Origin of the sequence: Enterococcus casseliflavus (assembly GCF_029215545.1) — a bacterium.
GTDB classification, from domain to species: domain Bacteria; phylum Bacillota; class Bacilli; order Lactobacillales; family Enterococcaceae; genus Enterococcus_D; species Enterococcus_D casseliflavus.
The window spans coordinates 1,555,367-1,613,037 of record NZ_CP119393.1 but is presented as its reverse complement, the minus strand read 5'-3'; the positions used below and the strand labels follow the sequence as shown (position 1 = coordinate 1,613,037).

The window sequence follows — 57,671 nt, the reverse complement described above, 5'->3', positions numbered from 1 at the left end:
TGTTCTCTTTCTAACAACTCTTTCGTTGAGACGACATCGCGGTGGGTCAAAATGTAGTTCTCGCCACCAGCAGCAACCACGGCTTCTAATGTTTCTTTGGTTCCTGCAAAGGAAAGCGGCAAACGATCATCCAGCGCTTCATTTGCTTTGAATGCTTTAGTGAACTCTTGAAAATCTAAGTTGTATTTTTCAGCAACTTTTTTGGAAGATGAATCTTTCAGTATATAATAAATCTCCGCTGGATCTGGATCGAAGCCATACTCCTTCAATGTCTTGATAAAAGCTTTTAACATGATTGGGTAGCTGTCGTAAAGTGTTCCGTCAAAATCCCATATGTAAGATTGGTACATGATATCCCTCGTTTTCTCCCTTTTTCAAATGAATGAAAGTTCCATTCATTTTCAGTAACTCTAAAAAGTTTACCACACTTTGTTTGGTTTGTCTTATTTATCAAGGGATTTCCTCTACAAGAAAAAACGCCATTGACCATACAATCCTTCCGCTTGCACAAACCCACATGCAAGCGAATGTATTGCAGAACAATGAACGTTTCTCACTACGAAAAATTACCAGCTACCAGAAACACCGCCACCGCTGCTGCTTCCTCCGCTAAAACCGCCAAAATCATTCGAAGAACTTTGCGTATCGGCAATGACTTGTTCTTGATGGGTCACATGATTATTCATCATCACAAAAAACAACGCCATATTCATACCATGGGGGTCATACTCTTGGCGAGCATTATTCAAAACGGCTGCTCGATCAGAAGCATCAAATGAGGATAATTTGTTCGCTAAATCTGGGTGATTTTGATAAACCTGTTTCAAGTCAACTTGGAACAAAGCATCTGTTTTCACTTCCGCTAGAACATTAGAAACTTCTTTTGGAATGGCTTGTACCATCTCAGGATAGGTCGCTTTTTCCGTCACAAGTTGAGCTAAGTATCGCCCTTGCTCATTGCGTCTTCTGATCTCTTCTTTGGCTTGCTTGGCTATTTCTGCTCGATAAGCATCTGCTAAAGGCAGATTTTCGGGTAACACCGCATCAGTCAAATCGTAGTCTGCCATCCGTTCAGACACTTCCCTGCCTAATTGGGCTTCATAGGTTTTTAAGGTGTCATGTTGTGTAAGGATCACCTGACCGAAATGTTTGACCGTGGTTTGTTTCTTCATCAGCAAGTTTGAAAAATAGGCGCCAATTGCTGGATTCGTCAAGCCGTGTTGGATGACTCGTTTATCCGCTGTCGACAATCCAGTGACCGAAGTCAATTTCGCTGGCACATAAGTCCTCGTCACATACTGCGTAAATGCTTGTTGACAATCTTTTGCTGTCTGATACTGATGGTAACGCTGATAGTTCTTTCTATTGCTAGCCCATTTCAAGAAATCTTTCTGTTGGAAGTGACTATCTTCTAACAGATGTTTCGGCAATGGCAGGTGCTCTTCAAAACGCCGTTTGGTTTTAAGATGGTGAAAACTGATGAACCCGACAAGGCCTGCAGCTGCTGCCGCTACGACACCACTGACGATTTTACCAATAGTGAACCACATCTGCTTAGTGGCTTCTGCTTCTTGTGCCTGTTTTTCTGCTAACATTTGCTTGCCATCTTGATAGATCGTCTCTAAACCAATCGTTTCATCCGCTTCTTTCATTCGCTGATAGACTTCATTAGAAGCTGCCAATATCGCTGTATCATAATCTTCATCTCGTAATGCGTCTTTGGCATCTTCATCCACTAAATCATCTTCCGATAGCTCACTGAAGACATAGGATAGTCCATCGCCATAACCCAGACGAAATTCACGATCGTCAATGGCAAAGAGAAACAATAGTCCATTATTGTCCTCTGGATTTCCTAAACCATACTCATTGAACAGTTCCAAATTACGCTCTTCAATCGATTGCCCATCTAAAGAAGGGATCGTGATCACAGCATATTCTGGTGCTCCAGTCAATGATTGAAAGCCCTCTTTATTCAAAGTATCGATTTGTTTGATCGTCTCTTGTGAAAGGACTCCGGCATCATCACGAACAAATGTCTGTCCAAAGGCAATTGATGGTTGAAGGACAAAAAATCCCATCAAACCAACAAAAACCAACATCCCAAGTTGGAAGATTTTCTTCATTTTACCACCCCTTTTCATCGTGTTATCTTTCATTGTATTCGATTTCAAATGATAAAACATCCGCCTTAAGCATGAAAAAAATAGTTACATGACTAAAAAACCTTTAAAAGACAGCATTTTGGTCGGTCTTTTAAAGGTCATTTTATCATATTTTCCTATTAAAGGAGTACAAATTAATTTTTGAATGAATGGATCGGAGCGGGAATACGTCCCCCACGTAAAATGAAATCAGTAGACTGCGCAGGATTGGTTTTCATCACTGGTGCCGTCCCTAATAATCCACCAAATTCAATGCGGTCGCCGATTTTTTTGTCTTTCGCTGGAATGATTCGGACAGCTGTCGTCTTGTGGTTGATGACGCCGATCGCTGCTTCATCCGCAATCATTGCGGCGATCGTCTCAGCAGAAGTATCTCCTGGAATCGCAATCATATCCAAACCGACAGAACAGATCGCCGTCATGGCTTCAAGTTTTTCTAAATTCAATAAACCAGCTTCTACAGCCTTGATCATCCCTGCGTCTTCAGAAACGGGGATAAAGGCACCCGACAGACCTCCAACATGGTTACATGCCATTACGCCGCCTTTTTTTACTGCATCATTTAACAAGGCCAAAGCCGCCGTCGTTCCGTGGGTACCGACAGATTCTAGACCCATTTCTTCTAAAATCAATGCCACACTATCGCCGACTGCAGGAGTTGGCGCCAGCGAAAGATCGACGATCCCGAATGGAACGCCCAAGCGCTCTGAAGCCACGCGCCCGACCAATTGCCCCATCCGCGTGATCTTGAAAGCTGTTTTTTTGACTGTTTCCGCCACGACATCAAAGGACTCGCCTTTGACTTTTTCCAAGGCACGTTTGACGACACCAGGTCCGCTGACACCAACGTTGATTTCCACATCAGCTTCACCGACCCCATGAAAAGCACCCGCCATAAAGGGATTGTCTTCCACTGCATTCGCAAAGACGACGAGCTTCGCACAGCCCATATCTGATGCCTCAGCCGTCTTCTTGACTGTTTCTCCCATCAGACGTACTGCATCCATGTTGATCCCAGCTTTCGTTGATCCAATATTGACCGACGAACAGACAAAATTGGTTTGAGCCAAGGCTTCTGGAATCGATTCGATCAATGCAAGGTCGCCGCCTTGATAGCCTTTTTCTACTAGTGCGCTATAGCCGCCGATGAAATTTACTCCGACTTCTTGCGCCGCTCGATCCAAGGTCTTCGCAACTTTGATACAGTCTGCGGGTGTCGGCTGGCAAGCTGCCACTACGATCGCTACAGGGGTAACCGAAATCCGCTTGTTAATGATCGGAATGCCATATTCACTTTCGATCTCTTCGCCGACTTTGACAAGATCTTTCGCTTTTGTTGTAATTTTTTGAAAAATTTTCTCACAGGTACGATCAATGTCGGCGTCAATACAATCCAATAATGAGATCCCCATTGTGATGGTACGAATATCTAAGTTTTCTTCTTCCACCATGCGAATGGTTTCAAGTATTTGATTTGTCTCCATAGTGCCTCCTATAATTTGTGCATGGTATCAAAAATCTCTTGATTTTGAATGCTGATTTTTACACCTAATGTACGACCAATTTGGTGAAGCTCCTCACGAACACCATCAAAATCCTGATTGGCATCCATGTTTAAAAGCATCATCATCGTGAAGTAATCTTCCATGATCGTTTGGGACACATCTAAAATATTGATTTCTAATTCTGCTAATTTCTGGCTAACACCAGCAATGATCCCAACCTTGTCTTTTCCAATAACGGTTAATACGGCTTTCATATCCTCCCGCCTTTCATAAAATTTTTCTTATTATAGCACAACAAAACCACATTTTCGATGTAACATCAAACGAAATTGTGGTTTATTCTTTAAATGTTCGTTATTACGCACGTTCAATCCTATTTGCTTGGCTATCAAACTCATAAATGATCGGCTGTGCGTTAGGAATATCGATCGTATCCATGGCATCTTTTGGCACGTCTTCCAAGTATTTGACTAACGCCCGCAAGCTGTTCCCATGACCAGTAATGAGAATATTCTTATGATCTTTAAGTAACGGAACCACCTGGTCTTGCCAAAATGGGACTACTCGCGCCACCACCATCCCCAGATTTTCTCCCTTAGGTATCAAGCGAGGGTCTAAAGAATCATAGCGTCGGTCTAAATCATTTTCCTCCACATATAAAGGCGGTTCATCATATCCACGTCGCCATTTTTGCACCTGTTCTTTTCCATACTTTGCCACCATCTCATCTTTATTGACCCCTACTAATTGGCCATAATGACGTTCATTTAGGCGCCATGTTTTTTTCACAGGGACCCAAAGCTGATCGCTGGCTTCCAGAACGGCATCGCAGGTGATGATCGTTCGCTGCAGCACAGATGCAAAGGCAAAATCAAAGGAAATCCCTAATTCTTTGATCTGTTCCCCCGCATCCCAAGCTTGTTGTCGGCCTTTTTCGGTCAGAGAAACATCTAGCCAGCCTGTCCAGTAATTTTCAAAATTTGCTTCGCTTTCACCATGTCGAATCAATACGACCTTCACTCTATCGCCTCCTCTTCTCTTTTATTATCGCAAGAAATCCAAAAAATGTCTTATGTTTCGTTTTTGCCGCTTTGTTTCAGACAACTTTTTATTTTGTCATTGCAGATCCTGTTTCTCGTTTAAGCGAAGCTGCTTTCTTTCTTCACTATCCGTTATTTTCTAAGCATCCTTTCAAATAGATGTGTATAGAAAATGGCTGCTGTTCCTTCTCCACTTTGTTCTTCCTTGGATTGCAAATAATTTGAATAAATGGTTTTACGCTCTACAACAATTTTTGACTTTTTTTCTCTGACTTATTGACTTCAACTGATGTTATGCTATGATAGTTTCTATCACTTATATGTATTTTTATACATTTATTAGTTATTATTTGCATTTTTAATAGATGCACAGAAAAAGTTAAAGGGGCGTTTACATGAAAAGGTTTAGTAAGGGTACTGTTTTATTGGGGATCATCACAGCGTTGCTGCCGTTTTTCTTTGTCGGACAAGCACATGCAGAAGAAACCGATCCAATCTATGAAAAAGTCAAAGAAAATGGTGTATTGGTCGTGGGTTTATCTGCCGATTATGCACCATATGAATTCCGTGCCAATGTTGATGGAAAAAATGAAATCGTGGGGATCGATATCTCGATTGCCCAAAAAATTGCAGATGACTTAGGGGTCGATCTGAAAATTGAGGAGCTTGGGTTCGACGCGCTGTTAGGGGCTCTAAAAACGGGTAAAATCGATGTCGTCATCTCTGGGATGGCTGCTACGGATGAGCGCCGTAAAGAAGTCAATTTCACTGATACCTATATGGAAGTCCAACAGACCGTCCTGGTTCGAGCAGAAGATGCGGATCGTTTCCAATCGACGGCTGATTTTGATGGTGTAGCTGTCGGTGCACAACGACAAACCACACAAGAAGAGCTGGCAAATACAGAATTGACTGGCTCGACCGTCACCTCTTTGCAAAGGGTGCCTGATTTGATCACCAATCTAAAATCACGCAAGATCGATGCGATCGTGATGGAAGGTCCCGTCGCCGAAGCTTATGTGACGGCGAATGATACCTTGGCATTAGCCGAAAATGTCACGTTTGAAAACGGCGTGAAGGAGACCGCGATCGCCATCTCGAAAGAAGCGCCAGTTTTACTGGAAAAACTCAATTCCTCCATTGAAACTATCATTAGTAATGATCTTTTAAGCCAATACAAAGAAGATGCCTATCGATTGATGTTTACCGAAGAAGGCACGATCGATGAAGAGCAAAGCTTTTGGGAAAAATATCTGCCTTTTTACATCACTGGAACTGGCTATACGATCTTCCTAGCCTTGGTTGGGGTATTATTCGGCTCTATCGGTGGCAGCTTGTTAGCCTTTATGAAGCTTTCTAAGTCAAAAGCATTGAAAGTCATTGCCGCTGTCTATATTGAATATGTTCGGGGAACACCTTTGTTAGTACAAATATTTATTGTATACTTTGGAACAGGCGTGTTAGGCTTAGAGCTTTCGAAGTTAGCTGCTGGCTGTATTGCCTTAGCACTAAACAGTGCCGCCTATGTGGCAGAAATCATTCGTGCTGGGATCAATGCCGTCAATAAAGGACAGCTGGAAGCCGCTCGTTCATTAGGCATGAATCAGATCCAAGCGATGCGCTTCATCATTTTCCCGCAAGCCATCAAAAACATCTTGCCTGCTTTAGGAAATGAATTTGTCACGGTCATCAAAGAGTCTTCGGTCGTATCGGTAATCGGTGTGTCTGAACTGATTTTCCAAACAGGCGTCGTTCAAGGGGCCAGCTTCAAACCATTTTTACCATACGTTATCGTATCATTGATCTACTTTGTATTGACCTTCGCCCTCTCACGTCTATTGGGTGTTGCTGAAAGGAGAATGAAAACTAGTGATTAAAGTTGAAAAATTAGTGAAAACATTTGGCGAGAATACCGTCTTAAAAGAAATCGATCTTGAAGTGACACCTGGTGAAGTCGTTGTGATCATCGGACCCTCAGGAAGTGGGAAAAGTACTTTCTTACGCTGCTTGAATCTACTTGAACAGCCGACTGGTGGGAAAATCACCTTCGAAGGCAATGATTTATTGGCAAAAGGGGTGAAAATCGATCAGATTCGTCAAAAAATGGGAATGGTCTTTCAAAGCTTCAATTTATTCCCTCATAAAACGGTGTTAGAAAATCTGACTATCAGCCCGATCAAAGTCAAACAGCAAGAGCAAGCTGCTGCCGAAGAGACAGCGAAAGGATTGCTGGAGCAAGTTGGCTTAGCTGAAAAAGCGGATAGTTACCCCTCTAGCCTTTCTGGCGGGCAGCAGCAACGGGTGGCGATTGCTAGAGCGTTGGCAATGGATCCTGATGTAATGCTCTTTGACGAACCAACCTCAGCATTGGACCCAGAAATGGTTGGAGAAGTGTTGACGGTCATGCAAGCTTTGGCAGAAAAAGGCATGACGATGGTCGTCGTTACCCACGAAATGGGCTTCGCAAAAGAAGTCGCCGATCGTGTCATCTTTATGGCTGACGGTATCATTCAAGAACAAGGAACACCAGAACAGATCTTTGAGCATCCGCAAAATGCGCGGACACAGGATTTTTTAAGCAAAGTTTTATAGAAATTGGAGATGACAAAATGAACCGTCCGTTGATTGCAGAACGTTTTTTACAACCAGAAGAAAATCTTTTAATGGAGATCGCCACTCTTGCGAAGAAAACCCCAAATTTGATTGATTTGTCGATTGGTGATCCTGATTTGATTACAGATGCGACAATCATTGATGCAGCTTTTGCTGACGTCAAAGCGGGTCATACAAAATACACCGCTTCAGACGGCAGTGCTGATTTTATCCAAACCGTCGTTGATTTTTATCAAAAGCAATACCAGCTTACTTTTTCTCCTAGCCAAGTACGAGGAACTGTCGGTGCATTGCATGGCATGTACTTAGCTTTGGCTGCCATCATTGATCCCGGTGATGAAGTGATTATTCACGAACCGTACTTTTCGCCTTACAAACAACAAGTCGAACTAGTCGGTGGTGTGCCAGTCTTTATTCCGACCTTTGAAAAAGATGGCTTTCAAATCGACGTCGAGGTTTTAAAGGCCGCTATCACTGAGAAAACCCGGGCAATCATTATCAATTCACCCAACAATCCTACTGGTGCTGTTTTTTCTCCAGAAACTTTTGAAAAAATCGCAGCAGTTGCCATTGAACATGACTTACTAATCCTCTCAGATGAAGTCTATGAAGCCTTTTGCTTTGATGACACCTTTGTACCGATGGCAGCCTTCGCACCTGAGAACACCATCACATTCAGCAGTTTCTCAAAAGCCTTTGCCATGACAGGCTGGCGGATCGGTTACATGATCGCACCTGAATCGATCAATCTTACGGCAAAACTGATCAATGAGTCGATCGCCTATTCGGCACCAACTCCTTCACAACGGGCAGGTATTTACGCATTGAATCACTATGATACCCTCGTGCCGCAAGTGGTTGCTGTCTTTAAGGAACGACTGACCTACATTGAACAACGGGTTGCTGAGATCCCCTTCCTTTCCTTATCCCCAGTCAAAGGAAGCATGTATGCCTTCATCAACATTAAACAAACGGGGTTGGACTCTGTCAGCTTTGTCGAGAAATTATTAAAGGAAACCAGTGTGCTGATGATCCCTGGGAAAGCCTTTGGAGAAACGACCGGCGATGGCTATGTTCGCTTAGCTGCCACCCAATCGTTGGACTTGTTAAAAGAAGCTTTCGACCGCATTGCCGCGTGCTCATTTGACTAAAGAAAATCCCACTCACTTCTAGTGTGTGGGATTTTTTTTGGTGGTAGCCGTTTTTCAAAAGTATCACGTTCCATATAAAAAGGGACAGAAGAATCCGATTTGATTCTTCCATCCCCTGACTATCTGCTCGTTTTTACTTTTTTGCTTCTTCTAGTAATTTTGCCATCGCTTCTTTTTGATAAGCTTCTGTCAATTCAGCGATTTTTGCTTTTTGGGCTGCCTCATCCATAGTTGGATCAGCCATTAATGCAGCTTGCATTTTTTCTTGGACATAGGCTTGTCCTTGTGTTTTCATAGTGTCTGCTTGTTCTTTCGCTAAAGAAGCCAGTTTTTTTGCTTGATCCACACTCAAGACTTCCCATGAATCTGGCAATGAGAACGTATTGGTACGGCTGACATATTGGCCATCGTTATCAGCGATCCCGAACAAGAAGCGTGATAGGTCACTTTTATAAACCCAGCGCGTCGTTTTTGTTTCTAATTGAGCTGAATCAGCCCCTGTTTCCACAACATTAGTCACTTTATCAGTACCGGTTTGTTTTGGTTCCTCTTGATCAGCATCCGTTTTATATAGGTAGATTTTTTCCGTACCATCTCCTAATGGCTGATACAATAGCAAATCAAAATTCTCGTTATCGGCACTAGAAACCAGTGGGGTTGTTTTAGCAGTCGTTTCTTTTTCCATTCCAAAATGATAGGTCAAATTGGCCATCAGTGCGACGACACTTGCCACGAAGACTAGACCTAAGACCAATGATAAACCTGTTTGCAGCTTGTTTTTGGCAAAGACATTCAGTACCGCAAACCCTAACACGCTAAGAACGATCAAAAGCAAGATCATTTGTCCGCACCTCCTTCAAGAACCGTCAATCGCGGTTCTTTTTTCTTTAAGGAGAAGGCGATCAAGAATCCTAAGAAGCTAAAGACCGCTGCCACATAAAAGGCGGCATGGTAGCCAGATAAAGTCGCTTCGATTGCTTTTTCTTTGTATGCCAAAGGCGTTGCATCCAGCAAAGAATCACTTGGCAAGTTGCCCTTAGTGACGTTTGTCAAGACACTGATCAAGATAGCCGTACCAATTGAGCTGGCTACTTGACGGAACGTATTGTTTACCGCGGTACCGTGACTGATCAAATGACCAGGTAAGGCATTCATTCCTGAAGTCGTTACTGGCATCATCACCATTGAGATCCCGAACATCCGAATCCCATAAAGAATGATGATATGCAAAATCGGTGTATCTTTTGTTAAGAAAGCAAATGGTAAGGTTGCGGCAGTCAAGATAAACATCCCGGTGATAGCTAAACGTTTTGCACCATACTTATCAAAGATCGCACCAGTGATCGGCATCATGATCCCCATGATCAACGCACCTGGCAATAACATCAATCCTGAATGAAACGCTGACTCACCACGAATGTTTTGGATATACAATGGGAGAACCATTTCAGCACCGATCATCGCCATATTCGTGACCCCTGAAAGGATCGACGCCAAGGTAAAGGTCGTTGATTTGAACACGCGCAACTCTAAGAACGGATGCTCAATGTGCAATTGACGCCATGCAAAGAAAGCAATGAAAAAGACACCGGCTGCTAGAAAACCGATTACTTCCATACTGCCCCACCCTTTGTCGCCGACGCTTGAAAAGCCATAGAGCAATGTACCAAAACCAAGGGTTGATAAAATCGCTGAGAACAGATCGATTTTCGGATGCGACAATTCAATCACACTCTTCATTAGAAAGAGCGCTAAGACTAAGACTAAAACGACGATCGGAATGACCATTCCGAACAAATAGCGCCAGTCATAATGATCAATGATCCAACCAGATAACGTTGGGCCTAAGGCTGGTGCTAACCCAATAACGATTCCTGACATGCCCATGGCTGAACCGCGTTTTTCTGGTGGGAAGATCGACAACATGATATTTTGCAAAAGCGGCATCGAGATCCCTACACCGGCAGCTTGCACTAAGCGGCCAATCAATAATGTAGAAAAGTTCGGTGCAGCAAAACAAGCGATCGTTCCTGCAAGGAAGATGCTCATTGCCGTTAAGTAAAGACTTCTCGAGCTGAACTTGTTGATCAGCCATGCGGTGATCGGGATCATGATCCCATTGACCAGCAAGAAACCAGTGGTCAGCCATTGAACATCAGATGCTGAGATGTCAAAGGCATCCATCAAAGTTGGAAAAGCCGTTGTTAACAATGTTTGGTTCAAAACAGTACAAAACGTACCGATCAGCAAAACCATGACCAGTAAGGAACGGTTGTAAGGTTTGCCGTAGATATCTAAAGGACGACTCGTTGACATATTTCACACTCTTTTCAGTATATTTTTCATAAAACCTTCTTTACTTTAAATCTTTCCCTGAAATTTGTCAACCTACTTGACATAAAAGTAAAACAAGTTACAATATTAACAAATACCTTTACAAGAATGGAGTCCGTATGTCTCATCTTTTTCGAAAACTCGTTGATAATGAAAACTTGTTGGTCGGCATCAGCGAACTTAGCCAAATGTGTGATATCTCCCCTCGCCAATTGCGTTATTGGGAACAAAAAGGATTTATTCAATCGGTCCCACAAGAAGAAAATGCCCCACGAAAATACCGACTGCCCACGGTCGTCAAAGTGGAAATGATCAAAACGTTTTTAGATGAAGGCTTTACGTTGGCCAAGGCTGTTGAAAAAGCGGACAAAAAAATCAAAACCGCCCATCATATTCGCAAAGTGTTTTCTGGGGTTTTACAAAATTTAGAAGTCATCAATGAACGCTTTACGATCATCAGTCTGGGACCAGTAGATGACGAAGGAAAAATCCTCCATATCATTCACGATGAAGAAACAGAACGATTGCAATACGAAGTGCTGCCTGCTAATCAAACGATCGATTTTGAAAAGTTCAAGCAATGCACGTCAAAACAAGCAGAATAAAAAATCTGCCTAGCCTATTCGTTACGTGCAGCAAGTATCCATGACAATGATGCTTGCTGCACGTTTTTTGAATGTCTTGCCTTTGATTCAAAGAGGTGTTGATTCATTTACAAGCAAAAAACCTCATGATATAGTCGAAGGGAGAAACGAACCTTTAGTAGAATGGGAAGTGTCATATAAATGGAAAAAGAAGTCTTTACCCAACAAATCAAGGGCGGGTTGATTGTTTCTTGTCAAGCATTGCCTGGAGAACCCTTGTATACCGAAAACGGCGGTGTCATGCCCCTATTGGCAAAAGCAGCTCAAGAAGCTGGAGCTGTTGGCATCCGTGCCAATTCCGTTCGCGATATTCGCGAAATCCAAGCCGCTGTTGATCTGCCGATCATCGGAATCATCAAAAAAGACTATCCACCTGAAGAACCATTTATCACAGCGACCATCAAAGAGGTGCACGAATTAGCAGCTTTACAGATTGCGGTGATCGCTTTGGACTGCACCTTGCGCAAACGTCACGATGGCTTGACGGTCAATGCCTTTATCAAACAAATCAAAACTCTTTATCCCCATCAACTACTCATGGCAGATATCGCCACCTATGAGGAAGGCATCAATGCCTTTGAAGCGGGCGTCGATTTTGTTGGTACAACTTTGTCCGGCTATACGGCGAATAGTCCCACCATTGACGAACCAGATTATCATTTGATCCAGCAATTGGTTGCGGCAAAGGTTCCAGTGATAGCCGAAGGCAAGATCCACACCCCGAAACAAGCAAAGAAAATCCAAGATATGGGTGTGACGGGTATCGTGGTTGGTGGTGCCATCACCCGACCAAAAGAGATCGCCAGCCGATTCGTGCAAGAGCTGCGCAACTGAGTCGTTCATTTCCTAAAATAAGTCTTTCACTGCGCCTTGTGACAGAAGGCGCATTCTTTGTTGTCTTTTTGAGAAACGTTTATACTTAAAAGAGAACGAATGACAACAGAGAAAGCGAGTGAAGAAAATGACAAAAATCAATGCTGGTATAGCAATGATCAAGGTTTTTGAAGCTTGGGGCATCGACCATATCTATGGAATCCCCGGTGGCTCTTTCAACTCAACGATGGATGCTTTGTACCATGAACGGCAATCGGTCAAGTATATTCAAGTACGTCATGAAGAAGCAGGTGCGCTGGCAGCAGCGGCTGATGCCAAGCTAACGGGAAAAGTCGGTGCGGTTTTTGGTTCTGCTGGTCCGGGTGCCACCCATTTGATCAATGGCTTATATGATGCTCAAATGGATAACGTGCCCGTCGTTGCCTTGTTAGGACAAGTAGCTTCGAGCTCGATGAACTACAATGATTTTCAAGAAATGAATGAAAATCCGATGTTCGCTGATGTCAGTATCTACAATCGCACGGTCATGTCCCCTGAAAGTTTGCCCCACGTGGTGGACGAAGCCATTAAAGCAGCCTACAAATTTAAAGGAGTCGCTGTGGTAACGATCCCGGTCGATTACGGGTTTGCAGAAATCGACAAACAGGAGATTGCAACCGCAAAAAATCATAAGACAGGTGTTCTCCAGCCTGATGAAGAGGATTTACAGGCTGCCCTTCCTTATTTTGAACAAGCAAAAAAACCCGTCCTTTATATCGGACAAGGTCTCTTTGGTCATTTTGATGCCATCGATGCTTTTTCTAAGCATTTCTCGATGCCTATCGCATCTTCTGTCTTAGCCAAAGGCATCGTGCCTGATCTTTATGAAAACTTTCTTGGATTTGCTGGACGGGTGGCGACAAAACCTGCCAATGAAGCTTTGGCAGAAGCCGATCTCATCGTTTTTGTCGGCAGTGACTTCCCTTTTGGCCGCCGCTTTTTCAATCCTGGTGCCAACTTTGTCCAAGTTGATATCGACGCCTCGAAATTTGGTCGTCGTCATCAGACGGATGTCTCCGTTTTAGGAGATGGTGCGACCGCTCTTAGAAAATGGACAGAGATGGCAGCCCCTCGTCCTGCAGATGCTTGGTTAAAAGCCAATCAAGAAAACTGTCGCAATTGGCATGAATGGCGCCATCGTTTTTACCATGATTCGCAAGTTCCTTTGCGTCCTGAACCTGTCTATCGAGAAATCAACCGGATTGCAGCTCCTGATGCCCTGTTTGTCACGGATGTCGGTAATGTGACGATTCACAGTATCCGTCATTTAGAAATGACGGGTGAACAGCGTTTCACAACGTCTGGCTGGTTTGCGACAATGGGCAATGGTGTACCTGGTGGGATCGCAGCTCAATTGAGCTATCCGAATCGCCAAGTATTTACCTTTAGTGGGGATGGCGGTTTTGCGATGCAAATGCAAGACATCATCACCCAAGTGAAATATGATTTGCCAATCATCAACGTGGTCTTTTCCAATGACTCATTCGGCTTCATCGAAGCGGAGCAAGAAGATACCGAGCAAACCAAGTTCGGTGTCCAATTAGCCGGTGCTGATTTTGGTAAAGTTGGGGAAGCATTGGGTGCGAAAGGCTTCACGGTAACGAAGGAAGAAGAATTAGCATCCGTCTTTACACAAGCTAAAGAAAGCCACGGACCTGTGGTGATCGATGTCAAGATCGCTAACGAACGCCCTCTTCCTGTCGAAGAACTGAAACTTGATCCGAACCGCTTCAGCGCTGAAGAAATCGCAGCTTTTAAAGCAAAATACCAAGTCCATGATCTGCCAGCTTTGAGTGAGTTGTACGTGGATTCTCAAGAGTAAATAAAAAAGAGAGAAAGACAGAAATCCTGTCCTTCTCTCTTTTTTTCATCAACCATTTCATGTTTCTAATGCATCGCCTTACTTATTATAAATTTTCGGGCCTTTACGCATGTTTTTTCGATCGTTTTTTGGGGATTCCATTTTTTTTGAACGGCCGCCGCCTTGTTTTTTCTTGATTAGTTCTAACATTTTTTCTTTTTGATCCATCGATTCCACCTCTATTTCTTAGCAATACTGTCGGTTGAAAAGAAGTGTTCCTGACTTCTTTTATGTTTGCGAACAACTACCTTCGATCTATGGTAATAGAAAATAAAAGCTGCCTCTTACGATTCAAATCATCTGCAGCTAATTTTGCCTTTTTCTAGTACCCTGATTTAATCTACTTGGATTTTCCTGGTTTGTCAATGGCTGATGAAAAAAAGCTGATTTTTGATTGGCTCTTTCAAAAAAATAAACCTCCCTTTGTTGTACTATTTGTTCAATTTTACTATTTTATTTAATTTTTTTTATTATTTATTGGTATAATTATAACAGAACACCTATTCCGTTCTTTTCCTTCCCTCGTTCTTCTTTCGATTGTTTCTTAGCTTTCATTGTTCTTACAAATCACTCTATTTGAAAGGAGGTGGATACGTGCTGCACACTTACGCACCTGATCAGATTTATTTGTATGTATTGATTGGCTGTGCCATTTTAGCCTTTTTGCTGCTTCTGTTTGGCGATATCTTCGATTTTGATGGTCCAATTGATCCGATGTTGATCATCCCCTGGTTTGCCTTTACGAGTCTTTTCGGTTACTTAGGGGAAACTATTTTCCCAGGCTATTCGATGATGCTTTTCATTGGTAGCGGTTGTCTTTCTACAGGGCTCGTTTTTCTCTTGAATTTTTACGTGCTGATTCCCATGAGGAATGCTGAAGCGACGCTTTCGAGTTCCGAGAAAGACTTTGAAGGTCGAATCGCAACGGTGCTGACGCCGATTCCTTGTGAAGGAATGGGTGAAATTCAACTCACAAGTGTCACTGGTTCAAGTAATCGTCCAGCCTCGGCTTTTCAACCTATCGATGAACCATTAGCAGCAGGATCAAAAGTGTTGATTATTGAAGTCAAAGAGCGTATTTGCTACGTCGTTCCCTATACAGAAAAATTTTTGGGCAACTAAAATAAATCACTAAAGAGGTGCATCTATGGATATTTTCTTATCACCAATTGTCTTTCCGATCGCAATCGTGGCGTTCATTTTACTGATGCTTTTGATCATCTTTGTCACGAAATATCAAACAGCCAAGCCCGATGAAGCGTTGATTATCAGCGGAAGTTACCTTGGCAACAAAAATGTTCATGCGGATGAGAGCAATAACAAAATCAAAATCGTGCGTGGTGGCGGAGCCTTTGTTTTGCCAGTGTTCCAACGATCAAACCGAATCAGCTTACTTTCCAGCAAGCTGGATGTTTCAACACCAGAAGTATATACGGAACAAGGAGTTCCCGTTATGTGTGATGGAACTTCCATTATCAAGATTGGCTCATCCGTAGAAGAAATCGCAACGGCAGCGGAACAGTTTCTAGGAAAAACCCGTGAAGAATTAGAAAATGAGGCACGAGAAGTCTTGGAAGGTCACCTGCGTTCGATCCTTGGTTCGATGACCGTCGAAGAAATCTATCAAAATCGCGACAAATTCAGCCAAAGCGTGCAAGAAGTGGCCTCTGTCGATCTAGCGAAAATGGGCTTGATCATTGTCTCCTTTACGATCAAAGAAGTACGAGACAAAAATGGCTATTTAGATTCTCTTGGAAAACCTAGAATCGCCCAAGTCAAACGGGATGCTGAAATTGCGGAAGCCGAAGCGCTGAAAGAAACCCGCATCAAAAAAGCCCAATCGGAACAAGAATCGCAAACAGCGGAATCAAAACGCATGACCGAAATCGCTGAAGCATTGAAGGAAAAAGAATTGAAGTTGGCGCTTTATAAGAAAGAACAAGACATCGCCAAAGCCGATGCCGATCAAGCCTATCATCTGCAAAGTGCCATCATGAAACAAAAAGTCCGAGAACAAGAGATTGAAGTCGAAGTCGTTGAACGACAAAAACAAATCGAATTGGAAGAAAAAGAAATCTTGCGTCGAGAACGCCAATTTGATTCTGAGATCAAGAAAAAAGCCGATGCCGATCGTTATGCGCTTGAACAAGAAGCATTAGCGAAAAAAGCGTCTGCGTTAGCAACCACTGAAGCTGAGCAGTTTCGAACAGAGTCGTTGGCAAAAGCTGAAGCCGATAAAATTCGTCTGATTGGTTTGGCAGAAGCCGAGACGACCTTGGCGAAAGGAACGGCGGAAGCTGAAACGAAGGAAAAAATCGCTGAAGCCTTCAAGAAATATGATGAAGCAGCGATCCTTAGCATGATCGTTGAGATCATGCCGCAATTAGTCAAAGAGGCTGCCGCCCCATTAGGCAATATCGATAAAATTTCGGTCGTTGATACAGGATCAGGTGAAGGCGGTGGTGCCAATCGTGTCACCAATTACGCCACCAATCTCTTATCGACCACACAAGAGACTTTGAAAGAAACCCTTGGTCTTGATGTGAAATCGTTGATCGAAAACTTCGCCGGTTCCAATACGAGCGAGCCGCCTCAAGAATAAGAAAACTGCTGTTCGTCTTCATCGCTTCAAAAGCGACAAGGCGAACAGCAGTTTTTTTCTTACTCATTGCTATTGTGCTTACTCAGTGACCTCTTTGACATAGTTTGCAGGTACACCAGCCACGATCGTGCGTTCAGCGACATCTTTGGTCACCACTGCCCCAGCAGCAATGATCGCATGGTCACCGACGGTCACACCCGCAACGATCGTTGCATTTGAGCCAATCCAGACATTCTTCCCAATCGTAATGGGTGCTGGATAAAGCGTGCTACGATCTTCAGGGTGAAGGCCATGATTCAAGGTAGCTAGAACAACGTTATGCCCAATTAGGGTACCATCACCGATCGTGATCCCTCCTTGGTCTTGAAAATGACAACCGGCGTTAAGAAACACCCCTTTACCAATTTGGATGTTTTTGCCATAATCTGTATAAAAAGGCGGAAAAAGCGAAAATGTCGGTTCAACTGCTTTCCCAGTCAATTGGGCAAAAAGTTCTTGTAATTCATGAGGTTCATGATAAACCGTATTGATTTTCATGGTCAATTTTCTCGCCTCAGCACTCAAAGCCACCATTTGTTTTGAAGCTTGCGAACCGGCAAGTAAGGGTTCACCACTTGCCATAAGTTTGTTTAATTGATCGATCGTCATTTGTTTTTCTCCTAATCATTCGTTACTCACGAGTATTTTCTAGCGAAAAGACAACCTCCACGTCCTCTTCCCCCATTGCTTCTCTTAAGCCTGCTGGATCTTCAATAACGCCGATACGACTATAGCCACCATAAGAATTGGTAAAGGTCTGATAAAACAGCACCAACGTATGACTATTCCAGCTCATGATTTCTCCTGCGTGAATGATCTCCGGCCGTTCTGTAGTCATTTCTGGCAAATTCTCAGAAAAACGATAATATTTCTCGTTGTTGTTCAAGTCACTCATTGTCAACGTGAAGGGCATTTGATTTATTAGGTGTTTAGACGCCTCATTTTCATAAAACTTCGCTATAAAATCCTGTTGACCAACCGTAATGACGACAGCTGTTGCTGATTCAATCGTCGGTTGATCATGATCCTGACTTGCTTCAGAGGAAGTTTCGCTGGCAGACAGCGCATGCCTCTCCTCTGTTCCACTTGTCCCACAGGCACTTAGTAGGAACAGCAAGACAGCAGGGATGAGTTTTATCAACATGGCTTCGCTCCTTTCTGCTGATGATTCGATGTAGCGGCGGGCAACGGAATGCTTATTTTCTAAAATACGACTGCTCAGCAGAAGATATGGGACTGAACAGTCGTGCAGCTGGTTGTTGCTGTTTAATTCAAATGCTCTTGGAAGAATTCGGTCATTTGGTCAAAAGGAATCACCTCTGTTTGGTCGTATAGATCAACATGCGAAGCATTAGGAATGACTGTCAGCTCTTTGTTATCACCTTGCAATTGCTCAAAAGCGTCTTGACTGAAGTAAAGTGAGTGGGCTTCTTCTCCATGAAGCAATAAAACGGCGCTTTGGATCTCATCAATGTAAGACAAAAGTGGCATATTTAAGAATGACAGCGAAGACGTGACATTCCAACCATCATTAGAGTTCAAGGAACGTTCGTGGTAGCCTCGTTCTGTTTTGTAATAATCAAAGTAATCCTGCATAAAGACCGGCGCATCTTCTGGCAGTGTATCTGGTACCCCACCTGCTCGTTCGTAGCTGCCATTGGCAAAATCAACTGTACGTTGGGCGTTCAGCTGCTGGCGCAATTCATGGCGTCCTTCAGCCCCCATTTCATCAAAATACCCTTGAGCATTGACTCGCGACATGTCATACATGGTGGCAGAAACAGTCGCTTTCACACGGGTATCGATGGCTGCGGCATTCAAAGCTAGACCACCCCAGCCACAAATCCCGATCAAACCGATTCTTTCTTCATCTACGTTTTCTTGGACAGATAGAAAATCGACGGCTGCTTGAAAATCTTCTGTATTAATGTCTGGTGAAGCCACATAGCGTGGTTCGCCACCGCTTTCACCTGTATAGGACGGATCAAAAGCGATCGTAACAAAACCACGCTCTGCCATCGTTTGAGCATATAGACCAGATGTCTGCTCTTTGACTGCTCCAAAAGGTCCGCTAACGGCGATTGCTGGAAGTGGTCCTTGCGCATCAATTGGTTCATAAAGATCCGCAACTAAAGTGATCCCGTAACGATTCTGGAAAGTCACTTTTCGGTGATTCACCGTGTCACTTTCTGGGAAAACTTTATCCCATTCATCTGTCAATGAAACATTTTCTGTCATCGTTTCTCCTCCTGAGCTGGCTTGCGGCTCTTCATTCGTCTCCTCATTATTGCTGCTACAAGCACCTAAAACCAACGGTGCCAGCACAACTAAAGACACAAGGGCCTTCTTTTGCCATTTTTTCATTTCATTCGCCTTCTTTCTCGGTCAACTATCCTGTACCTTAGGGCGATTCTCCAATGTTTTTCAAATGATCAAGGTCTGGATGATCGTTTTTTCTTGATCGCTTGAGCTATTTTTGGATAAACCTATTGTACTTGCCGCATCTTTCTATGTAAAATACTAATGTTAAATACCTAACTATTCATATATAGCATAGAAAAAGGAGTATAGACCTATGGAATTAAAAAGTTTAACCACGTTTCTAGCAGTTGCAGAAAAAGAAACGATTTCAGCTGCCGCAAAACATCTGCATCTCTCGCAACCATCCCTGTCACGACAGTTAATGGAGTTAGAAAAAGAATTAGGTGTCACGCTGTTCACCAGAGGCAATCGCAAAATTACGCTGACGGAAGATGGCCTCTTGTTTCGTAAGCGGGCGGAAGAAATTGTAGAATTGTTAGAAAAGACCCGTTCTGAATTTTTGTCGCCTCGAGATACGATTGCCGGTAACGTGTCGATCGGTGCTGGAGAAACCTACGTGATCCAGCTGTTGGGAAAAATCATCAAGGAGATTCAAGTTGAGTACCCTAACGTCAAATTTCATTTATTTAGCGGCAATGCTGACGAGGTCAAAGAACGGTTGGACAAAGGATTGTTGGATTTTGGCGTCGTGATCAGCCCCGTCGACGTCAAAAAATACCATTCCTTGCGCTTACCTGCCAGAGACACCTGGGGCGTCTTGATGCGAAAAGACAGTCCCCTTGCTAGTAACGAAGTCATCACACCAAAGGATCTCTGGGAGGTTCCCTTGATTACTTCACGACAAAGTCTGGTCAGCAGTGAGCTTTCTAAATGGTTGAAAAAAGACATGAACAAATTGACTGTCGTTGCCACGTATAATCTCGTGTACAATGCGTCAAAATTGGTTGAAGAAGGCGTCGGCTATGCATTGACCCTCGACAAATTAATCAACTTCACCCCTGACAGTCCTTTATGCTTTAGAAAATTGAGTCCCACTCTTGAATCAGATCTTGCAGTCATTTGGAAGAACACCCAAGTTTTTTCAAAAGCCTCTGGACTTTTCTTGGAGCGGATGAAGGAACGCTTTATAGAGGAATGATTTCAAATAAAAAAAGATTTATCTCAAAACAATTATGAGATAAATCTTTCTTTACGTTTTCTTCTGATTCTTTTTGTATGTGAACTCTTTAGACACCGCCATCCTCCAAGCTTAGCAAATTTCCTTCTGGATCGCGGAAATAGGCAATATGAAAAGCTTGGTCCCCTTCCCCCAAAACGGTTTTACTCACTTCAAACACTACACCAGCATTGTTCATTCTCGTATAATCTTCTTCAAAATCCGTGGTGTGAAACGTTGCCGAAAGCGTATCAGATGAAATCCGATTATCCGAAATCGGATAGCCCTCCATTTGATCGATCACGGCATCCACTTGGAACATACCAAAAAAAGGCGCCTCCTCTTTCTTCGATGCAAAGCTTGTATAAGGACCTGACTCATCGCCATAAGTTGGTACCAAACCAACTTTTTCCGTATAAAAATGATAACACTTCTGATAGTCTCCTTTGACTTGAACGCAAGCTGTGATTCGTTGAATAGTCATTTGTCTTTTCTCCTTTTCCAATGTGTCTTCCATCAATTCAAAAGTAATTAAAGCATATTTTACCCATAATAGCATATTTAGCGAGTAAAATTTATTTCATTGTGAATTTTATCCGATAATCTAATCAAAATTAGCGTTGGTTTTCCCAAGAGTCACTTATATTAAAACCCAATCAGAGGAAAGGCGATAAACTTAGAGTCTTCTGATTGACTTTTACTTTTCTTAACCTAAAAAATGGGTAAACTATAACAAAGATTCCTTTTTGATAGATGTAATAAAATCAGACTATCCAAGTTAAATAAACATACTCTTACTTTATTTACTTTTTTTGAACACGATCAATTCGGTGATATCTTCAAAGAGTGATGGATTAGCGACATCAAAAATCACAGAAAAAAACTTCATTTTCGTGCCATTAGTTAGCGCCTTATGAATGGTTTCCTTTGTCTCTTCACTGATTGGTAAAGACAATAACTGTGTTCGGACTTTCTCGCTAAAGTGAAAAGAGACTTTGAAGAAGTCCTCCCACATCGAGAGCCAAAAAATTGGTTTTACTTTATTCGTTCCACGAGTCGTTGTCCATTTGTATTCGCCTTTGGACAACCACGCTTTTCCATCTTTGTAATAGCGCCAATCCATAAGAGAGATGCCCTCGTTTTCAAGGGTTTCGATAAAACGTTGATAAATGACATATCCTTCACCCAAAGATTCTGCAATCAGCTGCTCTGTTGGTTTCACGTTTTTGTCTCGAAACAATTGCTTTTTGCCTTCCATCCTTCCACTCAACTCCTTTGCGCTTCGTTTTTTAAGGTTTTCGCTACGTTACAATTTGATTTTGTTGATATCATCTGTGATGACCCAATCATCCATATTTTTGTCACGATTGTACTGAAATGGTGTTATTTCTTCTAATTCAGCGATTTCATAGACCGCTAGATACTTTTTCCCTGCCCAACGATCGACTTGTTTTTTCGATAAATTCAACTCTTTTTCATAGCGTTTTACAAAATCTATGGATTCTTCTTTCGTCATCTTTTCAGATTCAATCACGTTGGCAATGCTGCCCCGATGAGTGATGGTCAAATCGCCGCCGGTCTCCACAAAATACACAAGATCGTTGATTTTGGCTCTTCCTCCTAAAGGTGATTTTCTGCCGGCTGCCCCCCGAATGATCATTGTTTTGTCACCGTGAATCAGTTTCTCAAGCTCTTTGGCTTCCTTATTTAAATAGACCAAATGTTCTGCCCGACCGACTTTTCCTTGATACCATTCTGCTGGTTTTGTCATAAGAAGTTCCTCTTTTCATATGAATTGTTTTTTGAGCTGTTCATTCCATAGTGGCTAGTTATTGGAACGTTTTTTTAATGGTGTATAGGTGAGAGGTGCAACTGTTTAGATTGATGAATGAATAAAACTTTTGTGCAAAGGCATTAGGCGTGCCGCATCGGGCAAATGTTTCCGCATCTTCTTTCGTTTCGAACTTGGTGATGTCCGCCCAAGTTTCTCCATCTACGAATAATTCAAAAGAAAGGTATCCTCTTTGTTTGGAAATGTATTCTCGGTTTAATTGTTCAACGACACGAACAAATTCCGCTGTTGAAACGCCTTTTTTTAATTTGTACGAATTATGAAAAGCAACCTGTGCCATCGGGGCTTCCTCCTTTTAGATTCCATCAAGTAATAGAGCGTTTAAAAAAAAACTAACAGTTCTCCATTCAACCGTTCAAATGACTTTTTTAACGTCCGTTGTATTTCTACCCTGTCCTTTCTTAACAGTTGCAACAAAAAGTCCGTTCAGCAGGAGAGCATTTGGTACTAAAGCGAGCACTCAAGAACTTCCCCCAATAGTTTGTCGTGGGGAACGATCAAACATTTCTCCATTGCTTTCCAGTAACTTTCATACAACTTTTTTTGAGCTTTGCCATAATTTTCTTCGCTATCAAACTCCCAATAGTGAGCATATTTCACACATTTTATGACTCTCGTCAATGGATCTGGCAGGCGACCTTCCTTGATGGTCCTCATTTCTTTGATGTAATGGGTTCGTTTCATTAATCGAAAGAACAAAGCCCCCTCCATGGCCTTCATTGCCTCTGTTGCTTCCTGCATGACTGCTTCAAAGGTCTCAACACTACTGGGTTTCACTTGATAGATACTGATTTCTGAAAACACCCCGACCGCTCCTTTCACTTGTGATTTTCTTCTCAATTATAGTATACCAAGTTTACGTCGTTGATAGTTTGGTCATTTTATTCATTTCTCATTTATCTTCCGTTTATTATTGATTTAGCCTCCTACCTGCGGGATCAAATTGCTAAATTATAATTTCATAAAAAGGCTAGCAGCCGAGCTTTATCAGTAGGTCACCTGCCTGCCATAGTCACAAAAGGGATCATTAAGCTTTCGTCTACAAAAAAAGCAATCAACTTTTGACAGCAGACTGCTTTTTCTTAACGCTCATTAGTGCAAAAGGAACGGTTTTAGCTCTGTCTCGATAAAGTCGATGCGATCAAAGACAGTTGGCTTAAAATACGCCGTAATGGCGATAACAGTCTCTGATTCGGGATCAATATAAAGGACATTTCCACTATTGCCGATGGCGGCATAGGTGCTTTTCTCAGCATCCAAGATCCACCATAAATACCCATAACTCATATTTTGAAATTTCTCTATGTTTGTCTCTAGCGGATTGACCATTTCAGTGAGCCATTGTGAAGAAATCACTTGTTGTCCTTGATGGATGCCTTGGTTCAAGCATAGCTCACCGATTTTGGCTAAATCTTTTGCTGAAAGACAAAGCCCGTAACCTGCAGTGCCAATATTTAAAGGATCGCAAAACCAAACCGGTTTTTTTGGTGCCTTGCTCATCGTAAAGTGCTTATGCTCTTGTGCCGTTTCCGCATAATAATTGGTCAGTTCGGCTACACCAAGAGGTCGAAATAAATAATGGTTCGCATAATCAACGGTCGTCATTCCAGAAGCTTTCGCTAACAAACCAGTGAGGATTTGCAGACAAACGGTTTGATAATTGAATTCATTTGTCACTCCTTTTCTTCCTCCCAATAAATCAAGCGAGGCGCTGGTCCAGTCGTCACTCGAACAAACCTTTGTCCATGGATCACCTTTGCATTTATACGGGGCTCGCATCGTTAATAGGTGTTTGATCGTAATATCCTGAATCGTTTTTTCGCCCCGTTTTACTTGATAGTCTGGAAAATAATCGAGTACTTTGTCATTGACACTCCGGATGACACCTTGATCGATCGCTATCCCAACTAGTAGAGAAACGATACTTTTCGTAGCGGACATAAGGTGGCAAGTATCCTCTGGCTTATACTCATGCCATTCATCCGTGTAAACTTCCTTTCCATTTTGGTAGGCAGCAATTTGGCAAATATTAGGCTGGTTTTTACTGATACATGCATGCAGTTCTTGTCTATTCATTTGTGAAGCCTCCCTTCAAAGATAAGCATAATACCATTAAAAATTGTTTTCAATGTTATTTTTAAAATTGTTTTTGAAGGGTCTTTTAAAAGTCTATTAGCGGTGAATACGCAAAAAAAGGCCCTCAATGATAGAGGCGCCTTACTTAAAACTTTCGAATATCGATTTTTGATTTCTATCCAGATTTTTTGAGAGGATCGTTATCAGCAATTCTTCTAATGCGGAAACAGTGGCGATGGTCCCCAAAATCAAGATAACAATTTTTTCATGGAACATGATGAGCAACAACGGGAAAATACATAAAAGAAATCCGACTGCTTTGTTGAGCCATGTATGCAGACTACTAAAAGACCGATATTTTACATAGCCAATCAGATAACTGACAAAACGAATCATAGCAATCACTAGTAGCCAGACCCAAAGCGTATGTACCGCCAACAGCTGTGGTAGAAAAGAAAGAAAAACTGCGAGAAAAAAGCTTACATCTGCGAAACTATCTAGTAAGGCACCCACCTCACTCGTAAGATTCAACCTTCTTGCAAGCAGCCCATCAACGAGGTCGCTTACAAAACAATAGGAATAGAGCAGCCAAAACCAGCCAGACATTGGCTGAAGGAATAGTAAAAGTGGTGCGAGAATCAGTCGAGTAGTGGTAAGGATATTGGGTAAATGATTCATTTGTTCTCCTTGCATTTCATTTTCTTCACAAATTTTGAAAGCCTAAGATTATTTTACATGCATAAAAGAAGTCCAAAGACTTTTAAACGTTTTTTCTTTTGAGCGTCCTACAAGCCCTGATGCAATGTTTCAAAACTGGTCCTTAGTATTCCTTCAACAATCGTATCCGATCCGTACTTCCTGGTATCCGATTCTGCACCTTTGTCCATCCCCTTGCTTGGTACACTTCATATTCTTGAAAGCGGCAAGGAAGACCTTTTGCATGGGCGATATCACTTGTGTCCATCACTTGAAAATGCAGATGAGGCGAAGTCGAATTTCCTGAATGGCCAACGCTTCCGATCACCATCCCTTTGGTGATGTTTTGTCCTACGGAAACATTGACAGATCCATTTTGTAGATGGACAAATGCCATATAAACGCCCTCAGAAGCTTTTATCACAATGTAGTTTCCAGCTATTTGTTGATAATCATCTTTTTGTTCATTAAAAAACAAACCATTTTTTACAGCGATCGAAAAATCTCTGATCCAGTGAACGATTTTCCGTTCCCGATAGCCATCTCTTGCAACAATTACTTCGCCATCACAAGGCGCATAGATTTTTTCGCCCCAACAATAACAGCTCTCCAGCGGAACCCCTAAGAAGAAATAGCGCAGAAAGCTTCGATTATGAAAAGCTTTGGTTTTCCCCTCAAAATTAACTTGTAAAAAATCAAAGGCATAACGCAACCCCATTCGATCGGTACCATGGCTAGGAATCTTCTCGGCTGGTGTAGTCGGCGCAAGCCACTCACCTCTTAAGGGGAATCCAATGGTTATCGGCTGCTCTTTCATAGGGCTTTCTCCTTTTTGGATCACATGATCTCTTTTATTTTGAAATGACTATCAATCGCGCGGCACTCTATACCCGTGCTTTACTCCTTTTCACTATAGGTCACCTAAGGATTTTTTTCAACTCTAAAAAGTGGGCTAACGGGCGTGCCTATCAAAAAAACACCTCAATCATGTAGTGATTCCAAACTGTTAGACCAAAAATTCTAACTTTTGAGCGTCGCTTCATGGATGAGGTGTTCTTACATTTTATTTTTTTGTAGCTCTTGGCGGTGACGGCTAATCCATCTAGCTATCGTCTGACTAAATAGCATTTGTCCATCCTCTACTGTTTGCGCTCCACCAATCGATAGTAGACTCTTGCGGTGATGAAATACACCAGCAGATAAATCATTGTAAACAACAGGACAGAAATAATCGTTACCGTAATCAATAAGTTACGATCCGTCAGACCAAAAAGAATCAGTAATTTTCGAATCATTGGTAAAGCAAACGCCAAATGGATGATCGCTGCCACCAAAGGAAATGAGAAGATCATCAAAACTTGCTGCTGGATCACTTGCTTGACTTCCTTATGGCTTAACCCAACTTTTTGCAAGATCTCGAAACGTTCTTTGTCCTCCATCCCTTCGGAAACTTGTTTATAATAAATGATCAATGCAGCAGCTAAAATAAAGATCACACCAAAAATCAAGCCTAAGAAGAAGAAGCCGCCGGTAAAGGTTTTTGTCTCAACTTCAAAAAGATCTTTTGATTCAACGCTCGCCTGAGCATCTGCTGCCAGAAGTTCGCTGCGAATCTGTTTTGCGATGGCTTCGCGATCGCTTGCTTCTTCTGTTTGAAAATTAAAGACTGTTGTTGTCACTGGTTGCTGGTAAAGTTGAAACTCTTCGTTTTGATACCAAGCGCTTAGCTTTTCGGCAAGCCACTGATCATCCACCACGAGAACAAGATGCTGAACGGGGTTTTCTGTTTTCGTGAATGTTGGCAGTTCTTTCAATTCCCGCAAGCGAAATTGACGATCATCGATCGTCGTCTTTTCTGGTAACGCTTGATGCGTCCAGGTGGCGGGAAAAACGAATAGTTCGTCGTCAGCGGGTCCTGTTTTCCCAGTGATTTCATGGTATTCAGAACTGGTAAGAAAAATAAGATACACGGCTTTATCTAAACTACCGCTATTTTCTTCAAAATTGGTTGAGGGAACAAAATTTGGTTCCTCAAAGGTAAAAAGCAACGGTCTTGTTGTAGTGACTTGCTGGCGCTCTTTGATCGATAGCTTCTCCTCAAGTCCATTAATTGCTGTGTTGATTTGCTGGGAATCAGCCGCTGACTCAATTTGAACATCGTAAGGAAAACGGGTTTCGATCACATTCTTTTGTCCAAAATAAAGACTGGCGGTCGTAGCAACGGTCACTAACACCATCGTTGATAAAATACAAATACTTGCTAAACCAGCCGCATTTTGCTTCATCCGATACAACATGGTAGAGACATTGATAAAATGGGTCGTTTGATAATAATAGGTCGTTCGTTTTCTTAAAAACTGCAATGCTTTGATACTGCCCGCAATAAACAACAAATAGGTAGCCAAGATTACGAGGACGACGGCGACAAAGAACAGGCCTAATGCACTGATAGGAGATTTGATCGTCACAGAGATCGTATAGCCTGCCACTAAACAAAGGACACCTAATAGTGCCAAAATACCTTTTGCTCGTGGTTCTTTTTCATTACGCTTGCTTCCCTGCAGTAGTTGAAGTGGATTGGTTTTGCGGACTTGCAGTATGTCAAATAAAAATAAACAACCAAAGACGAACATAAAATACAGGATCACCAAGCCAATACTCTCAAATGACAGTTTGAAGACAAAGAACTCGCCTACGGCTAAGATTTTCTTCAGTATCAAAAATCCTAATCGTGCAAACAATAAGCCACTGATCAATCCGGCGGCAAGGCTAATGAGAAAACTGTAAAAGAGTTCCCAAAAGACCACGAAGACTATCTCACGTTTTCCTAGTCCTAAAACATTGTAGAGACCAAATTCTTTTTTTCGCTGCTTGATCAAAAAGTTATTGGTGTAAAAGGAAAAGATCGCCGCAAAAATCATGAGGATGATATTTCCTAAACGAAACATGAAGATGGCGCTTTGACTACTAGGAAGTTCCTTCATTCCTGGATTGTTCACGATGATTTGCGTCATCATCAAAACAGCCACCAAGAAACTCATGGATAATAAAAAGGGTGTGTAAGCTTTGGCATTTTTACGCAAATTGGAGAAGGCGATTTTTTGAAAGAACATTGGTTACTCCTCCTTTGCAAAGACAGCAGTCATTGTTTCGGCTATTGCTTCTAGAAAAGCGGTATTGCTGCGATCCCCTCGATACAGCTGGTGAAACACATACCCGTCTTTGATAAACAAGACGCGTTGTGCGCGACTGGCTGCGATCGAACTGTGAGTGACCATCACGATCGTCTGTCCATTTTGATTGATCTGTTGAAATAATGTCAGCAGTTGATCAGAGGTTTTCGAATCCAGCGCTCCGGTTGGCTCATCTGCTAATAGCAGTTCCGGTTTTGTGATGATTGCTCGTGCGACAGCAACTCGTTGTTTTTGTCCGCCAGACAATTCATACGGATAGTGCTGCAATAAATCGGCGATCCCTAAAGTTTGTACGATAGGTTGAAGCTGCTTTTCCATTTGTTTGACGGAAACTTTTGATAAAACTAATGGCAATAAAATATTGTCTTTTACCGAAAAGGTGTCTAATAAATTAAAGTCTTGAAAAACAAAGCCTAAGTGATCCCGTCGAAAACTCGCTGCGTCTTTTTCTTTGATCGTGGTCAGATCGATGCCATTCAGCTGCATTTCACCCGCTGTTGGTTGGTCTAACGTCGCCATCAAGTTCAGCAACGTACTCTTTCCCGAACCTGATTCCCCCATGATAGCGACATATTCCCCTTCTTCTACCATAAAGGTAATATTTTTCAACGCTTCAACGGGTTGTCCGTTCAGCTGGCTTTGATAGATTTTTTTTACTTGTTGAATGTTTAAAAGTGTCATCTTGTTCCCTCCTTCCTTTTTAGAATAAGCTGACTGGCAGAAAAAAGCGACTTACAATAAAAACCGCAAACTTACAGTGTTGAAAGTTTGCGGCTATCGGTTATTTGTGGTGGGAAAATGAAGCGTGACGATGGTTCCCTGTCCCACTTCAGAATCAATCGCTAAACGGCAGCCGATTTTTTCAGCCGCTTGTTGACTCATATATAAGCCTAGCCCGCTCGCTCGTTGCTGAAAGCGACCATTTTTTCCCGTATATCCTTTCTCAAACACCCTTGGCAAGTCTTCCTTACGAATACCAATGCCGCTATCTTGAATCACTAAGGCATTGTCTTTAGTGAAAACGTTGATGCCACCAGTTTCGGTATACTTCAAGCTATTGAAAAGAACCTGTTCAAAAATAAAAACGAGCCACTTTCGATCGGATGTCACCGTCAAATCCACCGCCATGTCCAGTTGCAGATTCTTTTTCGAGAAAAACAAGGCATACTTTTTGATCGTTTGACGAACGAGGGGCGCTAAAGCAATCGACTCAAAGACAAAATCTTCATTCGCTAAATTTTGTCGTAAATAATTCAACATCATTTGCAAGTAATCATTCACCTTAAATAATTCCGCTTTGACCTCCGTCGGTGACAACGAATCGCTTTGGACCAAAAGATCCAGCGCAGCTAGAGGCGTTTTGATTTGATGAAGCCACAAGCCGAAATCTTCATAAATTTCTTCTTTTTTTAACGCTGCCTTGTAATCAGAAGTGGTTTTTTCTCTTGCCAATTGTTTAAGAAGGGCTTGGTATTCGTCTTCTAAACGATTTCGAGTGGCAGGCAAGAACGCCAACGCCGCTTCCGTCATACGTTGTTTTCTTAATAAATGCTGCAGCTGCTTTCTTTTTTGTGCGTAACGAAAATAATGAAAAAGGGAAAGTCCCCCTAAGATCACCCCTGAAAAGACCACATAGTCAATGAAGGGCTCCAATGAAAGGCTGTGGAGAAAGAATAGCCCAAATAGGCCCGCACTAAACAGCAGGTAAACGAGATAAAACTTTCCATAAAGGACGAAATATTCTTTCACGTTAGTCATAGGCGTGTTCCTTTTCTATCAAATACCCTTTATTCTTTACTGTCTGGATCAAATCGGATAGTTCGATCTGGCTTAATTTTTTTCGCAAGCGGGTCATATTGACCGCTAATGTGTTATTATCGATGAATTCTTCACTATTCCAGAGCATTTCAATGATGGTCTCTTTGGCTACGATCTTCCCTCGATGCTGCAAAAGCAAGGAAAGAATCCGAGCTTCATTTGGAGACAGTGGCAACTGTTCCCCCTGTTTTTTTAATACATTTTCTGTGGGATAAAAGGTTACTTGCCCTATCTCAAAGGTCAGCGCTTGTTGGTGGCTATACTGATAGCTCCGCCGCAGCAATGCTTGGATTTTTGCCAAAACGAAGGCTAAATCAAAGGGTTTTGTTAAATAATCATCTGCTCCCATGTTCATCGCCATGATCTGATTCATCTGTTGATCCATCGACGAAAGGAAAATGATCGGCACTTCTGACTTCTTGCGAATTTCTTGGCACCAATGATACCCGTTGTAATAAGGCAGCGAAATATCTAAAAGAACGAGATCCGGTTTGATCTCATGAAACTCTTGCAAGATGCTAGCAAAATTCTTCGCGGAAACACATTCGTACCCCCATTGCTGTAAATATTCTGCTAGAACAGAGACGATCGTTGCATCATCTTCAACAAGATATATTTTTTGCATGTCTTTCTCCTCTCTGTTGATTAATCACTTGCTTCTTTACAGACAGTGTACCAGAAAAGAAAAAGAATCGTCTAGATGGGGGGAACCTTTCAAAGGGCTGTTTTTCCTCAATCCTCTGCCAATCGAGCAAGAATTTCTTGGTAACGCTGTGTGGCAAAGGGACTGATATGCCCTTTTTGGCAAAAATTCAGTTTCCCCAGTTTGGGTACGACCCGTTCTACGATGACATTGCCATTTTGAACTTTCGATTCAAACTGCTGCAAAGCCTCCAAAAATCGTGCGTCTTTTCTGGCAGAAGGATAAAAAGACAAGACATACAGATAATAAAAAAGATTGTATCCTCTAAAGGGGTATTCTGTCTGCATAAATAATGTACCCATCCCATAATGACAGGGACTGATTGGCTGACGGATCTCCCAATGAGCAAGCAAAAATTCGCTTGCTTGCTTAAGCGTTTCCATTTTTTCACGATCATGAATATAGCGAAAAGCATCAAGGACCGTTAACGTCGTCATTGGCGTGGAAAAGTGGGTCTCCGGGCCGCGACCAAAACTATACTTATTACACTTCCAGCCGCCATCTGCTTCCTGAGTAGCAAGAAAATAGTGAACGGTCTGTTGCAGCCGCTGGTCCCTTGTGTAACCAAGAGCACACAGCGTTCGCAAAGCCAACGCCGTATGACATGGATAGATCCCCCCTGACGGAGAAATTTTAAATCTGCCATCTTCTCTCCATCCTTGAAAGATCAATGCGGCTGTCTCTTTTAATAAGTTCTCCTCAGGAGACATACCAAGTTCAAGTAAATAAAGAGGACTTTCTAAGGTCGTAAAGGGTGCTCCTTTTAGTAATTTATGGTCTGGCGTCGACCATAAATCGGCGCCATGATCATATTGATGGGAAATGATTGCTTCGATGTCTTGCTGAACCCTCTGATCCATATTGATCTTCCTCCCTCTCTTAAGTGTCGTGCCATCAACCCAATAATCCTCATTGACCCACGGTGCACTCGCTTCTAGAATGATAAAAATTCGAACGTTTTTTAACACACGAGTTAGGTTTTTATTTGTGAATTGTCCAAATGAATTTTAGAAATCAAATAGTTTTTTCCAGACGGACGTACTTTTAAAAAGAATGTTCTAGTTTTCCTGATGACAGGTTTTAAAAAAGTTTGTCTCTGATATCACATGGTTATACGAACCCCACAATGAAAGATCACCTGAATAGGAACACGTTCACGCAACAAGTTCATGCCACGCTCTTTTAGTAAAAGGAATCAGGCATAATGAAATAGTTCAAAACGAATGCCTTCTGGGCTTTCAAAGAATAAGGCATAGTAGTTAGGAGCGATGCGCTCTTTGTACTCCATTGGTCGATCGTGAAGGATCTTTACCCCTAAAGCTTTTATTTTGGGAAAGATCGCATCTACTACTTCGCGGCTTTCCGCCTTAAATGCTATGTGTTGAACAGAGCCAAGTTTTCTTGAATCGATTTTCTCGTTCTTCCATTCTTTTCGTGGGGAACAAATGCCGAAATCAAATGAATCGCCTATATATTCTACTACTTCCATATCAGCATGTTCTAAGTACCCAGAATATTTCTTCTGAAGGTCAAAACCTAATAGTGCAAATAATTGATCATAAAAGCCTTCTGCTTTTTTTACATCATTGACTGTGATTTGGATATGGTGAAACTGAATGTTCATATTCGCTCCTTTCTGGCTAACAAAATAAGTGTTTCAGGAAAAAAGCCGCTTGCGGAAGTTTGATTCAACTAAATTAGCTAGGAAGCTCACTTAATGTAGAAATCACCTTTTCCATTGCCGTTGCTACTTCTTTAGGCAACTTATTATAGCCATCATTTTCTGTCTCTTGAGCCAAAATAAAGTCCAGCCGTCCTTGCATCCGCTCTCTTAAATGAGCAACATAGGAGGCATCTTGAAAATCGACTTTAAAGCCTGTTACTGGCAGGAAACTCATTTCGGTGATCCCACCGAAATTTTTAAATTCAGCCTCGCCTTCCACAATTTTTTCAATCGATGTTAGTGTGACTTCAGGCGTGACTTTCTTGCCTTTGTAAAAGCCTGTATTTAGAATATAACAAGCCGTTTGGTTTTCTTTAAACAAGTGCATGAAATGGGCAAAATCTTCCCCTAAAGGATAGACTCTAAATGGATTGGCATAAGGTTCGATGACCAGTTTATCTATATCCGTGGTCTCGACAATATGTTCAGCTGTCGTGCGCTTCGTAGCTAAGGTCAAACCAAAAACAGCGGCTAAAATCGGATCGTCAATTTTTACTACCGGAGGCAGCGTGTTATCTTTCATGATCCAAAATACGGCATCGATCGGCGAATCTAAATGGTCTACCCGATTAGGTGTGACATATCGTGATTTGACGGTTCGACCATTCCCATTACGAATATCTTGGGTCACGAGGACCTTTTTTCCTTTCTCGTCTAAAGTAACCCCAACATTTTGACAGGTGATAAAGTAGCGGACATTTGGGTTGGTTAGTGGATAGTCTTGCGTTTTATCAAAATAAGAAGGCTCCAGTGCAGTGGAGGCACCATTTGTTTGATTAATCACAAATGCATCGTCATGCAGAACCTTGATCTCATATTTGCCATCATGTTCTGCCAATGTGATAGTCGATTTTCCTGATCCTGAAAGACCAAAAGCAGCCATCGTAAATGTTCGATTCGGTAACTGATACTGCTTCATTCCCCCATGACACGCCACAAAGCCATGGCGATGCGCGGTAGCCCAAGCCAAAGTTAATGTCGCTTTTTTCAATTCACCAAAATAGTTTAAACCTAAGACTGCCGCAACATTGTGTTCAGGATCAAAAAGAGACAGCCCGTAAGGAAAATCAGGATGAGACCAGTCTGGATCAGCGTACAAAAAAATGTCCGTCTCTGGATATTCTTTGGAACGTTGGTATCTTTCCTCCCATGATTTCGTCATCAATTGAAAATTCAACAAATAAGAGTAAAAATTGGTTTCATAGTGCTCTGGTATCAACAGGTGAGCTTTGACCATAAACGCTTCGTCTAATCCTACAACAACTTCACCACCATAAAATTGCTTGCGGGTTCCATGATATAAGGCATCTCGCAAAATGTCTTCATATAATTCTCGCTGGATTCCAGGATGTCCGATGATGCGTCGAGCTGACGCTGTTCGTCCAACAACTTTTCCGTCATTAAACACGATGACTTTTGCATCCTCTGGTAGTCCTAACTCCTTGGTGTGTGATACCGGCATATCCGTAAGAATAGCCCCAGAAGATTCTTTTGCTAAGTGATAGGCAGTGGCTAGATCATCAATCCAAGTGACATTGTTCCCATAAAAAGCTGACTCTATCAACACTTTAAAACTAGACAAATGCGTATTTTGCGGTGTAATCTCTTTGTGTGAAAATGCACGAATCGTTGCCATGTGCAATCCCTCCTAACAAAAATTTTCTATTCACTACGTTTATTATAATACTTTCTAATCACTACACGCCATATTTTTATACACATTAACTATAAATTGCCGACAAACCATTTTGTTAAAGGATTTGGCTGTCTGCATATTTGTAGCTTCACTGCTTTTTGCATTGATTTTGTCCCCGCTCATCAATAGTGAGAAAGAACAAAAAAAACTGGAACAAAAAAGAGTGTCTTTCTGTTCCAGTTTCTGGTTTTATATTTCATCCATTCCAAACGTCACAATCGACGTAATTAGATAAACAGATGGGTTATAGTTGCTTATTTATCAATTGACTCGCTTTCTCTAGCAACTTTGGTATCGTAAGATTTTATGACAATTACCATAATAAGAATTCACGGTCAAAATTGCTGAAAAGAAGCTCGTTTTTTCTTAACGACGTTCTAACAACACGACACACTCCACATGGGTCGTTTGTGGGAACAAATCAACAGGTTGGACTTCTTTTGTCACATACCCTTCTTCCGCAAATAACGCGAGGTCACGAGCCAAGGTTGCTGGATTGCAGGAAATGTAGACGATGCGCTCTGGTTTAACCGCAGCAGTCGTTTCGATAAAGCTAGCATCTAAACCTTTGCGAGGTGGATCAACGAAGACGACTGTCGGTTGAATGCCTTCGCGTAGCCATTGCGGCATGATTTTTTCGGCTTTACCGATAAAGTAATGCACGTTTTCGACACCATTTCTTTTGGCATTGGCTTTGGCATCGTTCACTGCTTCAGGAATGACTTCCATCCCTAACACTTCTTTCACGCGATCAGCCAAACTAATCCCGATCGTTCCGATTCCTGCATAAGCATCCACAACGACATCATTTTCAGACAGTTGTGCCATCTCGAAGGCGGTTTGGTACAAGACTTCTGTTTGCGCTGTGTTGACTTGGTAGAAAGATTTCGCTGAGATTTGGAAGGTTTTGCCTAATAATTGATCATCGATCGATGACTTGCCATACAAAACACGCTCGAACTCGCCCATGATCACATTGGTTTTTTCTTCATTGATGTTTTGAATGACAGAAACAACTTCTGGAATCTCTTCGTGGATCACTTCCGCGATCTCTTCTCCCTTGAAGAATTTCGGTTTACGTGTCACTAATACGACCATCATTTCACCTGAGTGATGCCCACGACGAACGACAATGTGGCGTAAGAACCCTTCATGGGCTTCTTCATTGTAGGCTTTGACATTGAAGCGCTGCAAGATATCTCTGACTTTGATGATTGCTTGATCGATGTTTGGATCTTGAATATAAAAGTCTTCGATCGGTACCAGAGTATGACTGTTTTTGCGGTAAAATCCAGTCGTTAATTTCCCATGAATCTTTTGCACAGGGATTTGCGCTTTGTTGCGGTAACCAAATGGTTTTTCCATTCCGATTGGTGCATTGACCTTGATTTCAGGCAGTTTGGCGATTTTAGCCAAAACATTCTCTACTTGCTGCTGTTTGAAGGCTAATTGTTTGTCATAGCTCAAATGACTCAATGGAGCGATACCGGTGCGCAGCAATGCTTCATTCGGCAATTCTTGCCGATCAGGACTTGCTTGCAACAATTTCATCACTTTGGCAAAACCAAATTTGTTTCCGACTTTCAACACTTTGACTAAGGCACGTTCATTTGGCAGGGTGTTTTCAATAAATAATAAGTACCCATCGACTTTGGCGATCCCATTTCCTTCATGGGAAAGATCCAAAATATCAACTTCAAGTTCCTGATTCTTTTTAACAGGATAATTTTTCATAGATTTCTCCTTTGTGCTTGCTTTCTTCATTTTAAAAAGGAATGGCCGAAATTGCAAGCGGTGCTTATTCTAACGGTTCAATTTGACTTCGAGCAAAAAAGAACCGAAGGAGGGAAATCGGCTGATTGCTTTTTCTGGGTCCTGCGGCGAAGAGCCGCTGCAACACAGGAGCAATCCCTTTTCCATCCTTCGGAAAATCGAACAGATCAGAAGTGTTTAAAACTTTTGATCACTGTTTTAGTTATCAGTTATTTTTCTTTTTCTGTGATTTTTCCCGTTCGCTCTTGTTCAAGATTTGTTTTCTTAAACGAATGCTTTCTGGTGTTACTTCACAGTATTCATCATCATTCAAGAATTCCAGTGATTCTTCCAAAGAAAGAATACGAGGTTTCTTGATAACTGAGGTTTGGTCTTTGTTTGCTGAACGGACGTTGGTCATTTGTTTTGCTTTCGTGATATTGACCGTTAAGTCTTTGTCACGAGAGTTTTCACCAATGATCATTCCTTCGTACACTTCGGTACCTGGTTCAACGAAGACCGTTCCACGTTCTTCAATACTCATGATCGAGTATGTTGTTGCTTTTCCTGTATCGATCGATACAAGTGCACCTTGATGACGGCCACCAATTTGTCCTTGGATCATTGGCAAATATTGATCGAAAGTGTGGTGCATGATGCCGTAGCCGCGAGTCATTGATAGGAATTCTGTCGTGTAACCGATCAAGCCACGAGCTGGTGCCAAGAAAATGATCCGTACTTGTCCATTCCCTGTATTGATCATATCTTGCATTTCTGCTTTACGCATTCCCAATGATTCGATTACTGATCCCATGTATTCTTCTGGGGTATCGATTTGCACTCGTTCAAATGGTTCACATTTCACGCCATCGATTTCGCGTTCGATAACTTCTGGACGAGAAACTTGCAATTCAAAGCCTTCACGACGCATATTTTCGATCAAAATTGACAAATGAAGTTCGCCACGTCCAGAAACGATCCATGAATCAGGTCCGATTGGATCCACACGCAATGAAACGTCTGTTTGCAATTGCGCCATTAAGCGTTCTTCAATTTTACGAGCGGTTACGAATTTTCCTTCGCGACCCGCAAATGGTGAATTGTTCACGATAAAGGTCATTTGCAAAGTTGGTTCATCAATGTGTAAAACAGGTAATGAATCTTGATGATCGATTGGTGTAACAGTTTCACCAACGAAGATATCTTCCATCCCAGAAACGGCAATCAAATCACCGGCTTTGGCTTCTTGGATTTCTAAACGTTTCAAACCGAAGAAACCGAAAAGTTTCGTCACACGGAACTTTTTAACTTCTCCGTTTAATTTCATCAATGCAACTTGGTCGCCGACTTTGATTGATCCGCGGAAGACACGGCCAATACCGATACGTCCAACGTAGTCATTGTAATCAAGCAATGATACTTGGAATTGCAATGGTTCATCGCTGTTGTCGATTGGCGCTGGAATATGTTCGATGATCGTATCAAACAATGGTGCCATCGTTTTTTGTTGATCAGCAGGATCATCTGATTCACTTGAAGTTCCGTTGATCGCAGAAGCGTAGATCACTGGAAAGTCCAATTGGTCATCGTCGGCACCTAATTCGATAAATAGTTCTAAGACTTCATCGACGACATGCTCAGGACGAGCAGATGGTTTGTCGATTTTGTTGACAACTACGATTGGCACTAAGTGTTGTTCCAACGCTTTTTTCAATACGAAACGTGTTTGAGGCATCGTTCCTTCATAAGCATCAACAACCAAAACAACACCATCGACCATTTTCATGATCCGCTCTACTTCACCACCGAAGTCCGCGTGTCCTGGGGTATCCATGATATTGATTTTTGTACCGTTGTATTCAACCGCTGTATTTTTCGCTAAGATCGTGATGCCACGTTCTTTTTCGATCGCATTTGAATCCATCGCCCGTTCTTGTAATTGGGTATGGCTATCTAACGTTTGGGATTGTTTCAATAATTCATCAACTAATGTAGTTTTTCCGTGGTCAACGTGGGCAATAATAGCGACGTTGCGGATATCATTTCTAATATTCAATTTATAAACTCCTTTTTTGGTGACATTGCACTCGACAAGCCATTATACCAGAATTTCTTTCTGAAATATAGTGCAAAGTTTTCATTTTTGCAGAAAAAACCAGATATTAATAAAATATCTGGTTTTTTCTTATTGATTAACGATCGCCAATAATTCTTCAAAAGCTTTCGGTGTACCGCCTACGAACAATTCCCGTCCATTCAAGGATAGCGGCTCTCCTTTGATGTTTGCCATCTTTAATCCAAGGGTTTCTAACAAAACGCCCCCTGGCGCATAATCCCATGGCGCAAGATGAGAAAGATAGCCTGCTCTTTGTCCTTTAGCGAGGGCGATCAGCTCTACCCCAGCACAGCCAGTCATACGAATGCCTAATGCTTTGTCACTGACCTCGGTTTCGTGGTGGCGGTTATGGATCAACATGGGCGAATTCAAGCCAACGAGACCTTCGGATAAGGCAATATCTTTCGGCGGTTCGATCTTCTCGCCATTGTTATAGACACCAATCTCTGGACCACCCCATAAGAATTCATCTTTCATAACATTATAGACAAAGCCAAAGCGCCCTTTGCTCTCTTCGTAAATCGCGATCATGATACAAAAGTTTTCTTTTTCTAACACGAAATTCATCGTTCCATCGATCGGATCAATGATGAAGACCCGCCCACTCATGTCGGCAAGTGTGTCCAGTCCGTTTTCTTCACCTAAAATTTTGGCATCCGGATCATAGGATTGGATCTTACCAATCAGAAAATCTTGCGTGGCTTTATCCAATTCTGTCACTAAGTCTTTCCGTCCTGATTTTGTCTCGACCACTAAGTCTTCTTTATTTAAATTGTCTTTGATCGTTTCACCTGCAGCGATCATCCACTGGCGAACTTCATTAACGATTTCATGCATTCGTTGATCTACCCTTTCATTTTTAGTTTTCCCTCAGTCTTTTTCGCTGCCTGCACAGCATGGTACAGCGAATAGCCTGATAGTTCTTCAAATTCTCTGCCTAAACGGCGTTCCTCGCCAATGCTAGGAACGACTTTCTTAAAGGCTTGATACGCCTCAAGAAACGTACTACTAGGAAGGCCTTTTTCATAGGCTTGTTCTAATCGTTCCCACATCTTCATGACGACGACCATTTCATCTGTCGACCAATCTAAGTCAAGAGGATATTGATAATCCCGCATATTACCACTCCTATTCATCTTATTCAGTGTACCACAAAATTGAAAATAGGTCAGAGCCTCCGCTGCAAAAAAGGTACATCCTAGCAATGAATGTACCTCTTGTATACAAACTATTGAGATTTTTAAAAGCTGAAATCCGTGAATCTCAAATAAGAAGGAAATTCCTTTTTTCTTCCAACGAGATTGCTTAGTAAAAGATGACCGATTTCAAAAAGGTTCGTCTAGAAAAGCCCGCAAAAACAAAAAATTTTTAATGATAGTAATTGATTTCCACCACTGTTTACTTATGAAAAACTCTGGATAATCCGTTCCCCATTGCCATGGAATGACAAATGATCCATCTTCTTGTTGGTATTTTAAAATTTCTTGGGCTTCTTTTTTACATAATTCTTCACTAAAGATCCCAAGCAGCTGCTCTCTTGTAAAGAAAAAATTTGAAGGTTTACTGACATAAGACGTGAACCACTCTTCTGGCTCGTTTGAGACAGTATGGCGAATTTGCTGGAATAAGATCTCGCGAAAGCGGTCATTTGCTAAAACAGGCTGATACTGGATTTCTTCACAGTCTTGTAATAATTCTAGATAGACGACTAATGTGTGCATTTCACTGGTTGGTTCCTTAAGGAAACTTGCAACTGCTGTTTCGACAATTTCTTGTGCTTTTTGATAGAGGGTAGTTTCCCCTCTTTTTAAGATCATACCAGCTAGACTTACTGTTGGGTTGTCTGCTGGCACGCCTACAGGACTCTCCCACCAAATCGCATGCGGATAGGATACCGTTGACGGCACTTGGTTGAACCATTTCCCTTCAGAAAACTCTTTTCCACTAGCTAAATACCTTAAAATCCCTTGGACTTGTGGATTTGTCGAATGAAGGCATTCAAGCTCTCTTAAAATTCGACATGCCTCCCACACTGCAATCGGTGTACTGTTGGGATTCCAATGATCAGGTTCCAAACCATGCCCATACCCACCATCTTCATTTTGGTAGAATTGTAACGCCTGTAATACAGCCTCGCGAGATCCATTTTCAAAATGATACTGCCAACGAGCAAGGTCTAAAGGGCGCGCGTTTTTGTAAATAAATTTTCGAGCATTTTCGAATGCTTCCACATCTTCGCCTCCTTTGGCTTTCTTTCATTATCTCTTACTTTCCTAATGATTACAACGCTTACATCACTACCATTTCTCTGAATGACCATTCTCAAAATAGCTTCTTGGCATTTTTTAAGAAGCATACTTTTGGTGTTTCTCTTTGCATGATGTTACAGTAAGAATAACAAGAAAAAGGAGGAATTCTCTTGCGTTTAGAAAACAAAAAAATCATTGCCTTAGTCGACAATGATTTCGAAGATTTAGAATTGTGGTACCCGGTCCATCGGTTACGGGAAGAAGGCGCGCAAGTCGATTTAGTCGGTGAAGAAGCGCATAAAACGTATATTGGCAAATACGGTGTACCCGCAGAATCAGCCTATGCTTTTTCTGATATTCATGCCGATGACTACGATGCCATCTTAGTTCCAGGTGGTTGGGCGCCTGATAAATTACGACGTTTCCCAGAGGTCATCTCTTTCGTGCAAACGATGGACAAAGACGAAAAAGTCATTGGTCAAATCTGTCATGCAGGCTGGGTCTTGATTTCTGCGAATATCCTGCAAGGCAAGACGGTCACCAGTACACCAGGCATCAAAGATGATATGACAAATGCTGGAGCCACATGGGTGGATACACCTGTGGTTACGGATGGACATATCGTTTCCAGCCGCCGTCCCCCAGATCTACCAGACTATATGCGGGAATTTATCGCTGTATTAGAAAAGAAATAGTACCCGTTGATCAGATTCAAAAGAGTTGCGACCGAAGCAAATACGGCCGCAACTCTTTTTTCTACTTAGCGGTCATTCGCTTACGATCGCTAATATCTTGTTACTTTTAGGGATTTTTTTCACACCGATAAAGGTCAATGCAGCACCTAGAACGGCAAACCCAGTCCCAATCAAAAGCATTTCCCAGACACCGAAGCTTTGGATCAGCATCCCGCCCAAAAGATTGCCGATCACGCCACCGATCGTGGTAGCAATGATAATAATCGTTTGTCCAAAAACCCGATCTTCATCTGCCAAACTATGGTTGAACAAATAAGCCGAAGCTGGAATAAACAAGGCAAAACTAACCCCTTGCATCAAATGGCTCATTTCCATCAGGATGATGGAGCTGATCAACAGCATCAGCACCCCACGAATGGCAAAGGCAACACTGGACAGCAACAGCCAAAAACGGCTAGACCGTATCCTCACTAACTGTTCAAAGAAAATCATGCCTGGCAATTCGCATAACGCCGCAATCATCAGGGCGATGCCAACTTCCTTACTGCCACCGCCAATATCGGCAAAAATTTGTGCCAAAAAGCTGTTGATCATCGTATGGAAGCTGAAGAGAAAGCTAAACCCGACAAAGAGAAAGAGTAAAAAAGGATATTTTTTCAAAAAGGCCCCTGAATGACTTTGTTCTGTAAGCATCACGGGCATTTCTGGCTTCTTGATCGCTGGCAGCAAAAGCAAAATAATGAGAAACAAAACGGCCTGCCCGATAGCGATCATAGGCAAAAGGGCTGCCGAAAACTCCTCCAAGAGCTGCCCCAGTAAAAAGGAGGTCCCCGCAAATCCTAGTGACCCACCCGCACGCGAAAAGCCAAAATTGATTTTGTTGCCGCTATTCGTGTATTCAAACGCCAAGGCGTTGAGAAAGGACTGCATGGAAACGAGCAAAATCCCTCCTAAAACATAGGTCAGTATTGATAATGCAGGGAAAATCACACCTGCTAAGAGCACCGCGACCACGCCGCTTGTCATCGTTTTCAAGACAACGATCAGCGGTACTTTACTTTTTTTGATAATGATTTGACTGATGAAGGGCTGCAAAATCGTAGACGCAATATTGACTAAGGCTAAAATACCGCCAATTTTTGCTGGATCGACCTTGAAATAAATCAAAAAAAGGGTCGCAAAGCCATAGATTGAGCAAAACATCATCCAATAAAGAAATTGCAAACTTGTGTAGTAAAACCGAATCCTCTTGTCACTTGCATGATTACGCATACATCCCCCACCTTATCCATATTCCTTAGCAACTAAATATAGCATAGAACCGATGGATTTACTATCCTTCTACCAACAGAAACCGCAGTTTTATTTGAAACACTAACCGACAACAAAAAAGCGCAGCATAGTATCCTGCGCTTTTCCTACTGCTTCAACTATTTAGAGCTGTTGGAAGGCTTGCGTGAGATCTTCCAAGAGATCGTTGATGTTTTCCAATCCAATGGATAGGCGAATCGTCTCTGGACGAATTTTGGCTGCTGCAAGTTCTTCTACGCTAAGCTGGGAATGGGTCGTCGAAGCTGGATGGATGATCAAGGACTTTGCATCCCCGACATTTGCCAGCAAAGAGAAGAGCTTGGTTGCGCCACAAAAGGTTTTGCTTGCTTCTGCTCCACCCTTTAATCCAAAGGAAAAGACGGAACTGGTCCCTTTGGGGAAATACTCCTGCGCCCGTTCAAAATAGGGGCTGTCCGGCAGTGTTGGGAAGTGAACCCAAGAGACTTCCGAGTGCTTGGCTAAAAATTCAGCAACTTGTTGCGCATTTTCTACATGACGTTCCATCCGCAACGAAAGCGTCTCGATGCCTAACAGCAACACCCATGAATTGAAGGGAGAAATCGCAGCGCCTGTATCCCGTAAAAGAATCGTTCGTGCCCGAGTGATATAGGCAGCGTTACCAGCGGCTTCTACCCATGAGATTCCATGGTAGCTATGATCGGGATCGACCAGCTTGGGAAATTTGCCATTTGTCCAATCAAAGTTGCCGCTGTCGATAATGGCCCCTCCCAAAGCAGCGCCGTGACCACCGAGGTATTTTGTCGTGGAATAAACGACGATGTCCGCCCCATGCTCAAATCCTCGAAACAGATAGGGAGTCGCAAAGGTATTGTCAATGATGAGGGGAATCCCTGCTTCATGAGCGATCGCTGCAATTTTTTTAAAGTCGGCAATATCAATATCTGGATTGCCTAAAGACTCTAGAAAAACTGCTTTAGTATTTTCTTGGATGGCTGCTTTTAGTGCTGCCAGATCTTCACTATCAACAAAGCTTGTAGTGATGCCAAAATCTGGCAACGTATGAGCGAATAAATTATAGGTACCCCCATAAATTGAAGCAGCAGAAACGATATGATCTCCTGCTTGTGCAAGATTTAAAATCGCATAGGTGATCGCTGCTGAGCCAGAAGCCGTTGCTAACGCACCGACACCGCCTTCTAAGAGGGCTAATCGTTCTTCTAGAACAGCCGTTGTCGGATTGGTAATACGGGTATAGATATTGCCATTCTCACTAAGACTAAATCTCGCTGCCGCTTGATCTGCGTCCTCAAACACATACGATGTGGTTTGATAAATGGGTACGGCGCGACTCCCTGTAGTTGGATCTGGTGTTTGTCCTCCGTGTAATTGAATCGTCTCAAATCTTTCTGTCATACTATTCCTCCTTAATAATACAAATAAAAAAGCCCTCTGATATCGAGATATCAAAGGACGTGTTTACGTGTTACCACCTTTATTCAAGCAGACTTTCCAGCATGCTTCTCAGCAAGTACGCGACAAATTAACGTCGTTATACTCTGACGCGATAGCGGGCGCACCCGGATCTTCTTATCTTTCGTACAAGTTCAGAAGATCACCTCTGAGGCCATTTTCGATTGATTCTACAAGTTCTTCTTGCACCCTACGAAGACTCTCTAGGCTTGCCAAATCAATGTACTTTCCTCATCAACGGTTGAAATATTAAGAGCATCGTATCATTTACAGAAGATTCTGTCAATAGCTTAGGATCGCTTTATTTTTGGTGATAAAAAAACTCGTTCACCAAATGATGAACGAGTTTCAAAAAGCTTAAATGTGGATTGGTAAACCTAGAGCTAACTCAGCAGCATCCATTGTGATCTCACCTAGAGATGGATGTGGATGGATGGTTAACGCGATATCTTCTGCGTTCATGCCAGATTCAATAGCAAGAGCAAGTTCTGAAACCATATCGCTTGCTCCTAAACCAGCAATTTGCGCACCGATGATCACATTGTCTTCAACCGTTGTTACTAAGCGAATGAATCCTTCGGTTTTTCCTAGAGATAACGCACGACCGTTACCTGAGAATGGGAATTTGAATGCTTTTGCTTCAATTCCAGCATCCTTGGCATCTTTGATGGTCATACCGACAGAAGCCAATTCTGGGTCAGTAAAGGCCACTGCAGGCATCGCTTTGTAATCAACAGCAACTTTTTTGCCAGAGATTGCTTCAGCAGCGATTTTTGCTTCGTAGCTGGCTTTATGTGCTAATGCAGCACCAGGAACGATATCACCAATTGCGTAGATGTTTGATACGTTGGTACGGCCTTGTTTGTCAACCGTGATCAATCCGCGTTCGCCTACTTCAACACCTGCTTGTTCCAAGCCCATGTCATCAGTATTTGGACGACGGCCAACAGTAACCATCACGTAATCAGCAGTAACTGATTCTTCTTTACCATCTACGGCATATTTCACAGTTACGCTATCGCCATTGTCAATTGCTTCTTTCGCCATTGCGTTGGTAACGACTGTTACACCTTTTTTCGCAAAGTCTTCTTCAACCAATTTGACCATGTCTTTTTCATAGGTTGGCAAGATTTGAGGAGAACCTTCAAGGATCGTTACTTCTGCACCTAGGTTTGCATACGCTGCACCTAGTTCAGAACCGATGACACCGCCACCGATAACAACGAATTTTTTAGGAACTTCTTTTAATGCCAATCCGCCAGTTGAATCAAGGACACGTCCGCCGAATTTGAAACCAGGGATTTCAATTGGACGAGAACCTGTTGCGATGATTGCATTGTTGAAAGAGTAAGTTTGTGCTGAATCTGGGTGGATGACACGCAATGTGTGATCATCAACGAAGAAAGCTTCTCCTTCAATTGTTTCAACTTTATGTTTTTTCAATAGGAAACCAACACCAGAAGTTAACGTTTTAACGACTTTGTTGTCTTTCCATTCTTGTGTTTTGGTAAAATCAAGGGAAACATTTTCACTTGTTACACCAAACATTGTTGAATCCAAAGATTCTTGGTAATGATGACCTGCAGCGATCAAAGCTTTTGAAGGGATACAACCAACGTTTAAACAAACGCCGCCGATGTATTCTCTTTCAATGATTGCTACTTTTTGTCCCATTTCAGCAGCGCGGATTGCAGCTACATAGCCGCCAGGTCCCGCACCGATTACAACTGTATCTAATTCAACAGCAAAATCTCCAACTACCATTTGTTAATCATCCTTCCATCATTAATAGCTCTGGATCAGCTAATAGACGTTTGATATTATTCATTGCTTGTTGCGCTGTTGCGCCATCAACGATACGGTGGTCGAAGCTTAATGAAAGTTTCATCACACGTCCGACAACGATTTCGCCTTCAGCGTTTACGATTGGTTGTTGCGCGATCGTACCTACACCCAAAATAGCTACTTCAGGGTAGTTGATTACTGGTGTGAACCAGCCGCCACCAACTGAACCAATGTTACTGATCGTGATGGTACCGTTACGCATATCATCTGCAGCTAATTTGCCGTCATGAGCAAGTTTTGCTTTTTCGTTGATTTCATCGGCGATAGCAAACATGCCTTTACGATCTGCATCTTTTACGTTTGGTACATACAAACCATGGTCAGTATCTGTTGCGATACCGATGTTGTAATAGTTTTTGTATACGATCTCTTGTTTTGCATCATCGATCGACGCATTCAAGATAGGGAATTTTTTCACTGTTGCAGTCAATGCTTTCACAACATATGGTAAGAAAGTAAGTTTTGTGCCGTTTGCAGCAGCAACTTCTTTGAATTTCTTACGGTTATCCCATAGGTTTGTTACTTCAACTTCATCATGCAAGGTTACATGAGGTGCTGTTTGTTTGCTGTTTACCATCGCTTTAGCGATTGCTTTACGTGTAGGTGTTAAGGCCACACGTTCTTCTAAATCACCTAAGTTTGATTTGAAGGCTTTTGCTGGAGCTGCTGGTTTGCTTTCAGTTGCTGCAGCTTTTGTTTCTTCTTTCGCAGGAGCTTGAGTTTCAGCTTTTGCAGCTTGTCCGCCACCTGATAGGAAGTTTTCGATGTCTTCTTTTGTTACACGGCCGCCTTTACCTGTTGCTGATACTTGAGAAATATCAACATCTTTTTCACGAGCAAATTGACGGACAGAAGGCATAGCCAAGACGCGTTTGTTAGGATCTGCTGCTTCAACAACACTTGCTGAACCAGAAGTTTCCACTTTTTCTTTTGGTGCTTCTGCAGATGTGCTTGATGAAGCAGGCGCACTGTTGTGACCAGGTGCGTCGATTTCAACTAAAACATCCCCAACATTTGCGACTGTTCCTTCAGCAACAACGATGTTTTTCACTGTTCCTGTTACTGGAGATGGAATTTCTTCCACTGATTTGTCGTTTTGAACTTCAAGCAACGTATCATCTTCATTGATGGTATCTCCTGCTTTAACGAACCATTTTACGATTTCGCCTTCTGCAATTCCTTCACCGATATCTGGTAATTTGAATTGGAAAACGCCTGAACCTTCAGAAGAACCAGCTGATGCTTCAGCCGTTTCCGTTGTAGGTTCTGCCGCTGGTTTTGCTGGTGTTTGAGACTCTGCTGCTACACCTTCATCGCCTTCGTTGTCTTCATGTCCTGGTGCATCAATCTCAACAAGGACATCCCCAACGTTTGCGACTGTACCTTCAGGGACAACGATGTTTTTCACTGTTCCTGTTACTGGAGATGGAATTTCTTCCACTGATTTATCATTTTGAACTTCTAGTAAGGTATCATCTTCATTGATGGTATCCCCTGCTTTGACGAACCATTTTACGATTTCGCCTTCTGCAATTCCTTCACCGATATCCGGTAATTTAAATTGAAATGCCATTTTCTATTCTTCCCTTCTTCAACTATTAAAAGTTCACGATTTCTTTCACTTTGTCTTCGATGTCTTTTGCATTTGGCAACCAAATGTTTTCAGCTTGACCGAATGGGAAGATCGTATCTGGTGCAGACACGCGTCCGATTGGAGCTTCTAGTGATAGAACCGCACGTTCAGAAATTTCAGAAACGACTTGAGCACCAACACCTGCTTGTTTTTGTGCTTCTTGAACGACAACCACACGACCAGTTTTTTCAACTGATTTGATGATCGTTTCAACATCAAGAGGAGCAACTGTACGCAAGTCGATGATTTCAGCGTTGATGTTTTCTTTCGCTAAGTTGTCAGCAGCTTTGATTGCTTCACGAACCATCGCACCATAAGTGATGATGGAAACATCAGAACCTTCACGAGTTACTGCTGCTTTGTCTAAAGGAACTTCGTATGCTTCTTCTGGCACTTCTTCACGGAATGAACGGTAAAGTTTCATGTGCTCTAAGAAAACAACTGGGTCATTGCTGCGGATAGAAGCAATCAATAATCCTTTTGCATCATATGGGTTTGATGGAATAACGACACGGATACCAGGTGATTGAGCGATCAATCCTTCCAAGTTATCTGAGTGCAATTCTGGTGTGTGCACACCGCCACCAAATGGTGAACGAATAGTGATTGGTAAATTACGTGTACCACCCATACGGTAACGAGTACGCGCCATTTGACCAACGATTTCGTCAAAGGTTTCAAATACGAAACCAAAGAATTGGATTTCTGGAACTGGACGGAAACCTTCTAATGCTAAACCGAAAGCCAAGCCGCCGATACCAGATTCAGCAAGAGGGGTATCGAAGACACGATCTTCGCCGAATTTTTCTTGTAAACCTTCTGTTGCACGGAAAACCCCGCCGTTTTTACCGACATCTTCACCAAAGACTAAAATCTCTTTGTCATTTTCCATTTCAACAGCTAAGGCATCTGTAATTGCTTGAATCATTGTTTTTTGTGCCATGACTATTTCGACTCCTTCGCTTCGTAAGTTGCAATTTGTTCTTTAATGTTTTGTGGTTGAACTTCAAACATGTTTTTCAAGAAATCTGAAACTTTTTGTTTTGGCACGCGGTCAGCTTCAGCGATCGCTGCTTTGATTTCTTCTTTTGTTTGTTCAATGACTTGTTCTTCTTTTTCTTCAGACCAAAGTCCTTTTTCAGTTAGGTAAGTACGGAAACGTACCAATGGATCTTTTTGTTGCCATTCGCTGTCCATGTCTTTTGAACGGTAACGGGTTGGATCATCACCAGACAATGTATGTGGACCGTAACGGTAAGTCAAGGTTTCGATCAATACAGGACCGTTGCCGTTTGCTGCCCATTCACGAGCTGCTTTAGAAACATAGTACACTGCCAATGGATCCATACCGTCAACTTGGATACCAGGGATCCCAGCTGCTGCTGCTTTTTGTGCCAATGTTGGTGCCGCACTTTGTACTTCACGAGGTGTAGAGATCGCAAAACCATTGTTTTGGATGTAGAATACAGCGTTTGCATGGTATGCCCCTGCAAAGTTGATTGCTTCATAGAAGTCCCCTTGTGAAGAACCGCCATCACCTGTATAAGTGAATACAACATTTTTCTTATTGCGTTTTTTCAATCCTAAAGCAACGCCGGCTGCTTGGACGTATTGTGCACCGATGATGATTTGTGGTGGCAATGCTTTTAAATCTTCTGGGTAAAGGTTCCCAGCAACGTGACCACGTGACCATAAGAACGCTTCTTTCAATGGCAGACCGTGTTGGATCAATTGTGGTACATCACGGTAACCAGGTAATAGAACGTCTTCTTTTTCAAAAGCAAATTGACTTGCTAATTGGCTTGCTTCTTGTCCAGCAGTTGGCGCGAAGAAACCTAGACGACCTTGACGGTTTAACGCAGTTGAGCGTTGGTCTAATACACGAGACCATACCATACGAGTCATCAATTCAACTAATTCGTCGTCACTTAAATCTGGTACTAACTCTTGATTTACAATTTTCCCGTCTTTGTCCAAAGCTTGGTAAGTTGGAAAATCCGCATTGACTTGCTCCAAAATCGCTTGGAAATCAAGTGCTTTTTGTTTTTTTGCCATCTTGACACACTTTCCTCTCTGATATAAAAATTCACTTTCGTATGTAACAGGGTTTAAATCTGTACTATCGAAATTTCATTTACTCTTATAAATTATCATTTAACTTCGAAAATGACAAGTGAAAAGGGTATTTTTTTTAATAAAACAATTCCCACTGTAGCAACTCTTAAGAAAACATTAGTGAAATTAATCACATTAAAGCAATCGCTTTCTTCAGTTTTTTCTTTTCAGATTCTTTTTTTTATTTAAGAATAGTACAGCAATCATCATTTTGCTAAACAGATTTACCATTAACCTCCTTTTATTACTTGTGAAGGATTCGACTTGAATCAAAAAGAATTTTCTTAAGATGAGAAAAAAATAATACAGAGATCGGATAAAAAGAAACAGATCGGCAATTCTCCCCTCCATAGGAAGAACGCCGACCTGTTTTTTTAAATCCATTCTTTCGTTACATGAATGTAAATGCGTTTGGCAAATTCAACTGTTACTAAATAAGCGAAATTGATACCAATAAACCATGGCCAGTAGCTTGATGGCAGCGCCGCAAAATCGAAGACGGTGTGCAATGGCGTCAAGATAACTAAGAAGCCAACTGCAATTGCTAAGACGCTGGAGATCAGGACTGCCGGTGAAGCAATACTATTGATAAATGGTAATTTTCTTGTTCGGATCATGTGAACAACTAAGGTTTGTGTCGTTAAGCCGATCATAAACCATCCTGCTTGGAACAAGGCTTGCTCTTGGATCGTATTTGCACTAAAGACATGCCACATCACAAAGAAGGTCAAAATATCAAAGATGCTGCTGACCGGTCCAATGCCGACGGTAAACTTCAATAGTCCGCCCACTTGCCATTTGACTGGTTTTTCTAACTCTGCTTTGTCTACGTTATCCCATGGAATCGTCAATTGTGCCATATCGTACACCAAGTTTTGAACCAACAATTGAATGGACAACATTGGTAAGAAAGGTAAAAAGGCACTAGCAACTAAAATCGAGAAAACATTCCCGAAGTTCGAACTCAACGTCATTTTGATGTACTTCATCATATTGGTAAATACTTTGCGCCCTTCGATGACCCCTTTATCAAGGACATTCAAACTTTTTTCTAATAAAATGATCGAGCTGGCATCTTTGGTGATATCCGCTGCTGTATCAACCGAGATGCCAACATCTGCCGTGCGTAAAGCAGGCGCATCGTTGATGCCATCTCCCATAAAGCCGACCGTATGGCCTGCTGCTTGAATGGTTTCAATGATTCGTGATTTTTGCATTGGGTTTAATTTTGCAAACAGATTGGTTTTTGCAGCTTTCGCTGCTAACTCTTCATCTGATAGATGATCAATATCGGTTCCCAATAAGTATTTATCTGCATCGATACCAACATCTCGGCAAACTTTTTGCGCAACGATCGCATTATCTCCAGTCAACACTTTGACATTGATGCCATGACCGTGTAAAGAAGCAATCGCTGTTTTGGCTGTTTCTTTTGCTGGATCTAAGAAGCCCATAAAGCCAATCATGATCATGTCTTGTTCGTCTGCTACAGAATAAACGGCATCTGCGTGGGCATCGCGTTTTACGGCAACCGTTAACACACGCATCCCTTGTTTATTCAAGCGCAGGTTCACTTGACGTAATTGCTCTCTCAATTGAGGAGTCAGTTCCATCACTTTGCCATCAACTTCTACGTACTTGCAGACTTGCTCCATTTCTTCAGCTGCACCTTTTGTGACCATTAGTTGATGACCATCCGCATTGACAACAACCGTCAAGCGGCGACGTGAAAAGTCAAAAGGAATCTCATCGATTTTTGTCACATCGTTAAATGGCGCTGCCAAACCTTCTTCTTCATAGTAGTTTAGGACTGCGATATCCATCAGGTTTTTCCACCCTGTTTGATAGTAAGAATTTAAATAGGTCATATCAAGAACCTGTTTATCTTCTACGCCAAACGGGTTTAAATGTTGTACCAGCACGACACGATCTTCGGTGATCGTACCCGTTTTATCGGTACATAGCACATCCATTGCACCTAAGTTTTGAATTGAAGGCAATTCTTTGACGATCACTTTTTCTTTTGATAAAGAGATCGCCCCTTTGGCTAAGTTACTGGTAACGATCATTGGTAGCATTTCTGGCGTCAAACCAACTGCTACTGCAATCGCGAAGAACAACGCTTCGCCCCAATCACCCTTGGTTAATCCATTGATCAGTAAAACGATTGGGAAAAGAACCATGACCATTCGCAACAATAGCTTGCTGACTTTTGTTAAGCCATCTTCAAAGGTTGTTTTGCCCCGTTTCGTGGTCGCATTTTTAGCAATATCGCCAAAGAATGTACTTTGACCGGTTTTCAATATAATGGCTTTTCCTTGACCACTTAAGACATCGGTACCCATGAAAACAAGATCTTGCATATCTAGTGCAGAAATTTGTTCATCGCTTTCTTTGATCCCAGCATCGACAAATTTTTCAACGGGCATTGATTCGCCTGTTAATGAAGATTGATTGATAAATAAATCTTTGGTCCAAATCAAGATCGCATCCGCAGGGATCATGTCGCCGGTTGCTAAGGTGACGATGTCTCCTGGAACGACCTCATCCATTGGAATTTCTCTCGTGATTCCATCTCTGGTTACGGAACAAGTATTTTCAATAAGTTCTTTTAACGCTAAGCTTGCTTTTTGGGAACGGTATTCTTGGACGAAAGTAATCATGACACTGGCTAAAATCATGATTCCCATCACAATCACTGCTTCAATATCGCCTGTTACAAAAGAAATAATCATTAATAGGGCTAAAACTAACACAAAGGGATCTTTAAAAGCGCCTAAGATCATCAACCAAGCGGGTGTTGGTTTTTGTGCGTCGACTTTGTTTGGACCATACTCTGCTAAACGTTCTGCAGCATCTTCTTCCGATAACCCTTGGAAGGAGGTCCGCATCTCCATCAACAATTCTCTTTCGGTCAATTTTGCAAGTAATTTTAGTTCTTGATCTTTAGATAGTTTTTTTAACATCTTTTTTTCCTCCTAGCACTTAGGAGTTGCTTACGCCACCCCTAGCGATTCGATAACTACTCCGCTGTTTCATCTGGGGACTGGGGTATTCCATGTGAATCTTCCTTTCTTTTTATTAGGTAAGTCACTGTGGAACGCGCGCAAAAGACACAAAAAAACGCACGCTCCCAATAAGCATGCGTAAAAAACTCATGATCATTGTAGAGCTTTAGCACTATAGGGCGTAGATAGCAAACTTGCTATCAGCTGCTTTGGGTTTAACCTTCACGATTAGACCTGTCCTACCAACTAAGCATCTCTCGATGCTTTTGCGGCAGCAGCTTGTGTCCATATAGGAGCCTCACCTAACAATTATTTGTATAAAATGTCAGTTCGTCGGAAGTCTTTCTTCCAACTACCCACATAATAACTGCTATCCTAACCAATGTCAACAGCATCTAAGGAAAAAAGCACCCTTTTTTCCAAGTTTTCTATAGGTTTTCAAATGAAAGGTCTTACAATAAAATAACAACGTTAAAGAACTGATGTGATTTTATATTTCAAAACATTTGTATCTATGTGCTTGTATTCCTTTGTTCGCGCAGACTGCTTCAAGTTAACTAATGCCATACCGCCCTATTCACTATGCTGATATTCCATTAAAATCAAAAAAGACAGCTAAGAGACTAATCAAGGTCCCATAACTGCTTTTTAGAAAGGAATAGCCATTGAGAGTTCTGACTATTTTGTCCTAGCAATACTGATTTGTATTACTTTAAAGTGTGACAGGAGTTGCAGTAAATTAATCAGCTAGATTATCAATAGCATATTGCGCTTGCTCTGGGGTATATTTATCTCCGTATTCAGATACTAGCTGATCATATAATTCACTATCAGACATTGGCATCAGGTCTAAATAGTTTTCAGCCGCTTTCAAAGCATTTGCATTCCAGTCAGTTTCAACATTGTCCACGGCATATTGGGCAGCTTCTTCAGGATAATCATCACCATAACTTGATGTTAGTTGTTCAAAAAGTCCTGCCTTACTAAAGGGCATTAATAAAAGATAGTTTTCAGCTGCACGTAAAGCATTTCTGTGTTCTCTGGGAATTGTTGCATCTTCTTCAGCTTGATCTTCTTCATCAGCTTCTGGTTCTTGAAGCTCACTTGTTCCTGTATCTGAATCATTCTCGTTTTGAATCACTTCTTCAGCATCCGCAATTTCTGAACCATTTTCTCCATCCCCGTCAGATGATGGGATAACGAAGCTTATAATACCTAAAACCACAACTAATCCCAAAAAAACTTTAACGATTTTTTTAATCAAATTTACTCCTACTTTCTTTTTCAATTCACTAGTTAATATCTTTCACAAATAAGGGTAGCATAGCACGAATAGGCTTACAACAGCAAAATACCACCATTTTTTTGACAAAACACATGGATGGCAGCTGATTTGATTCATTTTGCAGATTCTCGTTTTCATTAATTGATAATGGACAACTTAATAAAAAAACAATTAGAGAAATATCTATTTGTCGTGTAACATCGATACTCTTTTCATCAAACACATCAGTTGCTGAATATCCTCATAGCAATCCTGTCACTCAGTTACTCTAAACCTTCTAAGAAAAAACGAGCTTACACTCACTGATGATTCGAGAGAAAAACTAGTGTCTTTTCATTAATAAAGGTTAACAATGAAGGTTAATTCAATAAAATCCGTCAATATAGAATCATTCTTAATGAAATAAGTAGTCTTTTAGGACTTTCCTGTCATTTTCTTCTATCCTGCTAATACAGCACATTCATTCAAGAGTTCCTCTTACCTTACGATAATGGATCAGATGTTCTTTTATTCTATGAGAACAAAAAAACGACCTTAAAAGGCCGTTTCTTCCATATAAAAGTTAGATCGTATCTCCATTGAAAATCGAATTTTTTACGATTACGTAATCCACTTTACGAATCGATTCTAAATCTTTTCCACCTGCATAAGAGATGGATGACTGCAAGTCTTGCTGCATTTCAACTAACGTGTCTTTCAAAGAACCTTTGTATTGAATCCAAATTTTCTTTCCTTCCACGTTTTTCTTTTCACCTTTTTGAAATTCTGATGCAGAACCAAAGTATTCTTTCATCACAACGCCGTTTTCTACCTTAGTTTCCCCTGGTGATTCTTCATGACCTGCAAACAATGAACCGATCATGACCATTGTTGCACCAAAGCGGACAGATTTAGCGATATCGCCGTGTGTCCGAATGCCTCCATCTGCAATGATTGGTTTGCGAGCAGCTTTGGCACACCAGCGTAGTGCTGCTAACTGCCAGCCGCCAGTCCCGAAACCAGTTTTGATTTTTGTGATACAAACTTTCCCTGGTCCAATGCCGACTTTCGTTGCATCTGCACCAGCGTTTTCCAATTCACGAACTGCTTCTGGCGTTCCAACATTTCCAGCGATCACAAACGTTGCTGGCAAATGCTTCTTGATGTGTTGGATCATATTGATCACGGCGTTTGAGTGGCCATGAGCAATATCGATCGTAATAAAATCAGGAACAAGCTCTTTGTCAGCTAGTTCTTCCACAAAGGCATATTCATTTTCTTTGACACCTACGCTGATAGAAGCAATCAAGCCACGGCTTTTCATTTTTTTGATAAATGGAATCCGCGCTTCTTCATCAAAGCGGTGCATAATATAAAAATAGCCATTTTCAGCTAAAAATTCTGCGATCGAATCATCAATAATCGTTTGCATATTTGCAGGAACAACAGGCATCTTAAACGAGTGTCCGCCTAATGTCACCGTGGTATCACATTCTGAACGGCTGTTCACGATACACTTGTTAGGAATCAGTTGTATATCTTCGTAATCAAAAACTTTCATGTCAAACATAAAAATATCCTCCAAATCTTACTAAGAGTGAAGCAAGCATCAAATGGCATCCGCCTATTTTTAACGCCCACAACAATTTAAACCACCTAGAAGTGAAATACAAGCTTTTTAGAAATACTTTTTGAAAAAAAAGGATGAATGTTCGTCTTTTGCGAACATTCATCCTTATAAGTACTGAAAAAAACGGGATTTACTAATAAATTACGGCAAGATGTTCCCAGCTGCTTTATACACCTCATACCATTCATGGCGAGTCAATACGATCGAAGATGCTTGTGCGATTTCTTCGATCCGATGCGGGGTCATCGTTCCAGCAATCACTTGCATGTTTGCAGGGTGACGTAAGATCCACGCAGAAGCAATACCTGTTGGTGTCGTTTGATACTTGTCCGCTAGTTCAGTCAATTTTTCGTTCAACTCGGGGAATTTCTCGTTACCGATAAAGACACCTTCGAAGAAACCATATTGATACGGAGACCAAGCTTGGATCGTCATCTCAAGCAAGCGAGAATATTCAAGAATTTCTCCATCATGATCGACACTACCAGCATCCGTCATGTTGACATGAATTCCTTGATCGATCATTCCCGTATGCATGATCCCGAATTGCAGCTGATTCGCTACTAAAGGTTGGGAAACATATTTTTTCAACAATTCGATTTGACCAGGTTTTTGATTGCTGACACCGAAGTATTTCACTTTGCCGTCTTTTTCTAATTGATCAAAGGCAGCTGCCACTTCTTCTGGTTCAAACAAAGTGTCAGGGCGATGCAATAGTAGCGCATCCAAATGATCGGTTTTCAAACGCTGTAAACTACCTTCCACGGAAGAAATGATATGCTCTTTCGAAAAATCAAACATTTCACCTGGAACGATGCCACATTTTGATTGAATAAACAACTCTTCTCTTTTGGCATCCGTTTTTGCTAACGCTTCCGCAAAAATCGTTTCACACTCCCCGCGCCCATAGATATCGGCATGGTCAAAAAAGGTAATGTCATTTTCAATCGCTGTCGTCAATACTTTCACTGGGTCTTTGGCATTGTTGATTCGCATCAAACCTAAAATCACGCTAGATACTTCTAAATCAGTGGGACCGAATTTAATTTTTTTCACGTAAAGTTCCTCCTTATTTAAACTACATTCTTATTTTAGCACAACAAGATGAAAACGCTACACCAACGTCAAAAAAACCTCCTATAAAATGAAAACCACCAGCACAACCGATCGGTTCTACTGGCAGTCATCCTTTACTTTCAATTTGCATTACCCATAGAAACGTTCTTTACTTCATCGCCTTTGATGAGTTGCTATAGTGTAAGGCTTTGTCACCAATGTCATTTCGATAAAACAAACCCGACAAAGGCAATTTATTGATTGCTTCATAGACGTTCTTTTGTGCAGTAGCTAAATCCTCAGCTGAAGCTTCCACAAGAAAAACACGACCACCAGCTGCCGTCAAATCGCCTTGATCAGTAGTCTCCTCCACTCCTGCATAAAAGAATTGCGTTCCTTCTCCTTGAGGAGATGGAACAGGCATTCCTTGCTGATACTTGCCAGGATATCCTTGCGATGCAATCACGACACCGATCGAAGCCGCTTGATTCCATCGGATCACAGGCACTCGATCCTGCAAGAGATCATCAATGATCTGTGCCAGACTACTATCTAAACGACTTAACACGACTTGCGTTTCTGGATCACCAAAACGCGCATTAAATTCGATGACTTTCGGTCCATCATTAGTAGCAATCAGACCTGCATAAAGAATACCAGTAAATGGTGTCTTATTACGAATCATCCCTTTTGCTGCAGGAAGTAAAACTTCTTTGACCGCTTGATCGACCATTTCTTGCGGAATCTGCGGTACTGGTGTGTATGCCCCCATACCTCCTGTATTCGGCCCTAAATCGCCATCAAACGCACGTTTATGGTCTTGGGCAATGACCATTGGATAGACGGCTTCGTCCTTAACAAACGCCAAGAGCGAAAACTCTTCGCCAGCCAAAAACTCTTCGATCACCACTTTTGCACCACTTTCACCAAAAGCATTTTGCTCCAGCATCGCTTCGACAGCTGCATTCGCCTCATCAACGGTTTCAGCAACAACTACGCCTTTGCCTGCCGCTAAGCCATCCGCTTTGATAACGATCGGTGCACCTTTAAGTTGGATATACGCTTTTGCTTGCGCACTATCTGTAAAACTTTGATAGTCAGCTGTTGGAATGTGATTGGCCCGCATCAATTCTTTGGCAAACTCTTTTGATCCTTCGATCATCGCTGCTTGTCGATTGGGACCAAAAATTTCCAAGCCCGCCGCCTGAAAATCATCTACGATGCCATTTAGTAATGGAACTTCTGGACCAACGAAGGTCCAATCAACCTCCTGCTCTTGAGCAAAAGCAATCAAACCTTCATGATCGGACTCTTCAATTGCGACTGTCACGATCCCGTCTTTTCGCATTCCAGGATTGCCCATTGCACAAAAGACTGTTTCAACTTGAGGGTCTTGCAGAAACTTTTTTGCGACGGCATGTTCTCTGCCACCACTACCAATAACAAGTATTTTCATCGTCTTCTCCTATTTCTTAGTGTTTA

Annotated in this window: 53 protein-coding genes, 1 riboswitch and 1 other annotated feature (2 of these 55 running past the window's edge); of the genes, 10 read left to right on the top strand and 43 right to left on the bottom strand. The window is 42.0% G+C overall.

All coding sequences use genetic code 11. The features are described 5' to 3' along the window. The 5 genes from P0G38_RS07835 to P0G38_RS07815 form a co-directional block, all read right to left on the bottom strand. Positions 1 to 350, bottom strand: partial view of an HAD-IA family hydrolase gene (locus P0G38_RS07835; RefSeq protein WP_151195096.1) — the 5' portion only. 268 nt of this gene lie to the left of the window's left edge; the window shows 350 of its 618 coding nt (coding positions 1–350); it begins with the start codon at positions 348 to 350; its stop codon lies beyond the left edge, outside the window. 216 nt (positions 351 to 566) lie between these two features. Next, complete coding sequence (locus tag P0G38_RS07830; RefSeq protein WP_338070822.1) at positions 567 to 2,159, bottom strand: TPM domain-containing protein; 1,593 nt, start codon at positions 2,157 to 2,159, stop codon at positions 567 to 569. 140 nt (positions 2,160 to 2,299) lie between these two features. Beyond that, positions 2,300 to 3,649: a PFL family protein gene (locus P0G38_RS07825; protein ID WP_005230144.1), complete on the bottom strand. Its 1,350-nt coding sequence runs from the start codon at positions 3,647 to 3,649 to the stop codon at positions 2,300 to 2,302. Between the two features lie 8 nt (positions 3,650 to 3,657). Continuing rightward, entirely contained in the window at positions 3,658 to 3,924 is a 267-nt protein-coding gene (locus tag P0G38_RS07820) for an ACT domain-containing protein (RefSeq protein WP_005230142.1), read from the bottom strand. Positions 3,925 to 4,027: 103 nt separating this feature from the next. Continuing rightward, a complete protein-coding gene (locus P0G38_RS07815; protein ID WP_275854934.1) occupies positions 4,028 to 4,690 on the bottom strand; it encodes a 2,3-bisphosphoglycerate-dependent phosphoglycerate mutase in 663 nt (220 codons plus the stop codon). A 415-nt stretch (positions 4,691 to 5,105) separates the two neighbouring features. On the opposite strand from P0G38_RS07815, the gene P0G38_RS07810 reads away from it, so the two are divergent. From P0G38_RS07810 to P0G38_RS07800, 3 genes are read left to right on the top strand one after another with little or no spacing between them, the layout of a single operon-like run. Further along, on the top strand, positions 5,106 to 6,587 hold the full coding sequence (locus P0G38_RS07810; protein WP_005230136.1) for an ABC transporter substrate-binding protein/permease: 1,482 nt from the start codon (positions 5,106 to 5,108) through the stop codon (positions 6,585 to 6,587). Beyond that, a complete protein-coding gene (locus P0G38_RS07805) occupies positions 6,580 to 7,302 on the top strand; it encodes an amino acid ABC transporter ATP-binding protein (RefSeq protein ID WP_005230134.1) in 723 nt (240 codons plus the stop codon). Before P0G38_RS07810 ends, P0G38_RS07805 begins: the two co-directional genes overlap by 8 nt. A gap of 17 nt (positions 7,303 to 7,319) precedes the next feature. After that, on the top strand, positions 7,320 to 8,474 hold the full coding sequence (locus P0G38_RS07800) for a pyridoxal phosphate-dependent aminotransferase (protein WP_074535255.1): 1,155 nt from the start codon (positions 7,320 to 7,322) through the stop codon (positions 8,472 to 8,474). A 133-nt stretch (positions 8,475 to 8,607) separates the two neighbouring features. On the opposite strand, the gene P0G38_RS07795 is transcribed toward P0G38_RS07800, so the two are convergent. Then, positions 8,608 to 9,315: a DUF4811 domain-containing protein gene (locus P0G38_RS07795; protein WP_005230129.1), complete on the bottom strand. Its 708-nt coding sequence runs from the start codon at positions 9,313 to 9,315 to the stop codon at positions 8,608 to 8,610. Next, entirely contained in the window at positions 9,312 to 10,790 is a 1,479-nt protein-coding gene (locus P0G38_RS07790; RefSeq protein ID WP_010749631.1) for an MDR family MFS transporter, read from the bottom strand. The genes P0G38_RS07795 and P0G38_RS07790 overlap by 4 nt, the downstream gene beginning before the upstream one ends. Before the next feature lie 137 nt (positions 10,791 to 10,927). Here P0G38_RS07790 and P0G38_RS07785 point away from each other — a divergent pair, with 137 nt between their 5' ends. From P0G38_RS07785 to spxB, 3 genes are all read left to right on the top strand, one after another. Continuing rightward, positions 10,928 to 11,413: a MerR family transcriptional regulator gene (locus P0G38_RS07785; RefSeq protein WP_005230125.1), complete on the top strand. Its 486-nt coding sequence runs from the start codon at positions 10,928 to 10,930 to the stop codon at positions 11,411 to 11,413. 180 nt (positions 11,414 to 11,593) lie between these two features. Beyond that, positions 11,594 to 12,286 carry an N-acetylmannosamine-6-phosphate 2-epimerase gene (locus tag P0G38_RS07780; protein WP_074535254.1) on the top strand — a complete coding sequence of 231 codons (693 nt, stop codon included), beginning with the start codon at positions 11,594 to 11,596 and terminating at the stop codon, positions 12,284 to 12,286. 127 nt (positions 12,287 to 12,413) lie between these two features. Beyond that, positions 12,414 to 14,147, top strand: a complete 1,734-nt coding sequence (spxB, locus tag P0G38_RS07775) for a pyruvate oxidase (RefSeq protein ID WP_074535253.1) — start codon at positions 12,414 to 12,416, stop codon at positions 14,145 to 14,147. Between the two features lie 78 nt (positions 14,148 to 14,225). Here the strand turns inward: spxB and P0G38_RS07770 are convergent, their stop codons facing one another. Next, the gene (locus P0G38_RS07770; RefSeq protein WP_005236316.1) at positions 14,226 to 14,354 is read right to left on the bottom strand and encodes a hypothetical protein; all 129 of its coding nucleotides are present in this window, start codon (positions 14,352 to 14,354) and stop codon (positions 14,226 to 14,228) included. 426 nt (positions 14,355 to 14,780) lie between these two features. Here P0G38_RS07770 and P0G38_RS07765 point away from each other — a divergent pair, with 426 nt between their 5' ends. Continuing rightward, positions 14,781 to 15,308, top strand: a complete 528-nt coding sequence (locus P0G38_RS07765) for an NfeD family protein (protein WP_074535252.1) — start codon at positions 14,781 to 14,783, stop codon at positions 15,306 to 15,308. A 25-nt stretch (positions 15,309 to 15,333) separates the two neighbouring features. Further along, complete coding sequence (locus P0G38_RS07760; RefSeq protein ID WP_005230116.1) at positions 15,334 to 16,788, top strand: flotillin family protein; 1,455 nt, start codon at positions 15,334 to 15,336, stop codon at positions 16,786 to 16,788. Between the two features lie 78 nt (positions 16,789 to 16,866). On the opposite strand, the gene P0G38_RS07755 is transcribed toward P0G38_RS07760, so the two are convergent. The 3 genes from P0G38_RS07755 to P0G38_RS07745 form a co-directional block, all read right to left on the bottom strand. Beyond that, positions 16,867 to 17,436 (bottom strand): sugar O-acetyltransferase, encoded by a 570-nt coding sequence (locus P0G38_RS07755; RefSeq protein WP_074535251.1) that lies wholly within the window; start codon positions 17,434 to 17,436, stop codon positions 16,867 to 16,869. A 22-nt stretch (positions 17,437 to 17,458) separates the two neighbouring features. After that, the gene (locus P0G38_RS07750; protein ID WP_074535250.1) at positions 17,459 to 17,971 is read right to left on the bottom strand and encodes a cyclophilin-like fold protein; all 513 of its coding nucleotides are present in this window, start codon (positions 17,969 to 17,971) and stop codon (positions 17,459 to 17,461) included. Positions 17,972 to 18,093: 122 nt separating this feature from the next. Further along, positions 18,094 to 19,191 (bottom strand): alpha/beta hydrolase, encoded by a 1,098-nt coding sequence (locus P0G38_RS07745; protein ID WP_074535249.1) that lies wholly within the window; start codon positions 19,189 to 19,191, stop codon positions 18,094 to 18,096. Positions 19,192 to 19,402: 211 nt separating this feature from the next. Here P0G38_RS07745 and P0G38_RS07740 point away from each other — a divergent pair, with 211 nt between their 5' ends. After that, a complete protein-coding gene (locus P0G38_RS07740) occupies positions 19,403 to 20,287 on the top strand; it encodes a LysR family transcriptional regulator (protein WP_074535248.1) in 885 nt (294 codons plus the stop codon). Positions 20,288 to 20,375: 88 nt separating this feature from the next. Here the strand turns inward: P0G38_RS07740 and P0G38_RS07735 are convergent, their stop codons facing one another. From P0G38_RS07735 to P0G38_RS07640, 20 genes are all read right to left on the bottom strand, one after another. Then, positions 20,376 to 20,789, bottom strand: coding sequence for a VOC family protein (locus tag P0G38_RS07735; RefSeq protein ID WP_034858575.1), 414 nt, complete (start codon positions 20,787 to 20,789; stop codon positions 20,376 to 20,378). A 315-nt stretch (positions 20,790 to 21,104) separates the two neighbouring features. Further along, entirely contained in the window at positions 21,105 to 21,563 is a 459-nt protein-coding gene (locus P0G38_RS07730) for a DUF3788 family protein (protein WP_074535247.1), read from the bottom strand. A 48-nt stretch (positions 21,564 to 21,611) separates the two neighbouring features. Then, a complete protein-coding gene (locus tag P0G38_RS07725; protein ID WP_074535246.1) occupies positions 21,612 to 22,076 on the bottom strand; it encodes a hypothetical protein in 465 nt (154 codons plus the stop codon). Between the two features lie 58 nt (positions 22,077 to 22,134). Continuing rightward, positions 22,135 to 22,437: an antibiotic biosynthesis monooxygenase family protein gene (locus tag P0G38_RS07720; RefSeq protein ID WP_074535245.1), complete on the bottom strand. Its 303-nt coding sequence runs from the start codon at positions 22,435 to 22,437 to the stop codon at positions 22,135 to 22,137. Between the two features lie 167 nt (positions 22,438 to 22,604). After that, on the bottom strand, positions 22,605 to 22,979 hold the full coding sequence (locus P0G38_RS07715) for a hypothetical protein (protein WP_005230091.1): 375 nt from the start codon (positions 22,977 to 22,979) through the stop codon (positions 22,605 to 22,607). Between the two features lie 270 nt (positions 22,980 to 23,249). After that, the gene (locus P0G38_RS07710; protein ID WP_074535244.1) at positions 23,250 to 24,233 is read right to left on the bottom strand and encodes a serine hydrolase domain-containing protein; all 984 of its coding nucleotides are present in this window, start codon (positions 24,231 to 24,233) and stop codon (positions 23,250 to 23,252) included. 141 nt (positions 24,234 to 24,374) lie between these two features. Beyond that, positions 24,375 to 24,926 (bottom strand): CDP-alcohol phosphatidyltransferase family protein, encoded by a 552-nt coding sequence (locus P0G38_RS07705; RefSeq protein ID WP_081116905.1) that lies wholly within the window; start codon positions 24,924 to 24,926, stop codon positions 24,375 to 24,377. A 127-nt stretch (positions 24,927 to 25,053) separates the two neighbouring features. Next, positions 25,054 to 25,746: a M23 family metallopeptidase gene (locus P0G38_RS07700; RefSeq protein WP_074535242.1), complete on the bottom strand. Its 693-nt coding sequence runs from the start codon at positions 25,744 to 25,746 to the stop codon at positions 25,054 to 25,056. 322 nt (positions 25,747 to 26,068) lie between these two features. Further along, positions 26,069 to 28,042, bottom strand: a complete 1,974-nt coding sequence (locus P0G38_RS07695) for an ABC transporter permease (protein ID WP_074535241.1) — start codon at positions 28,040 to 28,042, stop codon at positions 26,069 to 26,071. A gap of 3 nt (positions 28,043 to 28,045) precedes the next feature. After that, positions 28,046 to 28,804 (bottom strand): ABC transporter ATP-binding protein, encoded by a 759-nt coding sequence (locus P0G38_RS07690; RefSeq protein WP_010749611.1) that lies wholly within the window; start codon positions 28,802 to 28,804, stop codon positions 28,046 to 28,048. A gap of 93 nt (positions 28,805 to 28,897) precedes the next feature. Continuing rightward, positions 28,898 to 29,881 carry a sensor histidine kinase gene (locus tag P0G38_RS07685; protein WP_074535240.1) on the bottom strand — a complete coding sequence of 328 codons (984 nt, stop codon included), beginning with the start codon at positions 29,879 to 29,881 and terminating at the stop codon, positions 28,898 to 28,900. Next, entirely contained in the window at positions 29,874 to 30,566 is a 693-nt protein-coding gene (locus tag P0G38_RS07680) for a response regulator transcription factor (RefSeq protein WP_010749609.1), read from the bottom strand. The genes P0G38_RS07685 and P0G38_RS07680 overlap by 8 nt, the downstream gene beginning before the upstream one ends. Positions 30,567 to 30,673: 107 nt before the next feature. Then, a complete protein-coding gene (locus P0G38_RS07675; RefSeq protein ID WP_074535239.1) occupies positions 30,674 to 31,504 on the bottom strand; it encodes a prenyltransferase/squalene oxidase repeat-containing protein in 831 nt (276 codons plus the stop codon). A gap of 335 nt (positions 31,505 to 31,839) precedes the next feature. Further along, positions 31,840 to 32,268, bottom strand: a complete 429-nt coding sequence (locus tag P0G38_RS07670; protein WP_167827051.1) for a VOC family protein — start codon at positions 32,266 to 32,268, stop codon at positions 31,840 to 31,842. Positions 32,269 to 32,341: 73 nt separating this feature from the next. Then, a complete protein-coding gene (locus P0G38_RS07665) occupies positions 32,342 to 34,003 on the bottom strand; it encodes a phosphoenolpyruvate carboxykinase (ATP) (RefSeq protein ID WP_074535238.1) in 1,662 nt (553 codons plus the stop codon). A gap of 426 nt (positions 34,004 to 34,429) precedes the next feature. Next, positions 34,430 to 35,797 (bottom strand): 23S rRNA (uracil(1939)-C(5))-methyltransferase RlmD, encoded by a 1,368-nt coding sequence (rlmD, locus tag P0G38_RS07660; RefSeq protein WP_074535237.1) that lies wholly within the window; start codon positions 35,795 to 35,797, stop codon positions 34,430 to 34,432. A 244-nt stretch (positions 35,798 to 36,041) separates the two neighbouring features. Beyond that, positions 36,042 to 37,871 (bottom strand): translational GTPase TypA, encoded by a 1,830-nt coding sequence (gene typA, locus P0G38_RS07655; protein ID WP_005236363.1) that lies wholly within the window; start codon positions 37,869 to 37,871, stop codon positions 36,042 to 36,044. A 129-nt stretch (positions 37,872 to 38,000) separates the two neighbouring features. Then, complete coding sequence (locus P0G38_RS07650; RefSeq protein ID WP_074535235.1) at positions 38,001 to 38,768, bottom strand: inositol monophosphatase family protein; 768 nt, start codon at positions 38,766 to 38,768, stop codon at positions 38,001 to 38,003. 8 nt (positions 38,769 to 38,776) lie between these two features. Continuing rightward, entirely contained in the window at positions 38,777 to 39,049 is a 273-nt protein-coding gene (locus tag P0G38_RS07645; protein WP_008381425.1) for a UPF0223 family protein, read from the bottom strand. Positions 39,050 to 39,256: 207 nt separating this feature from the next. Beyond that, positions 39,257 to 40,162, bottom strand: coding sequence for a hypothetical protein (locus P0G38_RS07640; protein ID WP_074535234.1), 906 nt, complete (start codon positions 40,160 to 40,162; stop codon positions 39,257 to 39,259). Positions 40,163 to 40,350: 188 nt separating this feature from the next. On the opposite strand from P0G38_RS07640, the gene P0G38_RS07635 reads away from it, so the two are divergent. After that, positions 40,351 to 40,875, top strand: coding sequence for a type 1 glutamine amidotransferase domain-containing protein (locus tag P0G38_RS07635; RefSeq protein ID WP_005230058.1), 525 nt, complete (start codon positions 40,351 to 40,353; stop codon positions 40,873 to 40,875). A gap of 72 nt (positions 40,876 to 40,947) precedes the next feature. On the opposite strand, the gene P0G38_RS07630 is transcribed toward P0G38_RS07635, so the two are convergent. The 12 genes from P0G38_RS07630 to purH form a co-directional block, all read right to left on the bottom strand. Further along, positions 40,948 to 42,147, bottom strand: a complete 1,200-nt coding sequence (locus P0G38_RS07630; RefSeq protein WP_074535233.1) for an MFS transporter — start codon at positions 42,145 to 42,147, stop codon at positions 40,948 to 40,950. A 162-nt stretch (positions 42,148 to 42,309) separates the two neighbouring features. Further along, a complete protein-coding gene (locus P0G38_RS07625; RefSeq protein WP_016613342.1) occupies positions 42,310 to 43,581 on the bottom strand; it encodes an O-acetylhomoserine aminocarboxypropyltransferase/cysteine synthase family protein in 1,272 nt (423 codons plus the stop codon). A gap of 50 nt (positions 43,582 to 43,631) precedes the next feature. Then, positions 43,632 to 43,885, bottom strand: a binding site (T-box leader). A 110-nt stretch (positions 43,886 to 43,995) separates the two neighbouring features. Continuing rightward, on the bottom strand, positions 43,996 to 45,402 hold the full coding sequence (lpdA, locus tag P0G38_RS07620; protein ID WP_005230052.1) for a dihydrolipoyl dehydrogenase: 1,407 nt from the start codon (positions 45,400 to 45,402) through the stop codon (positions 43,996 to 43,998). A 7-nt stretch (positions 45,403 to 45,409) separates the two neighbouring features. Further along, positions 45,410 to 47,056, bottom strand: coding sequence for a dihydrolipoyllysine-residue acetyltransferase (locus tag P0G38_RS07615; RefSeq protein ID WP_015509880.1), 1,647 nt, complete (start codon positions 47,054 to 47,056; stop codon positions 45,410 to 45,412). 25 nt (positions 47,057 to 47,081) lie between these two features. Then, entirely contained in the window at positions 47,082 to 48,059 is a 978-nt protein-coding gene (locus P0G38_RS07610; protein ID WP_005230047.1) for an alpha-ketoacid dehydrogenase subunit beta, read from the bottom strand. Positions 48,060 to 48,061: 2 nt separating this feature from the next. Continuing rightward, positions 48,062 to 49,171, bottom strand: coding sequence for a pyruvate dehydrogenase (acetyl-transferring) E1 component subunit alpha (pdhA, locus tag P0G38_RS07605; RefSeq protein WP_005231936.1), 1,110 nt, complete (start codon positions 49,169 to 49,171; stop codon positions 48,062 to 48,064). A 434-nt stretch (positions 49,172 to 49,605) separates the two neighbouring features. Beyond that, positions 49,606 to 52,197: a magnesium-translocating P-type ATPase gene (gene mgtA, locus P0G38_RS07600; RefSeq protein WP_074535231.1), complete on the bottom strand. Its 2,592-nt coding sequence runs from the start codon at positions 52,195 to 52,197 to the stop codon at positions 49,606 to 49,608. 187 nt (positions 52,198 to 52,384) lie between these two features. Beyond that, a riboswitch (M-box (ykoK) riboswitch) is annotated at positions 52,385 to 52,556 on the bottom strand. A 422-nt stretch (positions 52,557 to 52,978) separates the two neighbouring features. Next, on the bottom strand, positions 52,979 to 53,503 hold the full coding sequence (locus P0G38_RS07595; RefSeq protein ID WP_225582068.1) for an Ltp family lipoprotein: 525 nt from the start codon (positions 53,501 to 53,503) through the stop codon (positions 52,979 to 52,981). Between the two features lie 583 nt (positions 53,504 to 54,086). After that, positions 54,087 to 55,064, bottom strand: coding sequence for a GMP reductase (gene guaC, locus P0G38_RS07590; protein ID WP_005230038.1), 978 nt, complete (start codon positions 55,062 to 55,064; stop codon positions 54,087 to 54,089). Between the two features lie 210 nt (positions 55,065 to 55,274). Then, positions 55,275 to 56,189, bottom strand: a complete 915-nt coding sequence (locus P0G38_RS07585) for an aldo/keto reductase (protein ID WP_074535230.1) — start codon at positions 56,187 to 56,189, stop codon at positions 55,275 to 55,277. A gap of 169 nt (positions 56,190 to 56,358) precedes the next feature. Continuing rightward, entirely contained in the window at positions 56,359 to 57,645 is a 1,287-nt protein-coding gene (gene purD / locus P0G38_RS07580; RefSeq protein WP_074535229.1) for a phosphoribosylamine--glycine ligase, read from the bottom strand. Positions 57,646 to 57,661: 16 nt separating this feature from the next. Further along, on the bottom strand, positions 57,662 to 57,671 hold the 3' portion of the coding sequence (gene purH / locus P0G38_RS07575; protein WP_074535228.1) for a bifunctional phosphoribosylaminoimidazolecarboxamide formyltransferase/IMP cyclohydrolase. The gene runs 1,526 nt beyond the window's last position; the window shows 10 of its 1,536 coding nt (coding positions 1,527–1,536); its start codon lies off the right edge, out of view; it ends in the stop codon at positions 57,662 to 57,664.

What these genes read in the sequence shown, in the direction of transcription:
- P0G38_RS07610 (WP_005230047.1), bottom strand. Translation starts at nt 48,059, where the DNA reads ATGGCACAAAAAACAATGATTCAAGCAATTACAGATGCCTTAGCTGTT.
- P0G38_RS07675 (WP_074535239.1), bottom strand. Translation starts at nt 31,504, where the DNA reads ATGGATCAGAGGGTTCAGCAAGACATCGAAGCAATCATTTCCCATCAA.
- P0G38_RS07745 (WP_074535249.1), bottom strand. Translation starts at nt 19,191, where the DNA reads ATGAAAAAATGGCAAAAGAAGGCCCTTGTGTCTTTAGTTGTGCTGGCA.
- P0G38_RS07800 (WP_074535255.1), top strand. Translation starts at nt 7,320, where the DNA reads ATGAACCGTCCGTTGATTGCAGAACGTTTTTTACAACCAGAAGAAAAT.
- P0G38_RS07755 (WP_074535251.1), bottom strand. Translation starts at nt 17,436, where the DNA reads ATGACGATCGATCAATTAAACAAACTTATGGCAAGTGGTGAACCCTTA.
- P0G38_RS07760 (WP_005230116.1), top strand. Translation starts at nt 15,334, where the DNA reads ATGGATATTTTCTTATCACCAATTGTCTTTCCGATCGCAATCGTGGCG.
- P0G38_RS07810 (WP_005230136.1), top strand. Translation starts at nt 5,106, where the DNA reads ATGAAAAGGTTTAGTAAGGGTACTGTTTTATTGGGGATCATCACAGCG.
- P0G38_RS07795 (WP_005230129.1), bottom strand. Translation starts at nt 9,315, where the DNA reads ATGATCTTGCTTTTGATCGTTCTTAGCGTGTTAGGGTTTGCGGTACTG.
- P0G38_RS07720 (WP_074535245.1), bottom strand. Translation starts at nt 22,437, where the DNA reads ATGGCACAGGTTGCTTTTCATAATTCGTACAAATTAAAAAAAGGCGTT.
- P0G38_RS07650 (WP_074535235.1), bottom strand. Translation starts at nt 38,768, where the DNA reads ATGCATGAAATCGTTAATGAAGTTCGCCAGTGGATGATCGCTGCAGGT.
- P0G38_RS07705 (WP_081116905.1), bottom strand. Translation starts at nt 24,926, where the DNA reads ATGCAAGGAGAACAAATGAATCATTTACCCAATATCCTTACCACTACT.
- P0G38_RS07750 (WP_074535250.1), bottom strand. Translation starts at nt 17,971, where the DNA reads ATGTTGATAAAACTCATCCCTGCTGTCTTGCTGTTCCTACTAAGTGCC.
- purD (WP_074535229.1), bottom strand. Translation starts at nt 57,645, where the DNA reads ATGAAAATACTTGTTATTGGTAGTGGTGGCAGAGAACATGCCGTCGCA.
- P0G38_RS07725 (WP_074535246.1), bottom strand. Translation starts at nt 22,076, where the DNA reads ATGACAAAACCAGCAGAATGGTATCAAGGAAAAGTCGGTCGGGCAGAA.
- P0G38_RS07700 (WP_074535242.1), bottom strand. Translation starts at nt 25,746, where the DNA reads ATGAAAGAGCAGCCGATAACCATTGGATTCCCCTTAAGAGGTGAGTGG.
- P0G38_RS07740 (WP_074535248.1), top strand. Translation starts at nt 19,403, where the DNA reads ATGGAATTAAAAAGTTTAACCACGTTTCTAGCAGTTGCAGAAAAAGAA.
- P0G38_RS07630 (WP_074535233.1), bottom strand. Translation starts at nt 42,147, where the DNA reads ATGCGTAATCATGCAAGTGACAAGAGGATTCGGTTTTACTACACAAGT.
- P0G38_RS07680 (WP_010749609.1), bottom strand. Translation starts at nt 30,566, where the DNA reads ATGCAAAAAATATATCTTGTTGAAGATGATGCAACGATCGTCTCTGTT.
- P0G38_RS07735 (WP_034858575.1), bottom strand. Translation starts at nt 20,789, where the DNA reads ATGACTATTCAACGAATCACAGCTTGCGTTCAAGTCAAAGGAGACTAT.
- lpdA (WP_005230052.1), bottom strand. Translation starts at nt 45,402, where the DNA reads ATGGTAGTTGGAGATTTTGCTGTTGAATTAGATACAGTTGTAATCGGT.
- rlmD (WP_074535237.1), bottom strand. Translation starts at nt 35,797, where the DNA reads ATGAAAAATTATCCTGTTAAAAAGAATCAGGAACTTGAAGTTGATATT.
- P0G38_RS07710 (WP_074535244.1), bottom strand. Translation starts at nt 24,233, where the DNA reads ATGAATAGACAAGAACTGCATGCATGTATCAGTAAAAACCAGCCTAAT.
- P0G38_RS07770 (WP_005236316.1), bottom strand. Translation starts at nt 14,354, where the DNA reads ATGGATCAAAAAGAAAAAATGTTAGAACTAATCAAGAAAAAACAAGGC.
- P0G38_RS07830 (WP_338070822.1), bottom strand. Translation starts at nt 2,159, where the DNA reads ATGAAAGATAACACGATGAAAAGGGGTGGTAAAATGAAGAAAATCTTC.
- P0G38_RS07790 (WP_010749631.1), bottom strand. Translation starts at nt 10,790, where the DNA reads ATGTCAACGAGTCGTCCTTTAGATATCTACGGCAAACCTTACAACCGT.
- guaC (WP_005230038.1), bottom strand. Translation starts at nt 55,064, where the DNA reads ATGAAAGTTTTTGATTACGAAGATATACAACTGATTCCTAACAAGTGT.
- P0G38_RS07665 (WP_074535238.1), bottom strand. Translation starts at nt 34,003, where the DNA reads ATGGCAACGATTCGTGCATTTTCACACAAAGAGATTACACCGCAAAAT.
- P0G38_RS07690 (WP_010749611.1), bottom strand. Translation starts at nt 28,804, where the DNA reads ATGACACTTTTAAACATTCAACAAGTAAAAAAAATCTATCAAAGCCAG.
- P0G38_RS07645 (WP_008381425.1), bottom strand. Translation starts at nt 39,049, where the DNA reads ATGCGGGATTATCAATATCCTCTTGACTTAGATTGGTCGACAGATGAA.
- P0G38_RS07695 (WP_074535241.1), bottom strand. Translation starts at nt 28,042, where the DNA reads ATGTTCTTTCAAAAAATCGCCTTCTCCAATTTGCGTAAAAATGCCAAA.
- P0G38_RS07615 (WP_015509880.1), bottom strand. Translation starts at nt 47,056, where the DNA reads ATGGCATTTCAATTTAAATTACCGGATATCGGTGAAGGAATTGCAGAA.
- P0G38_RS07825 (WP_005230144.1), bottom strand. Translation starts at nt 3,649, where the DNA reads ATGGAGACAAATCAAATACTTGAAACCATTCGCATGGTGGAAGAAGAA.
- spxB (WP_074535253.1), top strand. Translation starts at nt 12,414, where the DNA reads ATGACAAAAATCAATGCTGGTATAGCAATGATCAAGGTTTTTGAAGCT.
- pdhA (WP_005231936.1), bottom strand. Translation starts at nt 49,171, where the DNA reads ATGGCAAAAAAACAAAAAGCACTTGATTTCCAAGCGATTTTGGAGCAA.
- P0G38_RS07670 (WP_167827051.1), bottom strand. Translation starts at nt 32,268, where the DNA reads ATGAACATTCAGTTTCACCATATCCAAATCACAGTCAATGATGTAAAA.
- P0G38_RS07820 (WP_005230142.1), bottom strand. Translation starts at nt 3,924, where the DNA reads ATGAAAGCCGTATTAACCGTTATTGGAAAAGACAAGGTTGGGATCATT.
- P0G38_RS07730 (WP_074535247.1), bottom strand. Translation starts at nt 21,563, where the DNA reads ATGGAAGGCAAAAAGCAATTGTTTCGAGACAAAAACGTGAAACCAACA.
- P0G38_RS07785 (WP_005230125.1), top strand. Translation starts at nt 10,928, where the DNA reads ATGTCTCATCTTTTTCGAAAACTCGTTGATAATGAAAACTTGTTGGTC.
- P0G38_RS07685 (WP_074535240.1), bottom strand. Translation starts at nt 29,881, where the DNA reads ATGACTAACGTGAAAGAATATTTCGTCCTTTATGGAAAGTTTTATCTC.
- mgtA (WP_074535231.1), bottom strand. Translation starts at nt 52,197, where the DNA reads ATGTTAAAAAAACTATCTAAAGATCAAGAACTAAAATTACTTGCAAAA.
- P0G38_RS07780 (WP_074535254.1), top strand. Translation starts at nt 11,594, where the DNA reads ATGGAAAAAGAAGTCTTTACCCAACAAATCAAGGGCGGGTTGATTGTT.
- P0G38_RS07625 (WP_016613342.1), bottom strand. Translation starts at nt 43,581, where the DNA reads ATGACAGAAAGATTTGAGACGATTCAATTACACGGAGGACAAACACCA.